We start from the raw sequence: 56951 nt of genomic DNA, 5'->3' as shown, positions 1-56951 counted from the left end.
GCCCGCGGTGTCGCCGCGCACCACCAGCGTGTTGATGAAACAGCCGACGACCCGCTCGGCGTCGGGATGGTGGCGGCCCGCGTGCGGCACGCCGACGGCGATGTCGTCGACGCCGGACAGGCGGCTCAGCAACGCCTGCAGCCCGGCCAGGAACACCATGAACGGCGACGTCCCGGCCACCGCGCGCACCTTCGCCGACAGCGCCTCGGGCACCTCCACCGCGACCGCCGCCCCCTCCCAGGTGGGGACGGCCGGGCGCGGGCGGGCGAGCGGCAGGTCGAGCACCGGCGGCAGGCCCGCCAGGTGACCGGCCCACCAGTCGAGGTCGGCGTCGGGCCGCCCGGCCTCCCACGCGGCCACGTCCGCGTACTGCAGGGCGGGGGGAGCGGGGGGCGGCTCCAGGCCGAGGCGGGCGGCGTACAGGTGGGCGAGATCGTCCAGCAGCACGCGTTCCGACCAGGCGTCGGTGGCGATGTGGTGCAGGGTGAGCGCGAGCACGCACTCCTCGTCGCCGAGCCGGAACACCGTGGCCCGCAGGGGCGGCTCGGCGTCCAGCCGGAACGGCCGCCAGGCGTGTTCGGCCAGCTCCCGCTCCAGCTCCGCCGGGCCGGCGGCCGCCATGTCGACCACCGGCACCGGCACGGCGGCGACCGGCCGCACGCGTCCGTCGTCGATGACGCCGCGCAGGATCCAGTGCCGCTCCGCCAGGTCCGCCACCGCGCCGGTGAGGGCGGCGACGTCCACCGGGCCGCGCAGCCGCAGCGTCAGCGGCACGTTGTAGGTGGGCGTGCCGGGCTCCAGCTGGGCCAGGAACCACAGCCGCTCCTGAGCCGGCGACAGCGGCATGTCCGCGGCCGAGGTCGCCGGGATCCGGGGGACGGCGGCCTGCTCCTTCTGCTTCAGGGCGGCGGCGAGCCTGGACCGGACGAGTTCGGCGATCCGGTCCTCACGTACCTCGGTCATCCCTCGATCCCCTCCATCAGGTCGGCGGCCAGCAGTTCCTCCAGCGCGGCGGCGAAGTCGGCCAGCACCGGCCGGTCGAACACCAGCCGCACGGGCACGGTGACCTGCAACATCTCGCGCAGGCGGGCGGCCACCCTGGTCGCGGCGAACGAGGCTCCGCCGAGGGCGAAGAAGTCGTCGCCGGCCCAGACCTCGGGCCGTTCGAGCACCTCGGCCCAGACGGCGGCCACCAGGAGCTCGGCCTCGGTGGCCGGTTCGACCCGGGCCGGGGCCGGGCCGGCGTCCGGCTCGGGCAGCGCGTGGCGGTCGACCTTGCCGCTGGGCAGCATGGGCAGGGCCGGCAGCGCGACCCAGCGGCGCGGCACCATGTGGCCGGGCAGCCGGGACCGGGCATGCCGCTCGACCGCGGCCAGGTCCGCCGTCTCCGGCGCGACGTAGCCGACCAGGTGGGCCTGCGCGTCCGTGCCCGCCACGGTCACCGCGGCCTCGGCGATCTCGCGCAGCACGGCCTCGATCTCGCCCAGCTCGATCCGGTAACCGCGGACCTTCACCTGATGGTCGCGGCGGCCGTGGAACTCCAGCGTCCCGTCCGGCCGCCAGCGGGCCAGGTCACCGGTGCGGTAGCAGCGGCCGTCCGGCGTGAACGGGTCGGCCACGAAGGCGGTCGCGGTCAGGTCAGGACGGCCCCGGTAGCCGCGGGCCACCCCGGCGCCGCCCAGCAGCAGCTCGCCGACCGCGCCCGGCGGCACCAGCCGCAGCCGCGCGTCGACCACGTACGCCCGCTCGCCCGGCATCGGCGACCCGATCGGCACCCGGTCGCCCTCGTGCGCGCGCACCCGGTGCAGCGTCGAGGTGACGGTGGTCTCGGTGGGCCCGTAGGCGTTCCACAACTCGCCGACGCGCAGCAGGATCTGCTCGGCCAGCGCCGGGTCCAGCGCCTCCCCGCCGGCGACGGCGCGCAGCGCCGGGTCACCCGCCCACCCGGCCGCGATCAGCATCCGGTACGTGGTCGGCACCAAGTCGATCACCGTGGCCGCGCTCGTGGTGATCAGCTCCGCCAGCGCGTGCCCGTCGGTGGCCGTGGCCCTGTCCACCACCACCGACGTGCCACCGGCGGCCAGGACGCTCCACAGCTCGGAGGCCGAGGCGTCGAAGCTCAGCGGCGCGACCGCGGGCTGCACGTCGGCCGGGCCGAGGCGGAGCGTCGAGATCATCCCGGTCACGAGGGCGGCCAGGGCGCCGTGGGTGACCTCGACCCCCTTGGGGGCGCCGGTGGAGCCGGAGGTGTAGGTGACGTACGCCAGGTCCGCGGCGTGCACCTCGGGCAGGTCCGCGCGGGGGCCCGCCGCGAGCCGGTCCGCGTCGAGCGTCACCGGCCCGTCGTTGTCGGATGCCGTCTCCAGCGGCGTCTCGCCGCGGGTGAGGACCACGCGGGCGCCGGCGTCCACGGCCAGCAGGCGCAGCCGCCCGGCCGGGTGTTCCGGGTCCAGCGGCAGGTACGCCGCCCCCGCCCGCCACACGCCCAGCAGCACCGCGGCCAGCATCTCGTCCCGCGGCACGTGGACGCCGACCACGTCGCCGCGCGACACCCCGTGCGCCAGCAGCCCGGCCGCGATCCGGTCGGCGCGGTCGTTCAGCTCGGCGTGGGTCAGGGCGGCGCCGTCCGGGCCGACCACCGCCGTGCCCGCCGTGCCGCCCGCGTTCGCCGCGAGCGACAGCGGCACCGGGGGCAGGTCGTCCGGCAGCCGCGGTCCGGCCGCGCGGGCCAGCAACGCGGCGCGCTCGTCCGGGGTGACCGGCTCGAACGTGGCGATCGCCAGGTCCGGCTCGGCCACCACGCGCCGCAGCAGCCACAGCAGCCGGTCCAGGTACGCCCCGGCCGCCTCCCGGCCGAGCAGCGCGACCGCGTACTCCAGGTGCAGCTCGGCGCCGGCGGCCGTGCGGTTGACGAGCACGCTGAACTCGTGCACCGCCGCGCCCGGGCCGATCTCGGTCAGCAGTTCGAGGCAGCCGGCGCGCACCGGCACCTCGGCGTGCTGCATCGCCAGCAGCACCGGGGCGCGGGGCACGTCGGCGGGCGGGACCTCCTGGTGGACCAGCGCCCGCGTGGCGGCCTGCCCGGCCTGCCGGACCAGGTCGCGGAAGGTCGGCGCGGCGTCCGGCCGCAGCCGTACCGGCACCGTGTCGATCAGCGGCCCGACGGCCCGGGCCAGCTCCGGCCGGGCGCGCCGTGCCGCGACCATGCCGACCAGGGTGTCCGGCTCCCCGGCGGCCAGGGCGAGCGCGGCCAGGTACACCGCGTACGGGGTCGCCCCGCACGCGCGGGCCAGCGCGGCCACGCCGTCCGTGAACTCCTCGGTCAGCGGCCTGATCACCCGGCACGTCGTCAGGTCGCCGGGCGGCGGTCCCGCCACCGGCGCCCCCGCCAGCTCGCCGCGCCAGAACTCCCGCAGCCGCGCGAGGTCGGGCCGGTCCTCCTGCTCGCGCACCGCGACGTCGCCGAGCTGCACCGCCGGCTCGGGCACGGGCTCACCCGCCAGCTCGGCGGCCAGCTCGTCCATCAGCACGCCGGTCGAACCGCCGTCGAAGGCGATGTGGTCCGTCACGAGCACCAGCTCGGCCACGCCCTCTCCGACGGGGCACAGGCTCGCGCGCAGCAACGGCACCTCGGTCGTCACGTCGAACACGTGCTCCACCGCGGCCCGGGCCACCTTCACCGGGTCCGCGCCCGCCGGATGCTCGGCCAGGGGGACGGCGACGGGCGGGTGCACGACCGCGTACGGGACGCCGTCCTCGCCGGCGGAGATCGTGCTGCGCAGGGCCTCGTGCCGGCGCAGGACCGCGTCCAGCGCCCGGCGCAGCGGCGCGCTCCCGCTCAGGCCGCGCACGCGCAGCCGGATCGACACGGTGGTGACCGGGCTGTGCGGGTGGAGCTGGCGCAACGTCCAGAACTCGCGTTGCGCGGCGGTGAGCGGGTGCCGGGTCCGGCCGGTCCGCCGCACGGGAGCCGATCCCGGCTCACCCAGGCGCGCCGCCAGCCCGGCGGCGGTCGGCTCGGTCAGGAACGTCGCCAGGGGCACGGTGTGCCCGAGCCGCCGGGACAGTTCGGTCACCACCCGGGCGGCGGCCAGCGAGTGCCCGCCCAGGTCGGCGAACCGGTCGTGCACGCCCACCTCCGGCAGGCCCAGCACGTCCGCGATCACCTCGGCCACCTGGCGCTCGTCGTCCGTCCGGGGCGCGACCGGCGCCGCGCTCCCCGTCCGGGCGGCGCCCAGCTTGGGCAGGGCCGCGCGGTCCACCTTGCCGGTGGGGGCGATCGGCAGGTCGCCGGTCACGCCGATCCTGGCCGGGACCAGGTGGTCGGGCAGCCGGTCACGCAGCCAGTCGCGCAGCTCGGGCTCGGTCACGCCGGAGGCGGCCACGTGCGCGACGAGGTAGGCGATGCCGTCGTCGTCGGTGTGCGCCAGGACGACGGCGCGGCGCACCGCGGGATGGCGGTCCAGCGCCGACTCGACCTCGCCCAGCTCCACCCGGTAGCCGCGGATCTTGACCTGGTCGTCGGCGCGGCCCACGTAGCGCAGCTCGCCGTCCACCCGTCGGACCAGGTCGCCGGTGCGGTAGACGCGGGTGCCGTCCGGGTCGGTGCCGAACGCCTGCGAGTCGTGGCCCAGGTAGCCGCGGGTCACGTTCGGGCCGCCGATCCACAACTCGCCGACCTCCCCGTCCGGGACCGGGCTGCCGGCGGCGTCGCGCACGCTGAGCAGCGCGCCCGCCATCGGCCCGCCCAGCGGCGGGTCGCCCCGGTGGTCGCGGCTCACCTCGAACAGGGTGGAGCCGGTGGTGCACTCGGTGGGGCCGTACATGTTGAGCACCCGGCGCACGCCCGGGTTGGCGTACACGCGCGCGACCAGCGCGGCGGTCAGCCGCTCGCCGCCGGACAGCACCATGCGCACGCCGTCCGGCAGCGGCTCGCGCAGCAGCACCGACAGCGCGGACGGGACTCCGAAGACCGTGCGCACCTCGTCGCGGGCCGGCAGCGTCGGCAGCGCCAGCACGTTGTCCGCCATGATCACGGTCCCGCCCGCGAACAGCGGCGTGAAGATCTGGGTGATCGAGGCGTCGAAGCAGATGGAGGAGCCGGCGAGCATGCCGCTCAGCTCCTCGGCGGTGTAGGCGGACGCCTCCCAGCGCACCAGGTTCAGGGTGTTGCGGTGCTCCACGACCACGCCCTTGGGGCGGCCGGTGGAGCCGGAGGTGTAGATCAGGTACGCGGCGTCGCCCGGCTCGCCGGGCACCTCGGGCCCGTGCGCGGCGGGCGTCACGTCGTCGACGAGCACGGTGTCCGCGCCGGTCGGCGCCGCGGTCTCGCGCCGCGCCGCCGAGGTGACCACCGCCTTCATGGCGGCGTCCTCGGCCATGAAACGTAAGCGCTCCGCCGGATAGGCCGGGTCCAGCGGCACGTAGGCCGCGCCCGCCTTGAGCACCCCGATCAGCGCGGGCACCAGCCACTCGTCGCGGTCGAGGCAGATCCCCACCAGGTCGCCGCGTCCCACGCCCCGCGCGGCCAGGGCGTTGGCGATCCCGTTGGCCCTGCGGTCGAGTTCGGCGTAGGTCATCCGGCTCGTGCCCGCGACGACGGCGAGGCGATCGGGCGTCCGCCGGCACTGCGCCTCCAGGGCCTCGTGGAGGCGTCCCGGCGAGTCGGTGGGAGGGCGGTTCGCGCCCGTCACATCCGTATTCATGTGTCCTCTTTCCAGCAAAGGTCAAACGTGCCCGGGTGGGCGGTCGGGAACGGCCCGTTCCTCGGGGACGGCACGCGGGCCCGGGCGAGGTCGTCGCTGGGCGCGTGGGGTCGTGCGGGGTCGTGCGGGCGGTTCAGTGTCGCGCGGTCGGCGGGTGTGGCGGGGGGCGTTCGCGGCACATGTCGTGTTCTGCGGTTACGTGCTCCTTTCGCCCACAGTCGTCCGCACAACAGCATCGGCGACCCGGCTTGCCGCTGACTTGGAACCTGCCATGATCTTGCTTGCAGGAGGGCGCGTCGTCGGCCGATCGGCGCGACGGCTTGGCGGGTGGTCAGCGACGTCCCGGTGCCCAGCGTCGGCCGGAGCGCGCGAACCTCCTGGGCCGGCGACAGGCAAACCCTGGGCTCCGGACATGGGCGAGGAGTGCGGCCTTCTCGCCACTGCTCCGGAACGCCAGACTGAATGATCCTCTTCGCCGGGGCCGTCTCGCAAACGGGGTCGAAAGGCGCAAAGAGGGCGGAACGTAGGGGAGTCGCTCGTCAACTCAGCGCAACAGAAAACGCGGACGGGCAAGCACATCCGGCGCGGGACGGTGACGTCGGGAGCGCGACGGGAAAGGCCCGGTCCTCAGGCGTTGGCGCAGAGGATGGCTCGGAAGAAGAAGGCCCCCGCCGGGGTCGGGCCCCGGCGGGGGAGGGGCGGCGTCACGGACGCCGTGCCGTGCGTGGTCGGGGACGGCGTGGCCGCCCCGCTCGCCGCCCGCACGTGGCGCCGCGGCGTCCGGGTCCTGCTCCCGCCCGCGATGGCCAGGCCGCTGACGCGGCCGGCGGGCGGGAGAGGAGGGACGTCACGCGGCGGCGACGTGCCGTGATCAGCCGGTGTAGCGCGGCTTGACGGCGACCGGCTCCTTCGGGCCCGCCGTCCGCTCGACCGTGGGCCGGCCTTCCGCGGGCACCGGGGAGGGCGCCGCGGAGGGGACCGCGGCGGGCACTGCGGCGGGCACTGCGGCGGGCACTGCGGCTGGCACTGCGGCTGGCACTGCGGCGGGCTTCTTGGGCTCGGCCGAGGCCGTCCCCGAGAACCCGGCGAGGCCGGCCGCGAGGGCCAGCGCCGCGCCGGCGCCGACGAGTATGGTCCTGATCTTCATAGGGTTCCTCTCATCCTTCGAGCAGGGCCTCAGCCCTTGACGACGACCGGAGTGCCGATCGCCAGGTTCTTCGCCATCCAGGTGATGTCGTCGTTGCCGACCCGGACGCAGCCGTGGCTGGCCCGCGTGCCGATGGCGGAAGGCTTGTTCGTCCCGTGGATCGCCAGCTGGCCGGGGCCGCCGGCGAAGCTCTTCAGCACCGGTGAGAAGCCGCTCAGCCCGAAGGCGTAGGGGCCGTAGGCCCCGCCGTCACCGGTGGGCTTCACCAGTTCGGTGAAGAAGTAGCGGCCCGGAGGCGTCGGCGTCCCGGCCTCGCCGGTCGCGACCTTGCCCGTCCTGACCGGCCGGTCGCCGTCGTAGACCGTGAAGCGGAACGCCCCGCGGTCGATCTCCACGCGGTGGGAGGTCTCGGCGAGCGTCACGTCGGCGGCCTTGATCCAGCCCTTGCTGCCGTTCGGCCGGATCGGCAGCAGCACCTGGAGCCAGTCGCCCTCGTCGCGTTCCACCAGGAAGACGCGCGTCGTGCCGTAGTCGTTGGGACTGGTGATCGTCCGCTGGGGCGCGCCCTGTCTGTCCCGGTAGATCGTGATCCGGGCCCCCTTGACGCTCGCGATCTTCGATCTGGCGCCGCCCGCCGGGGTGTTCGCCGGGGTGTTCGCGGGGTCGGGGCGTACGGCACCGTCTGCGCTGCCCGCGCAGCCCGCCAGCAGGAGGGCGAGTGCCGTCGCCGCGGCCGTACGAAGCAGGTTGGTTCTCACCCGGCGCAGCCTGGCGGCAGAATGTGTGGAACCTGTTTGCCTGTCATGCGGATCCCGTATGCACTCGTGGAGTGCGCATAACCTCGGGCCATGTGCGCGTACGTGCTGGTCGCCGAGGACGACCCCAAGCAGGCCGAACTGCTCAGGCGCTACCTGGAGCGGGAGGGCCACGAGGTCCGCGTCGTGCACGACGGACGTTCGGCGATCGACGAGGCCCGGCAGGGTGATCCCGGCCTCGTGCTGCTCGACGTGATGATGCCGAAGGTCGACGGGCTGGACGTCTGCCGGGTGCTGCGCGCCGAGTCCGACCTGTCGATCCTGATGCTGACGGCCAGGTCCACCGAGGACGACCTGCTGCTCGGGCTCGACCTCGGCGCCGACGACTACATGACCAAGCCGTACAGCCCGCGCGAGCTGATGGCCCGCGTGCGGACGCTGCTGCGCCGTACGGGCAGGTCGCCGGAGGCCGGCCGGCTGTTCCGGGCGGGCGACCTCGTCGTCGACCCGGTCAGGCACACCGTCACCGTGGCGGGCACGCCGGCCGACTGCACGCTCGCCGAGTTCCGGATCATCGAGACGCTGGCCGCCGAGCCGGAACGGGTGTTCACCAGGAAGCAGCTGCTGGAGCGCATCCACGGCTTCGACCGGTTCATCACCGAACGCACGGTCGACGTGCACGTGATGAACCTGCGCAAGAAGATCGAGCCCGACCCGCGCCGCCCGTCCCGGCTGTTGACCGTGTACGGCGTCGGCTACAAGCTGACCCAGGCATGAGGTCGCTGTTCGTCAGGCTGCTCACGAGCTCGGCCGTCGTGGCGGTCTGCTCGATCACGGCGACGGCGTGGCTGGCCGCCAACAGCACCTCCGGCGCGATCCAGCGCGAGCAGGGCCAGACGCTGGCCAGCGACGCCCAGATCAACAACAGCTTGCTCGGTTACGCCTCCCGCCACCCCGACTGGTCCGGCGTCGCCGCCACCGTGCGCGACCTCGCCGCCGCCAACAGCCGCCGCATCGCGCTGACCACCGAGAAGGGCGCCCTCATCGCGGACTCGGCGGCCGCCGGGACCCCGCTGCCCGCCAGGGTGTCGGCCGTCGTCGATCCGCTGGCCGTGGACGTGACGCTGGTACCGGGGGCGGCCGAGGACCGCATCGATCCGCGCGCGGTGGGCCCCTTCCTGCTGCCCGACCGTGATCGTGTCCGGCTGGGGAAGGCCGCCGACGCCTACGCCGTCTGCATGAGACGCACCGGTCAGGCCGTACGGACGACGGTCTCCCACACCGGCAGGCCCTTCGTGACGACGACCGGCGAGGGCGTCCCGCGGGAGCCGAGCCCGGCACCGGCCGTGACGGCCCCCTGCGACGCCGTCACCTTCAACACGCCGACGCGCACCGAGAAGTCCGCGTTGAAGCAGCTCAACCTCCTGGTCGGCAGATGTCTGAAGGGCAAGGGCGCGGAACGCGGCTCGGTCGGCCTCGACTTCACCTGGATCTCCAAGGAGAAGCGGCCGGCGCCTGCCGCCGAACCCGGCCAGACGATCTCCTCCTGCATCGTCACCGCCCGCAAGGAACAGCTCGATCCCTACGTCGCCCCCGCCGCCTACCTGTACATCGGATCGCCCGCCGAGGCCACCGGCCCGCGCATCCCGCTGCCCTCGATCGCCGGCGCCGCCCTCCTCGTGCTCGTGCTGACCGTCGGCGTCAGCGTCATGGCGGCCCGACGCCTGGTCGGCCCGGTCAACGCGCTGACCCACGCCGCCCGGCGGATGCGCGACGGGGACAGCTCCGCCCGCGTCCAGGTCAGGACGACCGGCGAGATCAGCGAGCTCGCCACGGCGTTCAACGAGATGTCCGAGCACCTCCAGCGCATGGAGGAGCAGCGCAAGGCCATGGTCAGCGACGTCTCCCACGAGTTGCGCACCCCGCTGAGCAACCTGCGAGGCTGGCTGGAGGCGGCACAGGACGGCGTCGCCGAGCTGGACCCAGCGCTGATCGCCTCCCTGGTCGAGGAGCTCCTGCTGCTGCAGCACATCGTGGACGACCTCCAGGACCTCGCCCTCGCCGACGCGGGCAAGCTGCGCCTGCACCTCGAACCCGTGCACCTCGGCGACCTCCTCGACCAGGTGGCCACCGCCCACCGAGGCCGCGCCGAGGCCGCCGGGCTCACCCTGGCCACCGGCATCACCGGCGCCCCCACCCTGACCGCCGACCCCGTTCGGCTCCGCCAGGCCATCGGCAACCTCGTCACCAACTCCCTGCGCTACACGCCGACCGGCGGGCACGTCACGCTGGGCGCCCGCCAGGACGGCGACCACGTGGTCATCGAGGTGACCGACACGGGGATCGGCATCCGCGCCGAGCACCTTCCGCACGTCTTCGACCGGTTCTGGCGGGCGGAGAAGTCCCGCAACCGCCGCACCGGCGGCAGCGGCCTCGGCCTCGCCATCGTCCGCGACCTGGCCGAGGCGCACGGCGGCACCGCCACGGCCGCCAGCACCCCGGGCGTCCGCACCACCTTCACCTTGCGCCTGCCGACACGACCGTGATCGGGTGAGGGCACGTCCTAAGGGGTGACGGGGATGGCGGGATCGGCGGTGGGCGTGCGGACGCAGGAGCAGATGCGGCAGCGGAACCTGAGCGAGGTGCTGCGGCGCGTCCACCACGACGGGGCGGTGTCACGCGCCGCGCTCGGCCGCCGGATGGGCCTCAACCGCAGCACCATCATGGATCTGACCGCCGAACTCGCCGCGGCCGGGCTGGTCCGCGAGGGCGTGCCCGCCGGGCGGGGCCGGGCGGGGCGGCCGTCCATCGTCGTCATGCCCGAGCAGGGGACGGTGTACGGGCTCGCGTTCGACGTCGCCGTGGACCGGCTGATCGCGGCCCGCGTCGGGCTGGGCGGCCAGGTCCTCGACCGCAGGGAGCGCGTCCGCGCCCGCGCCGGGGTCGACCTGGCGGACGTCGTCGGGGTCCTGGCCGCCTTCGGCCGCGAGCTGGTCGCCGGGGCCGGGCCGGGCTCGTTGTGCGTGGGGGTCGGCGCCTCGTACTGCGGGTTGATCAGGCGGGCCGACGGGACCGTGCGGTACGGGCCGCACCTCGGCTGGGTGGACCAGGCGTTCGGCGCGGAACTCGGCGCCGGGCTCGGCCTCGGGCTGCCCGTCGAGGTGGGCAACGAGGCGCACCTGGGTGCGATCGCCGAGCACGTGCGCGGCGCGGGACGAGACGCCGACAACCTCGTCTACCTGCACGGGGATGTCGGCGTCGGCGGCGGGATCATCGTCGGCGGCGAACTCCTGGACGGCGACACGGGCTACGGCTGCGAACTCGGGCACATGCTGGTCAACCCGTTCGACGGGCGGCCCTGCCTGTGCGGGTCGCGCGGCTGCCTGGAGGCCGAGGTGGGGGAGGAGGCCCTGCTCGACTACGCGGGACGGTCCGGCGACCTCGTCGGCCGCGACGGCATCCGGTCCGTCGTCGCCCTCGCCGGGGCCGGTGACGCCAGGGCGCGGGACGCCCTCGACCGCGTCGGCGACTGGCTCGGCGTCGGCGTCGTCAACCTCATCAACCTGTTCAACCCGGCGCTCGTGGTCTTCGGCGGGATGTTGCGCGATGTCTACCCGGGCGCCGAGCCACGCGTCCGTGCCCGGATCGACGCGCACGTGCTGCCGGTGTCGCGGGAACGGGTCCGCCTGGCCGTGACGGCCCTGGGCGACGACACCACGCTCGCCGGAGCCGCCGAACTCGCCTTCGCCGGCCTCCTGGACAACCCCCTCACCACCTTGGCCGCCCTTCGCTGAGACGGCCTTCCGGCTCCTGCCGATCGCGGCGGGCGCACGCGCCCCCGGTTCGATCCGCGGGCCCGGGGGGCGTGCGTCTCACTGGGTCAGGCGTAGAGGAAGTAGTAGCTGTACTTGCTCTCCCACTGGCATGAATAGTCGTCCCACCAGTTCTGGTCGATGCCCTGGGTGCCGATCCGCTCGCACTCCGCGTGCTCCCTGAAGACGCCGGCCAGTTTCTCGGCGTTCGCCGGGGCGGCGCCGATCGTCAGCGACACTCCAAGGACCATGACGGCCGAGACGAGAACAGCGCGTGCCTTTCGCATTCGTCCTCCTGCGACTGGGGAGATCATGTCGGTGGACATTATCACTAACGGCTCCGGTGGGATTGTCGCGCCGGAATCGCCGGCCGCCGGGTCATGAAACTTTCATCGGCGTGAAAGACGCCGTGGGGGTGTATCCGACCGCCTGTGCATGCCATGGATGATCTGGGGCCGTCTCCGCGCCTTACGCCCCCAAAGTACGATTTATGCCGCTTTCCCGTTCTACTGGAAACGAAACTACGAAAACTTTGACCATCGTCGCGTAGGTGTCATATCGTCTCCCCGCCCATATCGATGTGAGCCGCGACACTCGAACAGGACGTTGTTCTCACAGGCGCTACAGGTCGGCGTGCTCATCACGGCCGCCCTGCCATCGAACGAGACACGGACGGCCACCCGGGGAAGCGGCGACCATCCGACCAACCGGAGTCGCACCATGCAAGCTCGAATCCGCACGGCCGCCGTCGGCTTGGCGATGACCGTGCTGGCCGCCGTCGGTGTGCCGGCGGCCTTCGCGCCGCCGGCACACGCGACGCAGACGATCACCGACATCGCCTACGCGCCCGCACAACCGGCCGGCAGCAGAGGGCATCTGCTGGATCTCTACCTGCCCGCCACCGGCATCACGCCCCGCCCCCTGATCATCTGGCACACCGGCTCGGCGTGGAGCAGCGACGACGGCAAGGCCGGCGCGGACGCCATCGCCGCGATCTTCAACCCCCTGGGCTTCGCCGTGGCCGGCGTCAGCGTCCGCTCCAGCGCCCAGGCGATCTTCCCGGCCCAGGTGCACGACATCAAGGCGGCGATCCGCTGGCTGCGCGCGAACGCCGCCACGTACCAGCTCGACCCCAACCGATTCGCGATCATGGGCGACTCCTCGGGCGGCTGGCTGACGGAGATGGCCACGCTGTCCGGCGGCGTGTCGGCGCTGGAGGGCACCCTCGGCACGACCGGCGTCTCCAGCGCCGTGCAGACCGGGCTCGCCTTCTACAGCCCGACCGACTTCCTGCAGATGAACGCCCAGAACCTGTCGACCGGCGGGCTCGACCACAACTCTCCGGCCTCGCCGGAGTCCCTCCTGGTCGGCTGTCCCATCCAGACCTGCCCGGCCACGGTGGCCCAGGCCAATCCGATGACGTACGTCGACGGCAACGACCCGCCGCTGATGTTCCTGCACGGCCAGGCCGACTTCCTGGTGCCGCACGGGCAGAGCGTCCTGCTCTACAACAAGATCAAGGCTCAGTGCGGGTCCGCCACCTTCGTCTCGGTGCCCGGCGCCGACCACATGATGCCCCAGGTCATGGACCCCGCCCATTACGGCACGCAGACCGTCCGCACCACGAAGAACTGCGGCGAGACCGTCGGCACCGGCACCCTCGACCCCACCTGGCCCAACTTCACGACCTTCCTGCGCGGCGGGCTCAAGATGGGCACCTCCTGCGAGGTCACCTACACCACCGAGGTCTGGCCCGGCGCGTTCAACGGCCACCTGACCATCAGGAACACCGGCACGACGCCCATCAACGGCTGGACCGCCACGTGGGCCTGGTCGGGCAACCAGCAGATCACCTACGCCTGGGACACCGCGGTGACCCAGACCGGCACGCAGGTGACCGCCCGCGACGCCGGCACCAACTCCTACATCGGCCCCGGCTCCAGCCAGAGCCTCGGCTTCTCGGCGACCGTCACCGGGACGAACGACATTCCCGCCCAGTTCAAGCTCAACAACCTCGTCTGCACGAGAGTGCCCTGACACGACGCGCGCCGGGACGGGACCGAATGGCGACGGCCCGGCGCTGGGTCTCCCGGCCGCCCGGATTCCAGAATTTTATTCGGCAATCCGGGCGGATTCCCGAATTTTATTCGGCGAATCCCCGGTGGTGAGCTGAATAGCGGCTTTCCCTTATTGCGACACGTTCCGTCGAACGTCGGTCACGGAAGGTCGCGGACCACGATATTGCTTTATTCGGCGGGCCGCCCCTATCCTTACCCGGGACGGCCCGCCGGCTCATTTCACGTCGTATTTCCCGACCGGCCGGGGGCCGCATGACTCCTGGCCTGAAATAAATCGGATAAGCGCTTTTCCCTGCCGAAGGCCGTTGTCCGGGATTCGTCGATGAGTTAGGAGGCGTGTGCGTACACCCAACATGTTCGTCAGGAGCCTGGGCGTTTACGTGCCTGACAGCGTGAGCGTCGAGCAGGCCGTCCGTGAGGGCTGGTACCCGGCCGCGGACGCCGAGAAGTTCCGGCAGATCGGCGCGGCGGTGGCCGGCGACATGCCGGCGCCCGAGATGGCGCGGCTCGCGGTCCTGGACGCGTACGAGCGGTGGGGCGAGTCCTCCCCGCGCGATCTCGACCTGCTGCTCTACCCGTCGGTCTGGCACCAGGGCCCCAACGGCTGGCAGCCCCAGCACTACCTGCAGATGCACCTCCTCGGCGGCGGCGTGCCGGCGTTCGAGATCCGCAGCGGCTGCGTCGGGATGATCAGCTCGCTGGAGCTGGCGGCGAGCTACCTCCAGGCCGCCGCCGACCGGGAGACGGCCATGGTCGTCTCCTCCGACAACCACGGCACGCCGCTGGTGGACCGCTGGCGGATGACCCCCGGGGCGCTGATCGGCGACGCCGCGGCCGCGCTCGTCCTCGGCAAGGACTACGGCATGGCCGAGCTGCTGTCGGTGAACGTGACGGTGATCCCGGAGGCCGACGCGGTCAACGACGGCGCCTACCCGCTCTTCCCCCCGGACGCCACCGTCGGCAGGGGGCTGAGCTTCGGGGACCGGCACGAGGAGTTCCGCCAGCGGCTGCTCAAGGCGCAGGGCACCGGCATCCACCTGACGATCCAGAAGACGATGATGCAGCAGGTCGAGCAGACCCTGGACGAGGCCGGCATCGGCTCTGCCGACATCACCCGGGTGGCGTTCCCGCACGGCCGCCGCGAGGACCTGGACGGGCAGATGTCCTGGCTGGGCATCGACGAGGACCAGACGACCTGGGACTACGGCCGGCGCGTCGGCCACTGCGGCGCGGTCGACCAGTTCATCGCCTTCGAGCACCTGATCGCGACCGGCGGGCTCGTGCCCGGCGACCACCTGCTCATGGTCGGCTTCGGCTCCGGCACGTCGGTCGCCGCGGCGGCGTTCCGGGTCCTGTCCACCGCTCCCGTCACGAGAGGGGCACACGCGTGAGCGACGACATCACGCGGCGGCTGGTCGACTTCGTCCAGGACAACCTCGTCCTGGACGGCGACGACGTCAAGGTCGACGAGACGACCCCGCTCCTCGTGTCGGGCCTCCTGGACTCCCTGCGCACGGCGCGGCTGGTGAACTTCCTCCGCAAGGACGTCGGCGTCCGGATCACCGCCGCCATGCTCGACCCCGAGAACTTCAGGGACGTCGCGACCATCGTGACGATGGTCAGAGAACTCCAATCCGCTTAGCCGGGACGAGGACGGAAGTCATGCGGTACGCGGACACCTACATCAGCGGCGTCGGAACCTACCTGCCCCGGACCGTCGTCAGCGTCGAGAAAGCCGTCGCCAAGGGCTGGTACCCGGCGGAGGAAGCGGAGCTGCACAACCTGGCGGGGACGGTGGTCGCCGGCGACGTGCCGGCCCCGGAGATGGCCCTGCACGCGGCGCGCAGCGCGATCAAGCGCAGCGGCCGGGCGCCGGGCGACCTCGATCTCCTCCTGTACGCCTCGACCTGGCACCAGGGCCCGGACGGCTGGCCGCCGCACTCCTACCTGCAACGTCATCTCGTCGGCGGGGACGTCCTGGCCACCGAGATCCGGCAGGGCTGCAACGGGATGTTCATCGCCCTGGAACTCGCGGCCGGTCACCTGGCCGCCGCTCCCGCCCGGCAGGCCGCCCTGCTGGTCGCCGCCGACAACTACGGCACCCCGCTGATGGACCGGTGGCGGATGGGCCCCGGCTACATCGGCGGGGACGCCGCCGCCGCGCTCGTCCTCACCAAGGACCGCGGATTCGCCCGGCTGGCGTCGGTCTGCACGACGACGGTGGCCGAGGCCGAGGAACTGCACCGGGGCAGCGAACCGCTGTTCCCGCCGGGCGTCACGGTCGGGCGCCGGATGAGCTTCGCGGCCCGCAACGAGCAGTTCCGGCAGCAGGTCATGCCCAGGGGCGAGACCAGCGCGGCGTTGTTCAACATCCAGCGGGCGCTGGTGGAGATCGTCGAACGCGTGCTGGACGAGAGCGGGATCGAGGCCCGCGACCTCACCCGGGTGGCGTTCATGAACTACTCCGAGGAGATCGTCGAACAGCGGTGCATGGCCGTGGTCGACCTGCCCATGTCCCGCTCCACCTGGGACTACGGCCGCACCATCGGCCACTGCGGGGCCGGCGACCAGGTCCTCTCCCTCGACCACCTGCTCGCGACCGGGCAGCTGGGCCCCGGCGACCACCTGCTCATGCTCGGCACCGGACCCGGGGTGACCGTCTCCGGCGCCGTGCTCGAAATCCTCGAAACTCCTCATTGGGCCTGACATCGAAGGGAAACGAACGCAGATGGTCGACACTCCGCGCGGAGCCCGGGTGGAACCAGTCGCGGTGGTCGGGATCGGATGCCGTCTTCCCGGCGACGTCCACTCACCGGACGAGTTCTGGGACCTGCTGTGCGCCGGCCGCAACACGACCGGGCCGCTGCCCGCCGAACGCTGGCGCCGGTACGAGACCCGGAGCCCCGAAGACGCCGCCGCGCTGCGCGACGCCGTACGGCACGGCAGTTTCCTGAGCGACATCGAAGGCTTCGACGCGGAGTTCTTCGGCCTGTCGCCCCGCGAGGCCGAGCTGATGGACCCGCAGCAGCGGATCCTGATGGAGACCGCGTGGGAGGCCCTGGAGCACGCCGGCCTGCCGCCGCACGAGCTGGCCGGGACCGACGCCGGGGTGTTCGTCGGCGTCTGCACGGCCGACTACGGCGGCCGGCTGCTGGAGGACCTGCCCCAGATCGAGGCATGGACCGGGATCGGCGCCGCGACCTGCGCCGTGGCCAACCGCATCTCCTACTCCCTCGACCTGCGCGGCCCCAGCATGGCGATCGACACCGCCTGCTCGGCGTCGCTGGTCGCGCTGCACCTGGCCGCGCAGAGCCTGCGGCTCGGCGAGAGCGACGTCGCCCTCGCCGGCGGCGTCAACCTGCTGGTCACCCCCGGCCAGACGCTCACGCTCGGCACCGCCGGAGCCCTGGCGCCCGATGGCCGGTCGAAGTCGTTCGACGCGGCGGCCGACGGCTACGGCCGCGGCGAGGGCTGCGGCATCGTCGTGCTCAAGCGCCTGTCCGACGCGCAGCGCGACGGCGACCGCGTGCTCGCGCTGGTCATCGGCAGCGCCGTGAACCAGGACGGGCACACCAACGGCATCATGGCGCCGTGCGGCGAGGCCCAGGAACACGTGATGGCCCGCGCCTGCAGGCAGGCGGGCGTCGCGCCGTCCACCGTCGACTACGTCGAGGCGCACGGCACCGGGACCCGGCTCGGCGACCCGCTGGAGGCGGGCGCGCTGTCCTCGGTGTACGGCGCGGGGCGGCCCCCCGGCGACCCGTGCCTGATCGGCTCGGTCAAGTCCAACATCGGCCACCTCGAAGGCGCCGCCGGCATCGCCGGCGTCATCAAGGCGGTGCTCGCCCTCGACCGCGGGGAGATCCCGCCGAGCGTGCTGTCCGCCCTCAACCCGGCCGTCCCGTGGGAGACCTCGGGCCTGCGGGTGGTGACGCGGCCGTCGGCCTGGCCGGAGCGCGACCACCCGCGCCGGGCGGGCGTCTCCAGCTTCGGGTACGGGGGCACGGTCGCGCACATCGTGCTCGAACAGGCCCCGCCGGACCGGCACGCGCCCGCCGAGGAGGAGACGCCTCCCCGGGCGGAGCGGCTGTTCCCGCTGTCGGCCGCGTCGGAGCAGGCCCTTCGGCAGTACGCGGGCCGGCTCGCCGACCACCTCGGGACGGGCGTCGACCCGGCGTCGGCGGGGCACACGCTGGCGCTGCGGCGCACCCATCTGGCCCGTCGCGCCGTCGTGATCGGGACGGACGGCGACGAGCTGGCGGCCCACCTGCGCAGGCTCGCCGAGGACGTGCCGGCCGAGGCGGTCCTCACCGGCGACGTGCTGCCCGAGCTCGGCCCCGGGCCGGTCTGGGTCTTCTCCGGGCAGGGCTGCCAGTGGCGCGGGATGGGGCGGGAACTGCTCGCCGTGCCGGACTTCGCGTCCCTGGTCGACGAGGTGGAGCCGATCTTCGCCGCGGAGATCGGCTTCTCGCCGCGGCAGGTCCTGGCCGACGGCGATCTCGACACGATCGACCGCGTGCAGACCATGATCTTCGTGATGCAGCTGGGCCTCGCCCGGCTCTGGAACGCGTACGGGGTCGCTCCGCGGGCCGTCATCGGCCACTCCGTCGGCGAGATCGCGGCCGCGGTGACGGCCGGCGCGATGACCGTCGCCGACGGCGCCCGCCTGATCTGCCGCCGCTCGCGGCTGCTGCGGCAGGCCGAGGGCAAGGGGGCCATGGTGATGGTCGGCCTGTCCTTCGAGGAGGCGGCGGAGCGGCTGGCCGGCCGGACCGACCTGGTGGCCGCGATCTCGTCGTCGCCGGTCTCCACCGTGCTGTCCGGCGACGTCGCCGCGGTCGAGGCGGTGGTCGAGGACTGGCCGGCCGAGGGCATCGTGGTGCGGCGGGTGGCCTCGGACGTCGCCTTCCACAGCCCGCACATGGAAGCGCCGGCCGTCGAGCTGGCCGCGGCCACCGCCGACCTGTCGTTCGGCGCGCCCCGCATCCCCATGTACTCGACCGCGCTGGCCGACCCCCGGGCGACGCCCGTGCTGGACGGCGCGTACTGGGCGGCGAACCTCCGGGACCCCGTGCGGCTGACCGCGGCGACGACGGCCGCGGCCGAGGACGGCTACCGCGTGTTCCTGGAGATCTCCCCCCACCCGGTGGTCGCGCACTCCGTCACCGAGACGCTGTCGGAGAACGGGTTCGAGGACGTGTTCGTCGGCACTACGCTGCGCCGGAACCAGCCGGAGCTGCCGGCCTTCCTCGCCGCGGTCGGCACGGCCCACTGTCACGGCGTCGAGGTGGACTGGAACCGGCTGCAGCCGTACGGCGGCCTCACCGAGCTGCCGCCGTACGCCTGGCAACACCGCCGCCACTGGCGGGAGGACTCCGGCGACGACGACAACCGCGGGCACGACGTGCGCTCCCACACCCTGCTCGGAGCCGGGACCAGCCTCGCCGGCAGCCGGACCCGGGTGTGGCGGACCAGCCTGGAGGACGCCAACCGGCCCTACCCGGGCAGCCACACCCTCAACGGGGTCGAGATCGTGCCCGCCGCCGTGCTGGTCAACACGTTCCTGCACGCGGCCGAGGACGAGGACACCACGCTCACCGGCGTGGAGATGACGCATCCGCTGATGACCGCGGAACGCCGGCAGGTCCAGGTCGTGCACGAACCTCCGGCGGTCCGGCTCGCCGCCCGTACGCCGGCCGGCCCCGGCGAGCCGGAACCGGCCTGGCTGGTGCACGTCACCGCGGACGTGGCCGCTCCCGGCCAGGTCAAGCCCGACGTGCTGCCCGACGCCGGCGCTCTGACCGCGATCGACCCCGGGTTCGTGCACCGGCGGCTGGCCGCCGTCGGCGTGCCCTCGACGGGCTTCGACTGGACGATCGAGACGCTGCTGGGCGGCGACGGCGCGCTGCGCGCCACCGTCCGCACCGGGGACGCCGAGAGCTGGGCCCCGGCGCTGGACGCGGCGATGTCCGTGGCGCCCTGCGTGTTCCCCGGCGATCCGGTGCTGCGCATGGTCGTGCACATCGACGAGGTCGTGCTGACCGGCGCCCCACCCGCGACGGTGGTCATCGACGCGGCCGTGGACCGGGCCGCCGACGACACCGTGCGGGCGCTCCTGGCCGACCTGGACGGCCGGGTGGTGGGACACCTCACGGGGCTGCGCTACCCGGTGATCGACGCGCCCGTCCCGGCCGAGGAGGAGCTGGGCGGGCCCGCGGAGTCGTTCGCCGGCCTGACGGCGGAGGACCTGCGCGACCGCGTCCTGCCCGAGGTGCGGGCGGAGATCGCGGCCGTGATGCGGCTGGCCCCCGAGGACCTGGCGGTCCGCCGTCCCCTGGTCGAGCAGGGGCTGGACTCGGTGATGACGGTCATGGTCCGGCGGCGCCTGGACAAGCGCTTCGGCTGCCGTCTTCCCGCGACCCTGCTGTGGCAGCAGCCCACCATCTCCGCGATCGCGGACCGGCTGGTGGAGCTGCTCGCGGCTGCCAGGCCGGACGCGGCGGCGGAGGCCGTACCGGAGGGCATGCCCGCGATCGGCGGGTGAGAGCGCCGCGGGCGGCCCGGAGGAGGATCTCCCCGGGCCGCCCGCGCCGTTCCGTCAGGTGCCCGCCGGCCGGCCGAGCCGGCGGAGCTGGTGGTCGAGGACCGCGGTCGCCTCCGCGATGTCCAGGTCTCCGACCAGCACCCCGTCGGCCAGCCCGCGCGCGAGCCCGAGCAGCACGTGGGCCTCGGCGCCCGCCTCGACACCGGGGTCCGCGGCGGTGGCGGCCACGAGCGCGGCGATCTCGCGGTGCACCGCGTCGCCGCCCGCGCGGTACAGCTCGCGTACGTCGGGATCGGCGACGGCCCTGGCCAGGAACGCGTGTCCGGCGAGCAGCAGCACGGGAGCGCGCGAGCCCAGCTCGACGACGGCGAGCAGCGTGCGCCGCAGCGTGTCGGCCGGCCCGGCGGCCTCCCGCAGCGCCGCGCGGACATGGCCTTCGATCTCCTGCCTGAGCAGCTGCGCGCTCGCGCGCAGCAGGTCGGCCTTCGCCCCGAAATAGTGCTGCACCAGCCCCTTGGAGACGCCGGCCTCCTGGGCGACCCCTCCGATGCTCACACCGGCCAGGCCGTCACGAGCGCACAGCCTGAGCGCGGCATGGGCGATCTCGGCCCGCCGCGCCGCGTGGTCCACCTGCTTCGGCACGGCCCCCCCTTCTTTGCGATACGAGTGTATCGTGACGTTGTTGCGATACGATCGTATCGCGAAGGGCGAACGAAGGATCCCGCACGTGAACGACCTTGTCGAACCCAACATCGGAGCCGCGTTCCGCGCGCGGCGGCTCGGCCACTTCCGCGACGCGCCCGCCTTCGCGCGCTACCGCGCCGCCTACGACGACGCCATGGCCCGGCTTCCCGAACCCGGCGAGACCCACGACGTGGTGACCGGCTTCGGATCCGTCCGGGTCTACCGTTTCGGTGGCGGCGACGGCGTGCCGCTGCTCGTGCTGCCGGGGCGCACCTCGGCCACCCCGATGTGGGAGGCGAACCTGGCCGGCCTCGTCGCCCGGCGGCCGGTCTACACCGTCGACCTGCTGGGCGAGCCCGGCCTGTCGGTGCAGACCCGGGCGTTCACCGGTGCGGACGACCAGGCGGCCTGGCTGGCCGAACTGCTGGACCGGCTCGGCCTCGACCGGGTGCACCTCCTCGGCGTGTCCATAGGCGGGTGGAGCGCCTTCCACCTGGCCCTGCGGGTGCCGGAGCGCATCGCCTCGGTGAGCGTGCTCGATCCCGCCAACCTCTTCGGCCGGATCACCTGGAAGGTCGTCGTCTTCTCGCTGGGCTCGGTGGTGCCGTTCTTCCCCGAGTCGTGGCGCCGGAAGCTGCTGAGCTGGATCTCCGGTGGGGCCGACGCCTCCGACGACGAACCCGTCGCCAACCTGATCTCGGCCGGGATGCGGGACTTCACCGCCTTCCTGCCGCCGCCCACGTATCCCACGGACGACCAGGTGGCCGGGCTCGGCGTGCCGGTGCTCGCCCTGATCGCCGGGCGCAGCATCATCCACGACCCGCGCAAGGCCGCCCTGCGTGCCCGCCGCCTGCTCGCCCGCGGCGTCGTCGAGTTGTGGCCGGACGCCTCCCATGCCCTCAACGGCGAGTTCCCCGACCGCGTCAACGCCCGGGTGCTCGCCTTCGTCGACGAGGTCGACCGCGCCGGCGACGCGTCCTGACGCCACGACCCGGCGGGCCGAGCGCCCGCGGGCCCGCCGGGGCGCCTCAGTCGGACTGCTCGCGTATCTCCCTGGTGGCCGAGCGGTAGGCGCGGGCGACGCCGGCGAGGATGCCCAGCATCAACGGCACCTGCTCCTGCGTGTACTGTCCGCGGATCCGCCCCAGGTGCCGCTCGGAGGTGATGCGGGTGGCGTGGTACTCGGCCATGCCGCCTTCCAGCAGTTCCACCGTGACCATGCGCCGGTCGCGCTCGCCGCGTACCCGCCGCACGTAGCCGGCCTTCTCCAGGCGGTCGATGAGCCGGGTGGCGGACGCGGACGGAAGCCCCAGCTCCTCGGAGATCGCCCCCACGGGGAGGGGGCCGCGCATCTCCAGCAGGATGAGCGCGGCCACGTCCACATGGTGCACCCCGAGCCGGTCGGCGATCGCCTCGATGTGCAGCATGACCGCGATCAGGAACTCGCGGTAGACGTCCTCTTCCGGGTGGTTGTCGGTCACTCGCCCCAATGTACTTCACAGCGATGTATCTTTGAATCGAAGTAACTTCGTTTTGGAGATAAAATGGACGTTGTTGTCATCGGCGCCGGCGTGGGCGGTCTGGCCGTCGCGCGCAGCCTGCTCGCCGCCGGGCACCAGGTGCGGATCTACGAACAGGCCCCCGCCATGCGGACGGGCGGCGCCGGGCTGAGCATCTTCAGCAACGGCGCCGCGGTGCTGCACGACCTCGGTGTCAGCCTCGACGGCGTCGGCGGCCGGTTCGACCGGATCGACGCGCTGACGGCGGACGGCCGGCTGCGGCTCACCTCCGACATGGCCCACGCGGCCGCGCTCTACGGTTTCCCGAACAAGTCGATCTCCCGCCGCCTCCTGCTGGAACGGCTGGCCGACGGGCTGCCCGGCGACCTGATCCGCTACGGCACGGCCTGCCGGACCGTGACCCAGGACGGCGACGGGGTGACGGTGACCTTCGACGACGGCTCGACGGCCACGGGTGACCTGCTGATCGGCGCCGACGGCCACCACTCGGCCGTCCGGCGCGAGTTGTGGGGCGACGTCCCCATCCGGACGGCCACGTTCGGCACCTGGCAGGCCCTGAGCCGGATCGACATCGACCTCGCCCGCACCCATCTGCACCTCATGATCACCGGGAAGGAGGGTGCGTGCGGGATCATCCCCGCCGGTGACGGCAAGCTCCAGTGGTGGTTCGACGTGCGCTGGGCCCCCGGCGAGCCGCGCCCGGCCGCGCCCCTGGCCGAGCTGCGGCGCCGCTTCGGTCACTGGGCGTCGCCCGTCCCCGAGCTGCTGGCCCAGGCGTCGGAGGCCGACCTCGACTTCTTCGGCCACCACTGGCAGAAGGTGCGCCGGGAGTGGGGCAAGGGCCGCGTCACCCTGATCGGCGACGCCGCCCACCTCATGCCGCCCACCCTCGGACAGGGCGCCAACCAGACCCTGGAGGACGTGTGGGTGCTCGGCCGCGAGCTGGCCAAGGGGGGCGACCCGGCGCAACGGCTGCGCGCCTACGAGCGGGCCCGCTACCCGCACGTCAACCTGGTGTCCAGGCTGGCCAGGCGCAGCCCCGCCAACTGGCGCATCCCCCCGTTCGTCGGCCGGATGGTCTCCGAGACGTCCCAGAGCGGGTTGCTCGCCCGCTTCAGCAACCGGCTCACCGCCGCCCTGTCCCACTGAGAGCGGGCGCGGGCACGCCGGGGCGCGGGTTCCGGCGCCGGTGGTAGGCGTAGGTGACGATGGCGAGCAGCGGCCCCCACAGCAGGAGCGGAAGGTAGCAGACGGCGAAGATCGCGGCCTCCCAGCCGCCCGCCCGGCTGGGGAAGTCCGGCGGGATCGGCTCGCCGCGCATGGTCACCCCGGCGAGCTGGGTCACGAAGGCGTACGTCCACAGGACCGTCAGGAGCACGGCGCCCGACGCCGCCGGAACGACGGCGGCCGGCGGCGGCACCCGCCGGCCACGCAACCCGGGGATCCAGCGGGGAAACCGCTCACCCCACGCGGCCACCAGCCCGACGGCGGTGAACGCCACCAGCTCCGACACGATCGACAGGCACACGACGTACAGCCGTTCACCGACCCCGATCCCGCGGTCGAACGCCGCGGGCAACCGCCAGAAGCTGGACGGCAGCACGGTGAACGGCACGGCGTAGGCGGCGATCCGCGCCCAGCGGGGCACCCCGGCCACCGGCGCGTGGGCGGCTTTCCACGCCGTGCGCAGCCGCCCGCCGGTCACCGGCGATCCCGCGGTCGCGGCGGCCACGGTGAGCGGCGCCGCGGCGCCGCGCGAACGATCAGTTCTCGTCATGGCGCCCCACGCTAGGAACGACCGGGCCACCCTGCCTCCCCCCGGTGGGGGAGTGCGGCCACGGAGGCGTCGGCTAACGTCGGTCCACGTGAAACGCCCTCTCGCCCAGGCCGTGCGGGCCGGGGTCTACCAGCTTCTGGGCGCCGCGCTGCTGGCTCCGGTCGCCGCCGGGCTCGGCCTGCCGATCCTGGCCGAGCTGACGCCGGGCCGCCTGCTGGTGTTGTGGGCGGCGTGCCTGCCCGCCTCGGTGCTGCTCGCGCTGCTGCCGCTGACCCGCCGTCTGGAGGTGATCGCGCTGTCGGACCTGCTCGACGTGGACGTGCCCGAGCGCGGTGACCGCCTCTACCTGGTGGCCCTGACCAGCCTGCACCTGTACGTCGGCGGGACGCTCAGCGCGGCCGTCCTGGCGTTGTCCCCCGGGCTGCTGCCGCGGGCGTGGCAGGCGGCGCCCGGCCAGGTGGCCGAGGTGCTGCTGCTCACCGCCGTCGTGCTGGCCGCGATGGTCACCGCCGGGCTCGGCCAGCGCTGGGTCGCGCGGCGGCTGCTGCGTTCTGAGCCGTCCCGGCTGATCGACGAGCTGGACCGCCGCCAGTCGCTCGCCCTGGAACTGCACGACTCCGTCGGCCACGCCCTCACCGTCGTCCTGGTGCAGGCCATGGCGGCCGAGGCGGCGCTGCGCCGCGCCGCCCCCGAGCTCGCCGCGCAGTCGCTCGGCCACCTGACGACCACCGCCCGCAACGCCCAGCAGGAGCTCGACGTGCTGCTCAGCGTGCTCGACGACGGCGCGGCCGGCCGGACGCCCACCCTGGAGGCGCTCGGCACGCTCACCCGCGGCCTCGACGTCCGGGTCAGCGTCGGCCACCTCGGCAAGGTGTCGCCCGCGACCTCGCGGGCCGCGTTCGCGATCGCCAGGGAGGCGCTCACCAACGCCCTGCGGCACGGGCACGGCCCGGTCACGCTCACCGTCGCCGCTGCCGCCGAACTGACCCTGACCATGGACAACGCGACCCTGAGCAGGCCGGGGGAGCCGGGGCGCGGCCTGACCGGCATGCGCATGCGGGCCCGGCTCGCCGGCGGGACGTGCACCTGGGAGGAGGTGGGCGGAACGTGGCGCGTCCGGGCGAGCCTGCCGCTGTGATCCGGGTCGTCCTGGCCGACGACGAGCAGCTCATCCGTTCGGGCTGGGCGACCATGCTCAGCCTGCACGACGACATCGAGGTGACGGCCGAGGCCGCCGACGGCTGTGCGGCGGTCACGGCCGGCGCCGGCGCGGACGTCGTGCTGATGGACATCCGCATGCCCGTCATGGACGGTCTGGCGGCGACCCGGGAGCTGGCCCGCCGCTCGCCGAGGACGCGCGTCGTCATGGTCACCACGTTCGAGAGCGACCAGCTCGTCTGGGGCGCCCTGCGCGCGGGAGCCGCCGGCTACGTGCTCAAACGTTCGCCCGCCGGCGAGCTGGTGGAGGCGGTCCGCCTGGTGCACCGGCGCGACGCGGTGCTCTTCCCCGACGCGCTGCGCCGCATCGCCTCGCCGCACGTGGGCAGCGCCCGCCAGCGACTGCCCGTCGAGCCGACACCGCGCGAGCTGGACGTCCTGCGGCACATCGCGCTCGGGCAAAGCAACGCGGAGATCGCCGCCGCGCTGCACGTCACCAGGGAGACGGTCAAGACGCACGTCGGCAACCTGCTGGACAAGCTCGGCGCCCGCGACCGCACCCAGGCGGCCGTGCTCGCCTACGAGCTCGGCCTCGTCGGCCTGGGCGGGGAATGATCCCTCTCGGGAGGGAGATGAGGTCCCGCATCCCACTCAAGAGCGAGACGGGACTTCGCCCGTCCCGGCGATGTCCGTAAGGCCGTGGAAAACCAGGATTAGGGAGGTCATCACCGCTAAGGAGCCAACGAGATGAACCCCCGCATCGCCTTCGTCGCCGCCCCCGTCCTCACCTTCACCTACGGCGTCATCCGCATCCTGGACGGCCTGGACGGCAGCCGCGGCCCCGGCCTCGCCTGGACGACCGGGCACCTGGCCTTCATCGGCGCCCTGGCGTTCTTCGCCGTGACCTTCCACGAGATGCGCAGGCTGGCCGGTCGTGGCCGCCTGGCGACCGGGCTGGCCGTCGCCGGACATGTCGGCATCACCACGTTGATCGCCCAGTTCGCCATCGACATCGTCGTGGGGTTCCGCTCGGCCGACCACGCCGCGATGGGCGTGCTCTTCGACCAGGTCCAGTCGGCTCCCGGGGTGCAGCAGGTGGTCTACGACTTCGGGCCGATGTTGTTCTTCGTCGCCCAGATCGGCCTGGTCCTCCAGCTCGCGGTCCAGCGCCGCGTCAAGGCGTGGACGCCCGTCCTGGTGGTCGCCGACGTCATGGTGCCGTTCGTGGAGAAGGACCTCATGCCGCTGGGCGCCGCCTGCCTGCTGGTCTCCTTCCTGGCGATGGCCCGGGTGTCGCGCGCCTCCCGTGCGGCCGACGGCCGGCACCGCGTGGCCGGGCCCGCCGTACCGGCCGCTGTGTGACGCCTGGCGTCGCGCCCGTCGGGCATATAGTTCAAGAGCTGAAACAGTGTGGGCAGCGGGGGAGTCGTGGCGGAGCTGGAGATCGATTGGCCGGACCCGAGGGCCAGGAGATCGTGGAACGCCTGTTCGCCGCGGACGCCGCCCTGCGGGCACATTTCGACGAGACGGCCGCCGCGGTCGGTCTCACCGTGCCGCAGGCCCACACCCTGCTCCAGCTCGGCCAACCGCTGCGCATGGGGCAGATAGCCGGCCAGCTGCACTGCGAGCCCTCCCACGTGACCGGAATCGCGGACGCGCTCGAACAGTGCGGTTTCCTGCGCCGGGAGCCGGACCCGGACGACCGCAGGGCCAAGCGGCTCGTCCTCACCGACTCCGGCCGAGAACTCCGCGGCCGCCTCCTGGGCCGCCTCTTCGAGCGGGCGCCGATCATCTCGGTGCTCGACGACGACCAGCGAACCACGCTGCTGTCGCTGCTCCGTCTGGCTCAGTCGGCCGCCGCCCCACGCCCCCGCCACTGACCTCCGGGCGATCGCTCCTCATGGCCCCCTCGCCCTCGGCCCGGCCGCCCGCCGAGAGGCACCGCCCCGCGCGGCCCTCAGTGGTATTGGGTGTAGGCGGTGGCGTACATGCGGATCCAGTCGACGTCCTGCCGGGCCGGGCGCATCAAGGTGCCGGTCGCGGCGAACATGTCCATCTGGGCCCCGCCGTTGGTGGTGTTGAAGTAGTCGATCGCGGCGTTGACCGTGCAGATCAGGTTGCCGTCGACGTACCACTTCACCGAGTTCGGCTGCCAGTCGACGGCGTAGTTGTGGAACTGCGTCGAGTCCACGGCGAACGAGCAGTTGCTCTGGGTGCCGTCATGGTGGACGAACAGGTCGACGGTGGGCGAGGCCACGTCGCGTTCGGCGAAGTCGATCTCGGCCCGGGGGTAGTCGGCGTCGTTCTCCGGCCACAGCAGCGGCACCGCGTGGTATCGCTGTCCGCCGTTGTCGGCCAGCGGCACCGCACGTTCCCTGACCTCGACCCGCCCGTACTTGAAGGGGCGCATCCGGCTGTAGAGGCCACCGGTCCTGCCGTCCGCGGTGCCGGTGACCGACAGGTGTCCGCCGCCCTCTGTGGTCTGTGACGCACATCGCTGACCGTGGCCGTTGTAGCCCGGCGAGCATCCGGTCGACTGGCCGGGGTCGGCGCCGAACAGGCCCCACTTGGCCAGGTCCACCGATGTCCCGTTGTACTCGTCGGATTGACCGGCCACCGGGGTGCCCCAGCCGTGGCGGACCGACGCGAGGTCGCTCGGCGCGGCCGATCCGAGCCGGTAGTCGCACTTGGTGGCCTTGAAGTCGGTGCCCGTCGCGGTGCCGAAGTCGCCTTCCTGCAGCACGTGCGCCGAGGTGGCGCCGGTCGGTGCCGTGAGCGTGGCGGTGACGGGGGTCCACGTGCCGCCGGTCTCGGTGGAGGCCGGCAGAGCGGCGATCGGCCCCGGCTGTTCGCTGAGGTAGTGACCACTGTCGTCGTACCACTCGACCACGATCCGGGCGGTGCCGGAGCCGTACACGACCCGGTCCTGTGCGGAGAAGGTCCAGGTCTGGCCGGCGGTTACCGCGAGTTGCGGCATGTAGAAGGAGCGTCCGCCGGTGTCGAACGCCCAGTTCGCCCCGGACAGGTCGCCGACCGGGTCGCGGGTGACCCAGCCGCCGTCCAGAGGCCCCCAGCCATTGAGGTTGGCGGCCAGCACCGGGTTGGTGCACGCGTTGGTCGTGGCGGCGGCGGGCAGCGGGGTTGCGGCGGTCATGACAGAGGCCAGCGTCACGACGGCGCTGCCGATCGCCGTCAGGTGCGGCCGGAGACGGGGATGCTTCATGGCGGACTCCCACTCGGTTCGAAGTCGGCGTGTGCTCCTTCGAGCAGTGAAGGCCGCGACCGGCCGGGCCGACAGTGCGGGACTGCACTGTCGGCCGGGCTGTTCCTGGGGGTACCGCTCCGGATGCCGCCGCTGAGAAGGCCCGGTCGCGATCTAGGCGGGTGGCCCGGGGCACTGGTCCGGGGTCCCGCCGGCGGCGATCCGGTGCACTTTGACACTGGCCAACACGGTTCCGGACTTCACCAGGGCCTGAACCTCGCCGACCGTGAGTTGCGTGTCGTGGAAGCGTACGGCGCGCTCCAGTTTCACCGCGATCAACTGGATGCGGAAAACCTGTCCCACGCCGCCCTCGTTTTCTCCGCCGAAATACTGAGCGCCTTTCCAGGTGGCCAGCGCGCTGGGATTCCGGTAACCGAAGACGACCTCGACGTATTTGGTGGGATCGCCGTTGACGATATTCTGCTTCGCCAGGATCAAGGTGGTGCCGGGCGGCAGCGAGGCGGTGCCGGAGAAGTAGGAGCAATATTTCACGCCCGCACCGTCGGCCGGCGAAGTGATGGCTCCGGTGGCTTTCGCCGCGTCGCCGGTGGTGCGGCTCGGCGTGGGGCGCGTGGGCGCCGTACCGGTGCCGCCGGTGAGCGAGGGCGGTGCGGTCTGACCGGGGTTGCCGGCCCCGGGGGTACGGATCAGCAGCCCCGGCAGGAACGCCCCGCCCGCGGCGACGACCAGGCTCGCCGCGGCCACCACGACGGGGGGCCATCGCCGGCGTGGCCGCGTCGGGGAAGTCGGATGGCTGACCGGCTCGCCGTCGACCGGTGCACCGCCGGCCGGCTCGCCGGAGTCGCCGGCCGCCGGCTCGGCACCTGTGAGAACGGCCGCCTCCAGCAGGCCGCGGCTCCAGCTTCGCAGGTCGGCCGGGCGGCGGGACGCGTCGCCGTCCAGGGCGGTCAGGACGTGCGACGTGAGGCGCCCGGGATCGGTCACTCCGGCGCCCTCGGCCACGGCCTGCAACTCGCGCTCGATGTGCGCCGAGGCGCCGGCGGCGTCAGCGACCGGCGGGTCCTGGCCCGTGAGGCAGAAACAGGCGAGCGCGCCGAGCGAGTAGACGTCCGCCGCCACGGCCCGGGGCAGCTGCGGTGCGGCCAGGACCTCGGGCGCGGTGTAGGCGGGCGTGTGCCATCCGGCGAGGTCGTGCCCGTCGTCGATGAGCCGCAGGGTGCTCACGTCGATGAGCACCAGGCCACGTTCCGGGTGCACGATGCAGTTGGTGGGCTTCACGTCCCGGTGCAGGCTCGGGTTCCCGCCGGAGCGCGTCACGGAGGCGAGGCCGGCAAGTGCCTCGCCGGCCTCGGCCACGTACTCCAGGCGCCGGCGGATCGTGTCGCCACTCGCCGGGACGCCGGCCAGCAGCGCGTGCAGCGTCGGCCCCTCGACCCACTCCATGACCAGGTACGCCATCGACTCGGTCGAGGGGGCGTGCCCCGCTCGCGCGCTTCCGGCGGGATGGGGAGCGGCGCCCAGGAACACCTCGTCGAGCCGGACCACATGGTCCAGCTTCAGGTGTCGCAGCAGCACGGCATGGTCGCGCCAGCGCTGCAGATCACGCGCTGAGGGCCAATCAGGCCCGGCGTCGCGCGGCGGGCTGAGCAGCTTGATCGCCAGCGGGAGCGGTGAGGTCAGCTCACCCTGATAGCGGGCCTTCCAGGTGATCCCCTCACCGCCCGGTATCCCGTCGCCCAGCAACTCGTGCCGGTCGGGTGCCTCCGGCGGGCCGACGAACAACCCGTTGGGCTCGTCGGCCGGAACGCCGATCCTGCTCGGCGCGCCGCCTCGGATGCCGCCGACGGGCGGGGGATGCGGCGGATCCGGCGCGCCGCGGGTGACCGGCTCGTCGTCCGGCCGGGCGTTGTCAGGATCCATCGTTCTGGCCGGCCTCGGGTTCGGACGGCAGGGCGTGCAGATCCTCCGCTCTGACGACACCGGTGCGCACGGCCCAACGCGCCAGCGCCCACCGGAAGTCGTCGTGCGGGATCTCCTTGTCGTCCGTGGTCAGGCCCGGGATGCCGTGCCCGGACAGGCTCTCCCGCAGCGACTTGACGACATTGCGGATGTACTGGGGCTGCCGGCCCAGCCGCCTTCCCATCTGCGCGTACGTCGCCGGGACCGCCTGTGGTCCGGCCCTGACCAGCAACGGCTCGCACAGTGCGGCGAGCACGAGCCGCTGCCCCCTGGTCAGCGCCATCGGGGAGGTGACGGTCCTGGGTGCGCGGCTCACCGCCGCGTCCCCGCGCCGGTCCGCGCCCGGCGTCAGCGAACGGGCGTCCACCCGCACAGTCACCGTCGAGCCGGTACGACCGGCGAAGACGACGCTGAAGGTCGGGAACGGGAGTGACGTGACCGCCGCCCCCGGCTCGACCAGCCGGTCCTCACCGACCGGCGGCCGGACGACGAGCGGTTTGTGGTGTGAGTCATTGCGTATCAGGACGCAGTCGTTGAGGACGATCAGCGAACCCGCTCGCCGCGACAGGTGATCATCATCCGGGAAACGCACATTGCATGCCCGGCTCCGGCCCAACGTCAGCAACTGTCCGCGAGATATTCGCCATTGTTCGCCGTCGAACGTCACGAGTACGGGCTCGCCCGGCGCCGGTGCCTCGCCGGTCTGCGCATTCTCCATCTTGCAGGGCCGCCTTTCGGCGATTGATCGCCAATCTTGTCGACCACCGGCCACCCAGAGAATAGCGCCCGGTATACGCCGCCGAGTTGCGGAACAACGAAAAAACTTCCACGCGGAAGCCGGCCGGGATTCGGCTGTGCGGCGCGAGAAATTCCGGTCGGCATCACGTGGCAGGCACCCCTGCCGGACGGGTGCGGGGCTGCACTGTCCGGCCGGCGGCGGGCGCCCTTCACTACCGCTGAGACCACCTCTCACGGCACGGACGAACCGAAGGAGCAATCATGAACATCCCGGCACACGACCCACACGGTGGCGGCGGCAAGCTGGCGGCGGCACTCCGCTTCCGGCTCCGCGGGACATCCGCGCTGCTCGCCGCCTTCAGCGTGTTCCTGCTGGTGTTCTCCACGTCACCGGCGGACGCCCAGTCGAGGGGCGACCGCATCGGCGTGACGAACTTAGGCTCGACCGACTGGATCGAGTCACCCAACCACGCCTACCGGCTCGTCATGCAGGGTGACGGCAACCTCGCACTCTACGGGCCGAGCGGCGTCCTGTGGGCCACGTACACCAACGCCGCCGAGAACAACGGCGCCTACCTCGCCAACCAGGGCGACGGCAACCTGGTGATCTACCGGCCGGATCGCAGCGTGGTCTGGGCCAGCCGGAGCCACGCCACCGGCGGTGGGACGCTGGTCATCCAGGACGACGGAAACGTGGTCGCCTACGGCGCGTCGGGCCCCTTCTGGACCACGTACACGAACGGAGGAGCCAACAAGATGGCCGCCGCGGGCGCGGTCGCCTTCGCCCGCCGGCAGGTCGGCAAGCCTTACGTCTACGGGGCGACCGGGCCCAACGCCTTTGACTGCTCCGGCCTCTCGCTCAAGGCCTACGAGAGCGTGGGGATCGGCCTGAACCGCACCAGCCAGGGCCAGTACCAGCAGGGCTGGGCGGTCAGCAGGGCAAGCCTGCAGCCCGGTGACCTGGTGTTCTACAACGGTTCCCTGCCTGGCCACGTAGGGATCTATGTCGGCAACGACGAGATCATCAATGCGCTCAACAGTGCCACCGGGGTCCGCTACGACCCCATCAACTACCCGGGCTCGATCACCGGCTTCCGTCGCTACTCCTGAGAACTTGGCGCACCCGCGGCCGACAGTCCGCCCGGCGGTGCCACGAACGTGATCCGGCCCGCCACAAGGAGCCCCTGGCCACGCTGCCAGGGGCTCACTTGACCGGCCCCGGGCAGGAACTCACCGTCCGGGGGCGGCGGGGAGGGTGAGGATCATGGTGAGGCCGCCTCCGGGGGTCTCGTCGGGCACGAGTGTGCCGCCCATGGCCTCGGCGAGTCCGCGGGACAGGGCGAGCCCGAGCCCGACGCCCGAGTGGTTGTCGCGGTCGCCGAGCCGCTGGAACGGCTGGAAGACGCGGTCGTGCGCCGCCGGCGGGATGCCGGGGCCGCGATCCATCACCCGGATCTCGACGTGGTCGCCGTGCCCGCTCGCGGTGATCAGCACGGTCCGGCCGGGCGGGCTGAAGCGCACGGCGTTGGACATGAGGTTGACCAGGACGCGTTCCAGCAGCGCGGGATCGGCCAGCACGTCGGGCAGCTCGACGGAGACGTCGCCTTCGACGCGGTCCCGCAGCGGGCCGAGGTCGTCGATGGCACGCGGCACGATCTCTTCGAGCGCCAGCGGCTGCGCGCTCACCCCGAGCACGCCCGCCTGCAGGCGGCTCATGTCCAGCAGGTTCGCCACCAGCCGGTCCAGCTTGTCCAGCGACTCCTCGGCGGTGGCGAGCAGCTCGGACCGGTCCCGTTCCGACCAGGCGACCTCGGTGCTGCCCAGGCTCTCGACGGCGGCCTTGGCGGAGGCGAGCGGCGTGCGCAGGTCGTGGCTGACGGCGGCCAGCAGCGCGGTGCGCATGCGGTCGGCCTCGGCGAGCGGGCGGGCGCGTTCGGCCTCCTGCTGCAGGCGTTCCTGGCGCAGCGCGACGGCGGTCTCGGCGGCGAACGCCTCCAGCACCGTGCGGTCGGCGGCCTCCAGCGGCTCGCCCCTGGCGGCCAGGACCAGTTCCTCGTCGATGACGACGTCGGTGTCGGACCGTCCTGGGCAGGTGGCGGGTGCGCCGCCGGAGGTGGCGACGATCCGCCAGGCGTCCGGGTCGGACTGCTGGTCGGGCACGCGCGCGGCCTCGGGCCGCCGTTCCAGCAGGGTGACGGAGGTCAGGCCGAAGGTCTCGCGCATACGTTCCAGCAGCGAGGACACCGCGGCCTCGCCGCGCAGCACGTGTCCGGCCATGGTGGACAGCAGCTCGGCGTCGGCGCCGGCCCGCGCGGCCTCTCGCGTCCGGCGGGCGGCGATGTCCACGATCGTGCTCACCGCCGCCGCCACCAGCACGAACACGACCAGCGCGAACAGGTTCTCCGGGGCGGCGATGGTGAACTCGCCGACCGGCGCGGTGAAGAACCAGTTGAGCAGCAGCGAACCGCCGACGGCCGCGGTGATGGCCGGCCACATGCCGCCCACCAGGGCCACCCCGACGGTCAGGCACAGGAAGAACAGGATCTCGCTGGGCAGCGACAACATGTCGCGGAACGGCGCCAGCGCGGCCGTCAGCAGCGGCATCCCGGCCACCGCCAGCGCCCAGCCGCTCGCCCGCCGGGCGCGGGTGAGCGCGGCGCGCGTGCGGGCGGGCCTCCGGCGTCCCTGCTTGGCCTCCTCGTGCGTGATCATGTGGACGTCGATCGAGCCGGACCGGGCGGTGGTCTCCACGCCGACGCCCCGGGAGAGGACCTGCGCGAACCGCCCCCTGCGCGAGGCGCCCAGGACGAGCTGCGTGGCGTTGACGCCGCGCGCGAAGTCGAGCAGCGCCCGCGGGACATCGTCGCCGACGACCTGGTGGTAGCTGCCGCCCATGTCCTCCACCAGCGTGCGCTGGCGGGCCAGGCTGGCCGGGTCGGCGCCGGCCAGCCCGTCGGCGCTGGTGACGTGCACCGCCAGCAGGTCGGCGCCCTTGGTGCGGGCGGCGATGCGGGCGGCCCGGCGGACCAGTGTGTCGCCCTCGGGGCCGCCGGTCAGGGCGACCACCACCCGCTCGCGGGTCTCCCAGGTGGTGGCGATGCCGTGGTCGGCGCGGTAGCGGTCGAGCTGGTCGTCCACCTTGCCGGCCACCCACAGCAGCGCGAGTTCGCGCAGCGCGGTGAGGTTGCCGACGCGGAAGTAGTTCGACATGGCGGCGCTGACCTTCTCGGGCGCGTACACGTTGCCGTGCGCCATGCGGCGGCGCAGCGCCTCCGGTGACATGTCCACCAGCTCGATCTGGTCGGCGCGGCGCACCACCTCGTCGGGCACGGTCTCGCGCTGCGGCACGCCGGTGATCTCCTGGACGACGTCGTTGACCGACTCCAGGTGCTGGACGTTCACCGTGGAGACGACGTCGATGCCGGCGTCCAGGATCTCGTCCACGTCCTGCCAGCGCTTGACGTTCTTCGAGCCGGGCACGTTGGTGTGGGCCAGCTCGTCGATCAGCGCCACCTTCGGCCGGCGGGCGATGACGGCGTCCACGTCGAGCTCGGTGAAGGTGGCCCCGCGGTGGACGACGGTCCGGCGCGGGACGATCTCCAGGCCCTCCAGGAGGGCGGCGGTGCGGGGGCGGCCGTGGGTCTCGACCAGGCCCACGACCACGTCCCGGCCGCGTTCCCGCGCGCGGCGGCCCTCGCCGAGCATCGCGTACGTCTTGCCGACCCCGGGCGCCGCCCCGAGGTAGACCCGCAACCGGCCCCTCACCTCATGCCTTGTCGAGCGCGAGGTTGAGTTCGAGCACGTTCACCGCAGGCTCGCCCATGAAGCCGAGCACGCGGCCGGTGGTGTGCTCCTTGACGAGCCGTTCGACCTCGGCCCGGTCGAGGCCGCGTTCCCTGGCGACGCGGGGCGCCTGGAGGTCGGCGTAGGCGACGGAGATGTGCGGGTCGAGGCCGGAGCCGCTCGCGGTCACCGCGTCGGCGGGGACGACCGCCGTCGCGTTCCCCCGGACGGGGACGGTGCGCCCGGCGGCGTAGTCCTCACCCGGCTTGGCACATTCCACCCGCCTGCCCTGATAGGTCGCGACGAACGGAGTGGCCGGGCAGGCCTGGTTGACGCTGACGGCCCGGTCGGGGAAGACCTTGAGCACCGCGCCGACCCCGTCCGGGGTGCAGTACGGGCGGGCGCCGCTGACGCCCTCCAGCTCGCCGGCCGCCTTGGAACGGGCGCAGACCTGGGTGAGCAGCGACTGCCGGCCCTCCGCACCCGCGACCGGCAGCGTGTCCACGACGTCCTCGGGGCCCAGGTTGCTCGCGCCGGACGAGGTCGGGTCGTAGCCGTCGCCGGCGGCCGACGGGCGGGACTGGAAGTACGTCCTGACCGGATTGCCGTCCTTGTCGGTGAAGGACTGGCCGATCAGGGCGCTGCCGTGGCCGCCGTCGACGATCGAGCCGTTGGCCCGGCCGTTGAACAGCGCCTGGGCGACCCCGGTGGTGACCAGCGGGTAGATGATGCCGAGCAACGCGGTCAGGACGGCGACGGCGCGCAGGGCGGCGAGGTGCCGGCGGAGCAGGCTTGGCAGGCGTTCCATTTATGACATCCCCGGAAGGAACTGGATCAACAGGTCGATGATCTTGATACCGATGAAGGGGGCGACGATGCCGCCCAGGCCGTAGACGTACAGGTTGCGCGAGAGCAGCTTGGACGCGCTGGACGGCCGGTACCGGACGCCTCGGAGCGCCAGCGGGATCAACGCGACGATGACCAGCGCGTTGAAGATCACCGCGGCCAGGATCGCGGACTGGGGGCTGGACAGGCGCATGACGTTGAGCGCGTCCAGGCCGGGGTAGACGGCCGCGAACATGGCCGGGATGATCGCGAAGTACTTCGCGATGTCGTTGGCGATCGAGAACGTGGTCAGCGCGCCCCGCGTGATCAGCAGCTGCTTGCCGATCTCGACGATCTCGATGAGCTTGGTCGGGTTGGAGTCCAGGTCGACCATGTTCCCGGCCTCCTTGGCGGCCGAGGTGCCGGTGTTCATGGCCACGCCGACGTCCGACTGGGCCAGGGCGGGGGCGTCGTTGGTGCCGTCGCCGGTCATCGCGACCAGGCGGCCGCCCTCCTGCTCCTTCCTGATCAGGGCGAGCTTGTCCTCGGGGGTGGCCTCAGCCAGGAAGTCGTCCACGCCGGCCTCGTCGGCGATGGCCTTGGCGGTGAGCGGGTTGTCGCCGGTGATCATGACGGTGCGGATGCCCATGCGGCGCATCTCGTCGAAACGTTCGCGCATGCCCTGCTTGACGACGTCCTTGAGGTGGATGACGCCGAGCACGCGGCCCCGTTCGGCCACGACCAGCGGGGTGCCGCCGGAGGCGGAGATGCCGTCCACGATGTGGCCGACGTCGTCGGTGGGGTGGCCGCCGTTGTCGCGCACCCACTTCATGACCGCGGTGGCCGCGCCCTTGCGGACCTCGCGGCCGTCCAGGTTCACGCCGGACATGCGGGTCTGGGCGGTGAACTGCACCCATTCGGCGCCGTGGATCTCGCGCTCGCGCAGGCCGTACCGCTCCTTGGCGAACACCACGATCGAGCGGCCCTCGGGGGTCTCGTCGGCGAGGCTGGAGAGCTGGGCGGCCTCGGCGAGCTCCCGCTCGCCGACCCCGTCCACGGGGACGAACTCGGCCGCCTGCCGGTTGCCCAGCGTGATCGTGCCGGTCTTGTCCAGCAGCAGCGTGGACACGTCACCGGCCGCCTCCACCGCGCGGCCGGACATGGCCAGGACGTTGCGCTGCACCAGACGGTCCATGCCGGCGATGCCGATGGCCGACAGCAGCGCCCCGATCGTGGTGGGGATCAGGCAGACCAGCAGCGAGACCAGGACGATGCCGGTGACGCCGTCCGCGTCGAGCGCGAGCGAGTCGGGGACGCCGGGGTTGATCTGCTTGGAGTAGACGGCCAGCGGCTGCATGGTCACGGTGGCGACCAGGAAGACGACCGTCAGGGCGGCCAGCAGGATGTTGAGCGCGATCTCGTTGGGCGTCTTCTGCCGGTCGGCGCCCTCGACCAGGGCGATCATGCGGTCGACGAAGCTCTCGCCGGGCTTCTGGGTGATCCTGACGACAATCCGGTCGGAGAGCACCTTCGTGCCGCCGGTCACCGCCGAGCGGTCGCCGCCCGACTCGCGGATGACGGGCGCGGACTCGCCGGTGATGGCCGACTCGTCCACCGAGGCGATGCCCTCGACCACGTCGCCGTCGCCGGGGATGACCTCGCCGGCCTCGACCACCACCAGGTCGCCCTGCCGCAGCTCGGGCGCGCCGACCGTGTCCCAGCCGCCCTCGGCGTCGCCGCGCAGGCGGCGGGCCCGGGTGTCGGTCTTGGCCTTGCGCAGCGTCGCCGCCTGCGCCTTGCCGCGCCCTTCCGCGACGGCCTCGGCCAGGTTGGCGAAGATCACCGTCAGCCACAGCCACACGACGGTCGCCCAGGCGAAGAACGACGGCTCGACGATCGCCAGGACGGTGGTGAACACCGCGCCGACCTCGACGATCAGCATGACGGGGTTGCGCCACAGCGTGGCCGGGTTCAACTTTTTGACCGCGTCGGGGAGGGACCTGACGAGCTGCCGGGGGTCCAGCAGGCCGCCGCCCACGCGGCCGTCCCGCCGCGCGGGGGAGGGTTTGTCCAGTACGGGGGTTGACATGTCAGGACAGTCCTTCTGCGATCGGGCCGAGCGCGAGTGCCGGGAGGAAGGTGAGGGCGACGAGGACGACCGTCACGCCGACGACCAGGCCGACGAACAGCGGCCGGTGCGTGGGCAGCGTGCCGGCGCCCTCGGGGACGGGCGACTGCGCCGCCAGCGAACCGGCCAGGGCCAGCACCAGGATGATCGGCAGGAACCGGCCGAAGGCCATGCACAGGCCGAGCGCCACGTCGTACCAGGGGGTGTTGACGGTGAGGCCGGCGAAGGCGGAGCCGTTGTTGTTGGAGGCGCTGGTGAAGGCGTACAGGACCTCCGACAGGCCGTGCGGGCCGCCGTTCAGCATGCTCGCGCGCCGCTCCGCCGAGCCCATCGCGAACGCGGTGCCGACCAGCACGAGGGCCGGGGTGACCAGGAAGTACAGGGAGGCGAGCTTGATCTCGCGGGCGCCGATGCGCTTGCCCAGGTACTCGGGGGTGCGGCCGACCATCAGGCCCGCCACGAACACCGTGATCACGGCGAGGATCAGCATGCCGTACAGGCCCGAGCCGACGCCGCCGGGCGCGACCTCGCCGAGCATCATGTTGACCATCGTCATCATGCCGCCGAACGGCGTGTAGGAGTCGTGGAAGGAGTTGACCGCTCCGGTGCTCGTGAGGGTGGTCGAGGCGGCGAAGGTGGCCGAGTTCGAGACGCCGAAGCGCAGCTCCTTGCCCTCCAGCGCCGCGCCGGCCGCCTGCGGCACGGTGGCGTTCCCGGACAGCTCGAAGACGTTGGTGAGCAGGACGCTCGCCAGGGCCAGCACGCCCATCACCGCGAGGATCGCGTACCCCTGCCGGACCTGGCCGACCAGCCGGCCGAAGGTACGGGTGAGCGAGAACGGGATCACCAGGATCAGGAAGATCTCGAACCAGTTCGTCCAGCTCGTGGCGTTCTCGAACGGGTGGGCCGAGTTGGCGTTGTAGAAGCCGCCGCCGTTGGTGCCCAGCTCCTTGATGACCTCCTGGGAGGCGACCGGGCCGCCGGTGATGACCTGCGTGCCGCCGGTCAGCGTGGCCACCTCGTGCACGCCCGAGAAGTTCTGCACCAGGCCGCCCGCCACCAGCACCAGCGCGCCGACGAAGGCGATCGGCAGCAGGATGCGCAGGGTGCCGCGGACCAGGTCCACCCAGAAGTTGCCGATCGTGCCGGACTTACGGCGGGCGAACCCGCGTACGAGCGCCACCGCGACCGCCATGCCGACGGCCGCGGAGACGAAGTTCTGCACGGCCAGGGCGGTCATCTGGGTCAGGTGGCCCATCGTGGACTCGCCCGAGTACGCCTGCCAGTTGGTGTTGGTGACGAAGCTGATCGCGGTGTTCCAGGCGATGTGATCGGTGACCGGCTCCATGCCGAGGCTGAGCGGCAGCTTGTCCTGCAGGCGCTGGAGGCCGTACACGACCAGGACCGAGATCACCGAGAAGGCCAGCAGGCTGCGGGCGTAGACGGGCCAGCTCTGCTCGGCGTCGGCCCGCACTCCGAGCAGGCGGTAGATGCCGCGCTCGACGACGTTGTGCTTCGTCGTGGCGTAGACGCGGTACATGTAGTCGCCGAACGGCTTGTGCACCAGGGCCAGAGCGGCGATCAGGGAGACGATGAAGATCATCCCGGCCAGGGCCGTACTCATCAGAACCGCTCCGGGAACAGCAGGGCCGCGACCATGAAGATCACCAGACCGGCGACCACGATGAGACCGGTGGCGTTGACGGCGCTCACAGCCGCTCCACCGCCCGCACGACCAGCCCGAAGATCACGAAGATCGCGATCGTCAGGGCGACGAAGATGACGTCGGCCATCCCCACTCCTCAGCTCGATGATGAGATCGCCGCCGCCCCTTGACGGGCGGCCGCAGGTTCAGCAAACGCCGGAAAATGGGGTGTTTTGTCGTTCTTGACGCCTTTCATACGGCCGTGGCCCGAATCTTGACGGCCTCTCTACGCGGCGGGCCGCGCTCCGGTCACGGCAAGAGGTGGCGCCAGCGTTCGGCCGACGCCAGGGCGTCCAGGCTGATCCGTTCCAGGAACGCGCCGCCCCTGGCCAGGCGCCGTCCCGCGGGCGTGTCGAGCCCGAGCGTCTGCCCCGCCGCCTTCGCGACCTCCGCCGCCGCGAGCGTCTGCCGCGCGCTGATCATCGTCGAGTGGTACCAGGCGTCGTCGTCGACCACGTAGATGTCGCGCCGCCGCTGCGGATCACGTTCGCGCCTGATCAACCCCTGCTGGGTCAGGTAGCCCACCGCTGTGGAGATCGAGGCGGGGCTCACCTTCAGCTCTCGGGCCAGCTCGGCCGCGGTGAGCCGGCCGTCCTCGCTCAGCCACAGGCCGATGAGCACGCGCGCCACCATTTTCGGCAGGCCCATCGCGACCGCCATCTCGACGGCTCCCTCTTCCACCTCGAAGACCTCACCGCTCCGGGGTGCGGCCGAACGTGCCGGGGCGCCGCGCCGCGCCCGCCGCGCCGTCGCCTGGTGCGCCCGCTCGGGACGGTAGTCGCCGGGGCCGCCGTTGCGGCCGACCTCGCGGCTGATCGTCGAGGTCGGCCGGTCAAGCCGCCTGGCGATCTCGGCGTAGGAGCGGCCTTCGGCGAGACCGGCCGCGATGCGCCGGCGGTCGTGCAGGGTCAACCTTCCTTCTGCCACGACCTCACTATTGCGTTCGTCCGCACACAATGCAACGTTTCATTGCATTCAGCTTCAGCGCCAACGTATCAGTTTGTCGCATATGACCTGGACTTATGTGTTTCCATTGATTGACACAATTTCTGAAAGCAACGTAGCTTTCAATGGTGATGAACACGTACTATCGCGATGAGTCGCGGGCCTTCGTCTCGGTGACGGGGCTGCGCAAGTCCTACGGCGCCCACCGCGTCCTGGACGGCATCGACCTGTCCATCCCGCAGGGCACCGTCTTCTCGCTGCTCGGCCCCAACGGCGCGGGCAAGACCACCACGGTGCAGATCCTGTCCACCCTGATCAAGGCCGACGCCGGCGAGATCCGGGTCGCCGGGCACGACCTGGCCAGGGAGCCCGACAAGGTGCGTGCCGTGATCGGCGTCACCGGCCAGTTCTCCGCGGTCGACGGCTTCCTCACCGGCGAGGAGAACCTGCGGCTCATGGCCGACCTGCTGCACCTCGGCCGCGCCGAGGGCCGCCGCCGAGCCGGCGACCTGCTGGAGCGCTTCGACCTCACCGGCGCCGCGCGCAAGCCCGCGGGCGCCTACTCGGGCGGCATGCGCCGCCGGCTCGACCTCGCCATGACCATGGTCGGCACGCCCAGGCTCATCTTCCTCGACGAGCCCACCACGGGCCTGGACCCGCGCAGCCGCCGCACGATGTGGCAGATCGTCCGGGACCTCGTCCGGCAGGACGGCGTGACCATCTTCCTGACCACCCAGTACCTGGAGGAGGCCGACGAACTCGCCGACCGCATCGCGCTGCTCAGCCAGGGCCGGCTGGTGGCCGAGGGCACCCCTGAAGAGCTCAAGCGCATGGTCCCCGGCGGCCACGTCGTCGTGCGCTTCGCCGACCTCGACGGGTACCGCAGGGCGGCCTCCCTGGTGGGGGCGACCGCGCGCGACGAGGAGTCCCTCACGGTGCAGCTCCCCGACACCGGCGTCAGAGGGCTGCGCGAGCTCCTGGAACTGCTGGACGCGCAGGCCGTCGACGTCGCCGAACTGTCGATGCACACGCCCGACCTGGACGACGTCTTCCTGACCCTGACCGAGGAGTCCACCCGATGAGAGCGATCACCGACTCGGCGACCATGTTGCGCCGCCAGATCAGGCACATGTGGCGTTACCCCACGCTGATCCTCACCTACGCGGGCGTCCCGGTGGTGTTCCTGCTGCTGTTCGTCTACGTTCTAGGCGGCATCATGGGCGCCGGGATCGGCGGCGACCGCGCCGCCTACGTCGGCTACGTCACTCCCGGCATCCTGATCATGACGATCGCGAGCGCCGCGCAGGGGACCGCGATCGCGGTGGCGATGGACATGACCGAGGGCATCGTCGCCAGGTTCAAGACCATGGCCATCGCCCGCGTCTCGGTCCTGACCGGGCACGTGCTCGGCGCGCTGGTGCAGAACTTCACCGCGATCGCGGCCGTGACGCTGACGGCCCTGCTGATCGGCTTCCGCCCCGCCGCCTCGGCGCTGGACTGGCTCGGGGTGGTGGGGGTGCTGGCCATGTTCACCTTCGCCGTCACCTGGCTGTCGGCCGCGCTGGGTATGGTCACCAGGAACGTGGCCACGGCCAGCAACCTGCCGATGCCGCTGATGCTGCTGCCGTTCCTGGGCAGCGGCGTGGTGCCGCCGGAGTCGATGCCGGGCCCGTTGCGCTGGTTCGCCGAACACCAGCCGTTCACGCCGGTCATCGAAACCCTGCGCGCGCTGCTGGCCGGGCAGCCCGCGGGGCCCAGCCTCGCGGCGGCGGCACTCTGGAGCGCGGTCATCGCGCTGGGCGGGTACCTGTGGGCCCGAAGGCTCTACGACCGGTGAGGCTTCCCCTTCGTGCCGATCTTCTCGCTGACGGACTCCTGGTAGAGGTCGGCGTAGGTGCGGGAGTCCTTGATCAGGCCGTCGGCGAAGGCGGCGACGTCGTCGCCGATGAGTTCCAGGACTCCCTTGCCGGCCGCGACGCCCTCCTCGAAGAAGTCGACGATCCCCGGTAGCAGGGGCCCGTCGGTCAGCCCGACCGGCCCGACCTTGAAGAAGTACCGCTGCATCTCCTTGTAGACGATCTGGTAGTCGGGCGGCAGCGCCTTGACCCGCGCCAGGTGTGCCCGCCACTGCTTCTTGCCCTCGATGATGTCCTGGATGCCCACGTCAGCCTCCCAGCCGGCCCAGTTTCCTCGCGACGTTCCTGTTCAGCTGCTCGCGCCACCGGTCGCGGAAGCTGCGGCCCCCGGTCTCGCCGGCCAGTGCCGCGCAGAAGCCCGGGATGTCGTCGCCCAGCACCTCGTGAACGTTCTGCCCGTCGGCCGCCGTCTCCTCCAGCAACCCCAGAACGCCGTCGAAGATCGGCATCAGGTTCCGGCCGGTGAAGTCCGAGTAGTGAAAGAGATGGCCCTTGATCTCGTCCCATGCCGCTCGGTGGTCGGCCGGCAGTGCCGCGGCCCGGGCTTCGAACGCCTTGTATTCCCTGGTGAGATCGCTGCCGGTGATGGTCTCCCAGAAATTCATCTCCCGCCCTCCTTGAGCTTGTCGATCCGGGATGTGATGTACGCCCATTTCGCCCAGAACGTCGCCAGCTCCGCGCGTCCCGCGTCGTTGAGCGCGTAGAACTTGCGCGGCGGGCCCTGTTCGGACGGTCGTTTCGTCACCTGGACGAGCCCGTTCTTCTCCAGTCGCAGCAGGATGGTGTAGACCGTCCCCTCGACGACGTCGGCGAAGCCCAGGTCGTTCAGCCGGCGCGTGATGGCGTACCCGTAGGTCTCTTCGCTGCCGATGATCTCGAGCACGCAGCCCTCGAGCGTGCCCTTCAGCATCTCCGTCAGATTGTCCATCGCGGCTCTTCTTCCGCCCTTCCGAAGTACTCGGTGATACCGAGTACTGCTACACAGTACCACAGAGTAGCTGGTCTGGTGATCAGGGGCGCGGCGGCTGCCGGCGGACGGCGAGTCGGCCGTGCCGCATGCGGCCGGTCAGGCGGACGCGCAACACCTCCGGTGCGTCGTCGTCGGGTGCCCTGCCGATCGCCAGCGTGCCGTGCCGCACCGAGAGCTCGTCGCTCTCCAGCACCATGCCCGGCGCGAGGACCAGCTCCACGCTGCCGCCGCTCACCCGCAGCTCGATGACCAGCTCGGGCGCGCCGCGCACCGCGCTGGTCAGGTCCAGCAGCACGTCGCTCCACGCGGTGCGCAGCGCCAGCCGGTGCGGCAACCTCCAGCGGCCGTCGCGGCGCACCGAGCCGTGCTTCTCCTTGATGGTGAGCAGTTCGGCGGCCGGAGCCGCGGGGAGCGGCAGCGCGAGCGCGCCGGCGCTGCCCGGCCCCGCGACCAGGTCGGTGACGAGCGGGGCCAGCGCGCCGACGGTGCGGGCGGACAACGCCGCCTCCAGCCGCTCCTCGAATTCGGCCAGGTCGAGCCGGCCGTCGGCGACGGCCGTCCGCAGCAGCTCGGTGACCCGGTCGCGGTCCGCGTCGGAGGCCCGCAGCGCCGGTGAGGAGGGCTGCCCAGGACCCGCCGGGAGCTCTGCCATGGGTGGTTCCTCTCTGGAGCTCAGGGATCCGGGCGCTTCCTGGCCGTGGTCACGCGTCCCAGGTGACGGGGAGGCTCTTGACGCCGTAGATGTCGGCGATCTCCGGCCGCAGGGCGACCTGGTCGGCCGGTACGGCCAGGCGCAGGGTGGGGAAGCGGGCGAGCAGCGCGGGGAAGGCGACGCGCATCTCGACGCGGGCGAGCTGCTGGCCCAGGCACTGGTGGATGCCGTGGCTGAAGGCCAGGTGGCCGCCGTCCTGCCGGCGCAGGTCGAGGGTGTGGGGGGCGGGGAAACGTTCGGGGTCGCGGTTGGCGGTGTTGAGGGACAGGATGACCATCGTGCCGGCCTTGACGGTCTGGCCGGCCAGCTCGACGTCCTCCAGGGCGACCCGGTAGAACTGCTTGGCGACGGACAGGTACCGCAGCAGCTCCTCGACGGCCTGGTCGGCGAGCGTGGGGTCGGCGCGCAGCGCGGCGAGCTGGTCCGGGTTCTGCAGCAGGGCGAAGGTACCGAGGGCCAGCATGTTGGCGGTGGTGTCGAACCCGGCCGACAGCAGGATCAGGGCCATGCCCTGCAGCTCCTCGTCGGTCAGGTCGCTGTCGAGCAGGTCGCTGAGCACGTCGTCGGTCGGGGCGGCGCGCTTGGCGGCCACGAGTTCGGCCAGGTACTGCTGGGTGGCGAGGTAGGCGGCGATCAGTTCCTCGTCACCGGCCTCGCCGCCGAGGAACTTGTCGATGTTCTCCTGGAAGCGGCCCCGGTCCTCGTACGGCACGCCCAGCAGTTCGCAGATGACGATGGCGGGGATGGGCTTGGCGAACGCGGTCACCAGGTCGGCGGTGGGGCCGGCCTTCTCCATGGCGTCCAGGTGTTCGGCGGTGATCTGCTCGACGCGCTCGGTCAGCAGCCGCATCCGGCGGACGGTGAACTTGCCGACGAGCGGCTTGCGGTAGCGGCTGTGCTGCGGCTCGTCCATGAGCAGGAACTCGCCGGGCGGGGCCGGGGGGACCTCGATGTCGCCGTAGTCGATGGTCGGGTGGTGGGCCATGAGCTCCTTGCGGGAGCTGAACCGGGGGTCGGCCAGGATCGAGCGGACCAGGTCGTAGCCGGTGACCAGCCAGCCCTGGTGTCCGTCGGGGAAGGGGAAGTGGCTGATGGGGCCGTGCTCGCGGGCCTCGACGAGCTCCTTGGGCGGGTCGAACGGGCAGCCGGAGCGGCGTTCGGCGGGCATCGGCGTGACGGTGTGGAGGGAGTCGGTCATGATCGTCCTTTGCGGCCTAGGAAATCTTGCGGCGGTAGGTGTTCATGGCGAAGGCGTAGGCGACGACCAGGATGCCGACGCACCAGGCGAGGGCGATCCAGATGTCGTTGCCGACGGGCTGCTCGGCGAACAGGGCGCGGATGGCGTTGACGATGGAGGTCACCGGCTGGTTCTCGGCGAAGACGCGCACCACGGTGGGCATGGTGTCGGTGGGCACGAACGCCGAGCTGAGGAACGGCAGGAAGATGAGCGGGTAGGAGAACGCGCTCGCGCCTTCCATGGTCTTGGCCGACAGGCCGGGGATGACGGCGATCCAGGTCAGCGCCAGGGTGAACAGGATGAGGATGCCCGCGACCGACAGCCAGGCCGACAGGCCCGCGCTGGAGCGGAAGCCCATGAGCAGGGCGACGAGCATCACGACCACGAGCGAGACCAGGTTGGCGACCAGCGAGGTCAGCACGTGCGCCCACAACACGGACGAGCGTGCGGTCGGCATGGACTGGAAACGCTCGAAGATGCCGCCCTTCATGTCCATGAACAGCCGGTAGGCGGTGTAGGCGATGCCGGAGGCGACCGTGATGAGCAGGATGCCGGGCAGCATGTAGTTCACATACGAGTCCGACCCCGTCCTGATCGCGCCGCCGAACACGTAGACGAACATCAGCATCATGGCGATCGGCATGATCGCGGTCGTGACGATGGTGTCCGGGCTGCGGGAGATGTGGCGCAGGGACCGTCCCAGCAGGACGGTGGTGTCACCGAAGAAGTGCTTGCTCATCGTGGTGGTCCTTAGGCTTTCGTGCCGACGAGGGTGAGGAAGACGTCCTCCAGGGTCGGTTGCTTCTCGACGTACTCGACCTTGGCGGGCGGGAGGAGCTGCTTGAGCTCGGCGAGGGTGCCGTTGACGATGATCCGGCCCTCGTGCAGGATCGCGATCCGGTCCGCGAGCTGCTCGGCCTCGTCCAGGTACTGGGTGGTGAGCAGCACGGTGGTGCCCTGGGCGGCGAGCTCCCTGACGGCCTGCCACACCTCGATGCGCGCCTGGGGGTCGAGGCCGGTGGTCGGCTCGTCGAGGAAGATGACCGGCGGGTCGCCGATGAGGCTCATCGCGATGTCGAGGCGGCGGCGCATGCCGCCCGAGTACGTCGCGGCCTTGCGGCCGCCCGCGTCGGTCAGCGAGAACCGCTCCAGCAGGTCGTCGGCGATCTTGCCGGGGTTCTTCAGGTGCCGCAGCCGGGCGACCAGCACGAGGTTCTCCCGCCCGCTGAGGATCTCGTCCACGGCGGCGAACTGGCCGGTGAGGCTGATGGACTCGCGCACCCGGGCGGCCTGCCCGGCGACGTCGAGGCCGTTGACCCTGGCCGTGCCGGCGTCGGCCCTGAGCAGCGTGGACAGGATCTTCACGAGCGTGGTCTTGCCCGCGCCGTTCGAGCCGAGCAGCGCGAAGATGCTGCCCCGTGCCACCTCGAAGTCCACGCCGCGCAGCACGTTGAGTTCCTTGTACGACTTCTCCAGGCCGTGCACCTGGATCGCCGGATCTTGTTGTGTCGTCATCACTCGGTCCTGTCTTCTCTTCCGGGGGCTCGCCGTGGGCGCAACTACTCAGTGGTGCTGACTACTGGCTATATAGTGCCACGAGGTACCGGTACCTAGCAACACCGAATAGTCGCCGTGATCGCCGAGGTGTTCATGGCGTCCACCTTCGCGGGCCGCGCTGACACCGCGCGGACGCCGTGCTGACACGGCCGCGCCGCGTCCTGACGCCGTCAGGGGCGGCGGAATGAACCTTTCATCGCCTACGCGACGTTCGTGCAGGTCGCCAGGGCCGCGCGCGGGCCGATCTTGCGGTGCGGACTGGCCACGAGCGCGCCGGCGGACGCCACGTCCCCGCTCCAGGTCGTCTACACCAACCTGCCGTACGACATCTGCGTCGCCTTCGGCCAGTCGGGCCGGCAGAACGGGCGCTGGCAGACCTGGTGGTGCAGCACGCACTATCCGCAGAGCTACCCGGGCTCCGCCACCTACGACCTGTGGGCGTACGTGAACTGACGCCTTTGTCGGCTGGATATGCGGTCAAAAGTTGCGTACGTGGGTAATCAGGCCCGAACCTATGATCTCGGGGGACGTACCACATAGAGATCATGAGGGCGGATGGGCACCAAACGGGGCGCGGGGGCAGCCATCGGCTGGGCAGCGCTGTCGATCGTGATTCCGGGCGCTGCCCATCTGCGGGCCGGGTACCGGCTGCTCGGGCTGGCGCTGCTGGCGCTGTTCCTGGCCGCGGGCGTGGCGGTGGCCGTCGTGGTGGCCTCGGCGGGCGGCATGGCCATGGCGACCCAGGCCACCTGGGCCAAGGCGATCAGCGGTGGCGCCGTCGGCGTCGGCGTCGCGTGGGGGCTGCTGGTGGTCGCCTCCTACACCGTGCTGCGCCCGCGGCGGCGGCTGGTCTGGTCGGACGGCGTGGCGCTGCTGCTGGTCGCGGCCGTCGTGTCGCCGTTCGTGGTGGCCTCGCAGACGGTGTCGGAGGTCGACGCCACGCTGACCGACGTGTTCAACGCCCCCGAGCCCACGCCCATCGACCACGCCGACCCGTGGGCCGGCCGGACGAGGGTGAACATCCTGCTGCTCGGCGGCGACGGCGCGCGCGGCCGCAACGGGACGAGCATCCGCACCGACAGCGTCAACGTCGTCAGCATCGACGTCAGGACCGGCGACACCGTGCTGTTCGCGCTGCCCAGGGAGATGGAGAACGCGCCCTTCCCCAGGGGGAGCGTGATGGGCCGGCTGTTCCCGCCGCCCAAGGGCTTCTACATCGCGGGAGCCGGGCGGGAGTCGGAGGACCTGCTGAACGGCGTCTGGGCCTACGCCGACACCCACCCCGCGCCCTTCCGCAACTCGCCCACCCGGGCGCCGGAGGCCGTCAAGGGCGCGGTGGGCGAGATCCTCGGCCTCAAGATCGACTATTACGTGCTGGTCAACATGTGGGGCGTGGCCCGGCTGATCGACGCGCTCGGCGGCGTGCGCATCCACGTCGAGCAGGACATCTGCTACGGCGTGGGCCGCAGCGACGGCGGCGTGATCAAGGCGGGCACCCGCCGGCTGAACGGCAACGACGCGCTCTGGTACGGCAGGGCCCGCGACCACGACGGCTCCAACTGCGCCGGAGGCGACAACCACACCCGGATGCGCCGCCAGCACTGCGTCATCTCCGCCATGCTCGACCAGCTCGACCCGGCCAACGTGCTGCTGAAGTTCAAGCAGCTGGCCGGCGCGGCCCGGCAGACGTTCCGGACCGACATCCCGCGCGGGCTGCTGCAGGACCTGGTGCCGCTGGCCGACAAGGTCAAGGGCGCCAAGGTCGGGACGTTGTCGATCGTTCCGCCGCGGTACAACCCGGCGTACCCGGACTTCCCGCGCATCCGTGCCGACGTCCGCAAGGCCATCGTCCGTTCGCACCGCGCGCCCGCCACCGTCGCCGCGGGCACGCCGTCCGCCCGGCCGTCGGTCACGCCCACCAGGACGGCGATGGCGTCGTCGGGGAAGCTGGCCGACTCCTGCGTGGCCTGATCGCGGCTACCGGCGCCCGCAGGGGCCGGCGGGCTCCTTGCCGAGGCTCACCCGCAGGGCGTTCTCGATGAACTCGCTGTTCTGCTTCTTGGACACCATCTCCGACTGGGTGAGGGTGCCGGTCATCGCGAGCCGCTGCTTCGGCACGTAGATCTGGAACGCGCCGAAGAAGCCGCTGTGCCCGTAGGCGGCTTCGCCCGTCGCGGTCAGCCGCGCGATGCCCAGCCCGTACGGCGAGCCGGCCTTGACGCTCTGCGGGGTGCTGCGCAGCATCGTCCGCAGCGTCGCCGGGCTCTTGAAGAGCCTGCCCTCGAACAGGCCGCGCATGAACCGGTTGAGGTCGGCCCCGGTGGAGACCAGGCCGCCGCCGCCGAACGTGTCGAACGTCGGGTTGTAGTCGTAGGTGTCGCGCTCGCCGAGGTAGTTGTGGGCGCGCGGGCCGCGGTGCGGCTCCCACCACTCCAGGTACGTGCGGTCCATCTTCAGCGGCCGCAGCAGCAACGACCGGTACAACCGGTGCAGCGGCTCGCGCCCGGCCTTCTCGATGACCAGCCCGGCCAGCACGTAGCCCGTGTCGGAGTAGTGGTAGCCCTTGGCGGGGGCGAAGTAGGGCTTGCCGGACCGAAGCGCCCAGTCCACCAGCTCCAGCGGTTTCCAGGTCTTGTCCGGATGATCGAGCACGTACTGGAACCACTTCTCGTCGCCGACGTAGTCGTAGAGGCCGGCGGTGTGGTCGAGGAGCTGCCGGACGGTGATCCGCGACCCGTACGGGATGCGCGCGACCAGCTTCCGGTCCAGGTATTCGCTGATGGGAGCGTCCAGGCGCAGGTCGCCGCGTTCGGCGAGGCGGAGCGCGACGGCCGCGGTCATCGTCTTGGTGACGCTGGCCGTGCGGAAGGCGTCGGAGCTGCGCAGGGCCCGTCCGCCCAGCTCGTACACGCCGGCCGCGCCGTCGAAGGCGCGGCCGGGGCCGGTCACGGTGAGGATCGCGCCGGGCACGGGCGGCTTGACGACGCCGTCCAGCAGGCAGCGGAGCCGCTCGTCCGTGGCGTCCGTGGCGTTCTGGGCCGCGGTGGCGGGCGCCTGCGCCGTCCGGGCGTGGGCCGGGACGGTGAGGCCGCCGCCGAGCACCACGCCGGCCAGGACGGCGCCGAGCAAGCAGGTTTTCTGGGCATGGTGATGATTTTTTGACCGCATGGCCAGGATTTAATCCAGATGGTATGAGTGAGACAAGAGGTTCGCCCGGATCTTGCGGTTTCCCGCACCGAGGAGGTGCCGCCATGCCCGACTCCGGCTGGGGCGAGTCCCTGCTGCCCCGGGAGCGCGAAGTGCTCGCCCTGATGGCCGAGGGCTGGTCCAACACCGGCATCGCCGCCCAGCTGTACGTGTCGCTGAGCGCCGTGGAGAAGCACGTCACCGCGGTGTTCGCCAAGCTCGGCCTGCCCGCGTCGGCGGCCGGCAACCGCCGGGTGCTGGCGGTGCTGCACTACCTCGCGGCGACCGGCCGGGCCGCGGAACGGCCGGGCGCGGGGTGGGGGAAACCGCACAGTCGCTGAGCGGGGCTTGCCGCACGCCGTCCGCCGGGCTTGAATCCTGGCCATGCGGTCAAAAATCGATCAGGACGGCCAGAAGAAGGCCTCGTTCATCGAGGAGGCCCGGCGGCGGCAGATCGTGGAGGGCGCCATCTCCACCATCGCCAGCGCCGGGCTGCCCCAGGCGTCGCTGGCCCGGATCGCCCAGGACGTCGGCGTCAGCAGGGGCGTGATCTCCTACCACTTCGCCGGCCGGGACGAGCTGATCCAGCAGGTCGTCAACGCCCTGTTCACCGAGACCAACCGGTTCATCAAGGCCAGGGTGGACCGGGCGCCGGACGCCCCGCACCGGCTGCGCGCCTTCATCGAGGCGAGTTTCGAGTTCATGGCGGCCAACCGCGCCAACTTCGTCGCGCTGGTGGACATCTGGGGCAGCTTCGGATCGCCCGAGGCCAAGCGCCGGTTCAATGCCGACATGTACGACCCGTGCCGCCACCACCTGGAGGGCATCCTGCGGCGCGGCCAGGACAGCGGCGACTTCCGCGACTTCTCGCCGCGCACGCTGGCCGCCACCGTCCAGGGCGCGATCGACGGTGTCATGCTCCAGTGGGTCTTCGACGAGGAGGCCGTCGACCTGGCCGACTGCGCCGCCGAGCTGGTGATGATGTTCGACATGGCCACCCGGCGGCGGGCGTGACGGCCGCGCCGCCGTCCGGCGGGGGAGCGGCCGGGCTGATCGCGGGGGGCCTCGGCGGGTTGCTCCGGGACCGGGCCGCCGCCCACGGTGACCGGGTGCTGTTCCGCTTCGACGGCGTCGAGACCACCGTCGCCCAGGTGGCGGAGCGGACCGACCGGCTGGCGGGCGTGCTGGCCGCGCACGGCGTCCGCCGCGGCGACCGGGTCGCGGTGATGCTGGGCAACGGCGTCGGCTTCCCGGTCACCTGGCTGGCGATCGCCAAGCTGGGCGCGGTGATCGTCCCGCTGAACCCCGGTTATCGCAGCGCCGACCTGGCCCACGTCGTCAAGGACTCCGCGCCGGTGCTGGCCCTGGCCGGTTCGGCCGCCGCGGCCGGGGCGCTGCTGGCGCAGGGCCTGGGGGAGGTCGGGCTGCTCGACCCCGCCGACGCCGGGGCCGCCTCCGAACCCGTCCCCGCGGGCGCCTTCGACGCGGGGGCCGAGACGGCCGCCGCGTCGGGTACCCCCGACCTGCCCGACGTCGGCTGGGACGACCTGCTCAACCTCCAGTACACCTCGGGGACCACCGGGTTCCCCAAGGGCTGCATGCTCACCCACCGCTACTGGCTCCACCTGGCCGAGCTCGCGGCCGACGTCGTCGCCGTCACCCCGGACGACGTCGACCTCACCGCCCAGCCGTTCTACTACATGGACCCGCAGTGGAACACGGTGCTGTGCCTGCTGACCGGCATCCCGCTGGTGATCCTGCCGCGCTTCTCCGCCTCCGGCTTCTGGCCGTCGGTGCGCGAGCACGGCGCCACCTTCTTCTACGTCCTCGGCACGATGCCGCTGCTGCTGCTCAAGCAGCCGGCCGACCCCGAACTGGACCGGGCCCACCGTGTCCGGCTCGTCCTGTGCTCGGGCATCGCGCCCGCCCTGCACGCCGCGATCGAGGAGCGCTGGGGCGCGCCCTGGCGGGAGGCGTACGGCAGCACCGAGGCCGGGGTCGTGCTGGCCGTCCGGCCCGAGGACACCGCGTGCGTCGGCACCGGCGCGATGGGACGGCCCGTCCCCGGCAAGGAGGCCAAGATCGTCCGGGAAGACGGGACCGACGCCCCGGACGGCGAGGTCGGCGAGATCGTGGTCCGCGGCCGGCCGATGCTGACCGGCTACTGGAACCGGGACGAGCCGCTGCTGCGCGACGGCTGGTACCCCATGGGCGACCTCGGCCACCGGGACGAGCGCGGCCACTACCACCTGGTCGGGCGGCTCAAGGAGATGATCCGGCGCGGCAGCGAGAACATCGCCGCCGCCGAGGTGGAGGCGGTGCTGACCGGCCACCCGGCCGTGCGCGCCGCCGCCGTGGTGCCGGTGCCCGACGAGCTGCTCGGCGAGGAGGTCAAGGCGTTCGTGCAGGTCGCCGAGCCTGTCGAGGCGCACGAGCTGGTGGCCTACGTCCGGGCGCGGCTGGCCGATTTCAAGACGCCGCGGTTCGTGGAGTTCGTCGAGGCGTTCCCGATGACGCCGTCCGAACGCATCGCCAAGCACCTGCTGCCGACCGGACGGGACGGCGCCTACGACGCCCGGGAGGGAAACCGATGAGCACCGATCTGCGGGTGCGCCGCGCCGGCTCGGCCCTGGTGGTCGCCTTCGACCGGCCCGAGGTGCTCAACGCCTTCCGGCAGCGCACCTACGGCGAGCTGGTCGCCGTCCTGGACGAGGCCGCCCGCGACGACACGGTGGGCGCGCTCGTGCTCACCGGCACCGGCCGCGCCTTCTCGGCCGGGACCGACCTGAAGGAGGCCGGCGCGCAGCTCGCCGCCGGGTCGGACGCCGACCTGGTCGAACGGACCGCCGCGCTCCAGGACCTCACCCGCCGCTTCACCACCCACCCCAAGGTGATCATCTCGGCGGTCAACGGGATCGCGGTCGGTGTCGGCGTGGAGCTGGCCATCGCCAGCGACCTGCGCCTGGCCGGCCACGCCGCCTCGTTCGCCTTCAAGGAGGTGCACCGGGGCCTGTTCCCGAGCAACGGCGTGCTGTACTCGCTGCCCCGCCTGATCGGCCACGGCCGCGCGGTGGACCTGCTGCTGTCCGGCGAGACCGTCGGCGCCGCCGAGGCGTACCGCGCCGGGCTGGTCAGCAGGCTGGTCCCCGACGCCGACCTGCTCGACACGGCGCTGGAGCTGGCCGAACGCGTCGCCGCCGCGGCGCCCACCCCGGTACGCCTGATCAAGCGGGCCATGCGGCAGGTCTGGGAGCTGGACCTGGAACAGGTGCTCGACCTGGAGACCGAAGGGCTGCTGGCCTGCCTGCGCGGCCGGGACGTGCGCGAAGGCGTCCGCTCCTTCGTCGAACGGCGCCCCGCCGTCTACCACGGCGACTGACCACGGCGACTGACCGCTGCCACTGACCGCGGCCACTGACCGCGCCGCCCGTACCGCCCCGCGATCAACCAGACCCCGGCCCGTCCATGGGCCGGGGTCCGACCTCCCCTATCCGAGAACAGCAGGGAGCCGAACGCCATGACCGGGCACGACAGCGGGGGATCGCTCCACCGCGGACTCAAACGACGGCACATGACCATGATCGGGCTCGGCGGCGTCATCAGCGCCGGCCTGTTCGTCAGCAGCGGCAAGGTGATCGCCGACACCGGCCCGGCGGCACTGGTCGCCTACGCCCTGGGCGGCCTGATCGTCGTCCTGGTGATGCGGATGCTCGGCGAGATGGCCGCCGCCCGGCCCTCGGCGGGCTCGTTCGCCGACTACGCCCGTACCGCCCTCGGGCCGCGCGCCGGGTTCCTGGTGGGCTGGTGCTACTGGCTGTTCGCGATCGTCGCGGTCGCGTTCGAGGGCGTGGCGGGGGCCAAGCTGCTGCACTCCCTGTCCGGCGCCGTCCCCGTGCTGCCGACGGCCGTCGGGCTGCTGGCGGCGCTCACCGCGGCCAACCTGGTCTCGGTACGACTGTTCGGCGAGACCGAGTTCTGGCTGGCCTCGGTCAAGGTCGTGGTGATCGTGGCGTTCCTCGCCGCCGGGGCGCTGTACGTCCTGGGCCTGTGGCCGTCCGGCGGCGGCGCCGGCCTCAGCGCGCTGACCGGGCACGGCGGGTTCGCCCCCAAGGGCTGGGGAGCGGTCCTCACCGCGCTCGTCACCGTGCTGTTCTCCTACTTCGGGGCGGAGATCGTCACCATCGCGGCAGCCGAGTCGGCCGAACCGGCCAAGGAGGTCGCGCGGGCCACCCTGCGGGTGGTCTGGCGGGTGCTGATCTTCTACGTCGGCTCGGTGCTGGTCATCCTGGCGGTCGTGCCGTGGGACCGCGTCCCGGCCAACGGCGCGGACAGCCCGTTCGCCGCCGCCATCGCCGAGCTCGGCGTCCCCGGCGCGGCGACCCTGATGACCTGGGTGATCCTGGTCGCGGTCGTGTCGGTGATGAACGCCGCGCTGTACGCCGCCTCACGCGTCCTGTGCGCGATGGCCGCCCGCGGCGACGCCCCGGCCGCGGCGGCGCGGGTGCGGGCGTCCGGGGTGCCCGCGCCCGCGCTGCTCGGCGGCGGCGCGCTCGCGCTGGCCCTGATGGCCGGCGCGTTCGCGGTCGGCGACGACGCCTTCGACCTGCTGATCAACACCGCCGGGCTGCTGGTGCTGCTGCTCTACGTCTTCGTGGCGCTGAGCCAGCTCCGGCTGCGCCGCCGCATGGAGGCCGAGTCGCCCGAGCTGCTCCGGCTGCGCATGTGGGGTTTCCCCTGGCTGAGTCGCGTGGTGGTGGCGCTGCTGGTCCTGGCGTTCGCCGCCGTGGCCGCGTCCGCCGAGGCGCTTCCCGTGGTCGGGGCGGTCGCCGTGGCCGTCGGCGGCACGCTGCTCGCCTACGAGATCAGGTCCCGCCGCAAGCAGCCCGCCGACGCGGTCGCCTGAGCGGTGGGCACGTGGCCGGTCGGCGGCCGACGTTTCCCTTCCGGGCCGGTCTCAGGGCTTCTCGCTCGTACTGCGGTCGAAGAGTTCGACCGGTTCGTCCGCGCAGAGGCCGGGGTCGAGCCCGGCGGCGAGGAGCGGGACGACGCTGTCGATCGACGCCGGCGCGCTGCCCGTCCGTGAACAGGTGGGCCGGCCGGTTCAGTGACTCGGTGTGGTGCCGTGCCCGGACGCCTGTGACCGCTGTTGAGCAGGATCTGCTGGAGCGCCCGCACCTGTGACGAGTGGGCGGCGATGAACGCCACGTTCGCCCCGGATGGCGGTGGCGAGCAGTTCGCGAGCGCCGATCGCCCCTTCCACGGCGGGACGCATTCGAAGGTGGTGGCCTGGTAGCCGCGCTCGCCTCCGGCAATATAGAAGTTGCGAATTTTCGCAATTCGTTTAACACTTATCTCGTCAAGGCAGGCGTGAAGGCGAGGGACAGTGTGAGCGAGGCGTTCGCTGCGGCCATCCGGCGCCGGGTGGATGAGGCGGCCGGCGCGCTGCGCGCGGCCGAGGAGGACGGCGACGCCGACGCCGCGCTGGCCGCCGCCGGCGGACTGGACGAGGTGCTGCGGATGGCCCGCGCGCACGGCGTGCACACCGGCCGGAGCCCCGGCCCGGCCCGCGAGGCCCCGGCGGGAAGGGAATCGCCCTGATGTCCGTCCCCCTGTACGAGGCCAAGGCCGAGTTGTTCCGGCTGCTCGGACATCCGGTGCGGATCCGCGTGCTGGAGCTGCTCCAGGACGGCCCGATGCCGGTGCGCGACCTGCTGGCCGAGATCGAGGTGGAACCGACCGGCCTGTCGCAACATCTGGCCGTGCTGCGCCGCTCGGAGCTGGTCACCGCCCGCCGCGACGGATCGACCGTCGTGTACGCGCTGTCCGGCGGCGACGTGGCGGAGCTGCTGCGCGCCGCCCGCCACCTGCTGCAGGCCAAGCTCTCCGGCCGGCACGCATTGCTGAACGAGCTGCTCGAGTCGGAGGCCGGCGAACGGTGACCTCAGTGCTCCGGACGGGCTGGGTCCGTCTGCGCCCCCTCCTGCCCGGCCGGGCCGATCTGGCCGCGTTCGGCCGTCATCCGCGCCGCGACCTGCTGGCCGGGCTGACGGTGGCCATCGTGGCGCTGCCGCTCGCGCTCGGCTTCGGCATCTCCAGCGGGCTGGGCGCGCAGGCGGGGCTGGCCACCGCGGTGGTGGCCGGCGCGCTGGCCGCCGTCTTCGGCGGCTCGGCCCTGCAGGTGTCCGGGCCGACCGGGGCGATGACGGTGGTGCTCGTCCCGATCATGCACGCGCACGGCGCCACCGGCGTGCTGACGGTGGGGGTGCTGGCCGGGCTGCTGCTGCTCGGCCTGGCCCTGGCCCGGGCGGGCCGGTTCATGATGCTGGTGCCCGCGCCGGTGGTGGAGGGGTTCACCCTGGGCATCGCCTGTGTGATCGGCATGCAGCAGGTGCCCGCCGCGCTCGGCGTGCCCACGCCTGAGGGCGACAAGGTGCTGGCCGTGGCCTGGCAGGCGGTACGCGACTTCGCCGTCCGTCCCAACTGGGCCGCCCTCGCCATGGCCGCGGCGGTCGCGGCGCTGATCCTGGTCGGCGGACGCCGGCGGCCCGCCGTGCCGTTCTCGCTGCTGGCCGTCGCCGCCGCCACGCTCGTCGCGGAGCTGGCGAGGCTGCCGGTGACGCGCATCGACGCCCTGCCCGCGGGGCTGCCCGCCCCGTCCCTGGAGTTCCTGGACGTCGCCGCGCTCAGCTCCCTCGTCGCCCCCGCGTTCGCCGTGGCCGCGCTGGCGGCGCTGGAATCGTTGTTGTCGGCCGCCGTCGCCGACGGCATGAGCGTCAACCATCGGCACGACCCCGACCGCGAACTGTTCGGCCAGGGCATCGCCAACCTGGTCGCCCCGCTGTTCGGCGGCGTCCCGGCCACCGGCGCGATCGCCCGTACCGCCGTCA

The 56951-nt window shown here is 72.4% G+C and carries 52 protein-coding genes and 1 pseudogene (2 of these 53 only partly in view); 28 read left to right on the top strand and 25 right to left on the bottom strand.

Annotated features, from left to right (window positions below; translation table 11 throughout):
* On the bottom strand, window positions 1-963 hold the beginning of the coding sequence (locus ABZ459_RS21415) for an amino acid adenylation domain-containing protein (RefSeq protein ID WP_357972638.1). The gene continues 7233 nt to the left of window position 1, outside the view; only the first 963 of its 8196 coding nucleotides appear in the window; it begins with the start codon at window positions 961-963; the stop codon falls past the left edge of the window.
* A complete protein-coding gene (locus ABZ459_RS21410) occupies window positions 960-5705 on the bottom strand; it encodes an amino acid adenylation domain-containing protein (protein WP_357972635.1) in 4746 nt (1581 codons plus the stop codon). The genes ABZ459_RS21415 and ABZ459_RS21410 overlap by 4 nt, the downstream gene beginning before the upstream one ends.
* Before the next feature lie 646 nt (window positions 5706-6351).
* Here ABZ459_RS21410 and ABZ459_RS21405 point away from each other — a divergent pair.
* The gene (locus ABZ459_RS21405) at window positions 6352-6576 is read left to right on the top strand and encodes a hypothetical protein (protein WP_357972632.1); all 225 of its coding nucleotides are present in this window, start codon (window positions 6352-6354) and stop codon (window positions 6574-6576) included.
* On the opposite strand, the gene ABZ459_RS21400 is transcribed toward ABZ459_RS21405, so the two are convergent.
* The gene (locus tag ABZ459_RS21400; protein WP_357972629.1) at window positions 6577-6852 is read right to left on the bottom strand and encodes a hypothetical protein; all 276 of its coding nucleotides are present in this window, start codon (window positions 6850-6852) and stop codon (window positions 6577-6579) included.
* Window positions 6853-6881: 29 nt separating this feature from the next.
* Window positions 6882-7610, bottom strand: a complete 729-nt coding sequence (locus ABZ459_RS21395) for a L,D-transpeptidase (RefSeq protein ID WP_357972626.1) — start codon at window positions 7608-7610, stop codon at window positions 6882-6884.
* 90 nt (window positions 7611-7700) lie between these two features.
* Here ABZ459_RS21395 and ABZ459_RS21390 point away from each other — a divergent pair, with 90 nt between their 5' ends.
* Genes ABZ459_RS21390 through ABZ459_RS21380 form a run of 3 tightly spaced genes read left to right on the top strand, consistent with a single transcriptional unit; the run spans window position 7701 to window position 11401 of the window.
* Window positions 7701-8384 (top strand): response regulator transcription factor, encoded by a 684-nt coding sequence (locus ABZ459_RS21390; RefSeq protein WP_357972623.1) that lies wholly within the window; start codon window positions 7701-7703, stop codon window positions 8382-8384.
* Window positions 8381-10153, top strand: coding sequence for an ATP-binding protein (locus ABZ459_RS21385; RefSeq protein WP_357972620.1), 1773 nt, complete (start codon window positions 8381-8383; stop codon window positions 10151-10153). Before ABZ459_RS21390 ends, ABZ459_RS21385 begins: the two co-directional genes overlap by 4 nt.
* Before the next feature lie 33 nt (window positions 10154-10186).
* A complete protein-coding gene (locus ABZ459_RS21380; protein ID WP_357972617.1) occupies window positions 10187-11401 on the top strand; it encodes an ROK family transcriptional regulator in 1215 nt (404 codons plus the stop codon).
* Window positions 11402-11487: 86 nt separating this feature from the next.
* On the opposite strand, the gene ABZ459_RS21375 is transcribed toward ABZ459_RS21380, so the two are convergent.
* Window positions 11488-11706, bottom strand: coding sequence for a hypothetical protein (locus ABZ459_RS21375; protein WP_357972614.1), 219 nt, complete (start codon window positions 11704-11706; stop codon window positions 11488-11490).
* A gap of 433 nt (window positions 11707-12139) precedes the next feature.
* Here ABZ459_RS21375 and ABZ459_RS21370 point away from each other — a divergent pair, with 433 nt between their 5' ends.
* The 5 genes from ABZ459_RS21370 to ABZ459_RS21350 all read left to right on the top strand — a co-directional run bounded on the left by ABZ459_RS21370 (window position 12140) and on the right by ABZ459_RS21350 (window position 20041).
* Entirely contained in the window at window positions 12140-13456 is a 1317-nt protein-coding gene (locus ABZ459_RS21370) for a cellulose binding domain-containing protein (RefSeq protein WP_357972611.1), read from the top strand.
* Between the two features lie 379 nt (window positions 13457-13835).
* A complete protein-coding gene (locus tag ABZ459_RS21365) occupies window positions 13836-14888 on the top strand; it encodes a ketoacyl-ACP synthase III family protein (RefSeq protein WP_357972608.1) in 1053 nt (350 codons plus the stop codon).
* Window positions 14885-15139 carry a phosphopantetheine-binding protein gene (locus ABZ459_RS21360; protein ID WP_357972605.1) on the top strand — a complete coding sequence of 85 codons (255 nt, stop codon included), beginning with the start codon at window positions 14885-14887 and terminating at the stop codon, window positions 15137-15139. Before ABZ459_RS21365 ends, ABZ459_RS21360 begins: the two co-directional genes overlap by 4 nt.
* 20 nt (window positions 15140-15159) lie before the next feature.
* The gene (locus ABZ459_RS21355; RefSeq protein WP_357972602.1) at window positions 15160-16203 is read left to right on the top strand and encodes a ketoacyl-ACP synthase III family protein; all 1044 of its coding nucleotides are present in this window, start codon (window positions 15160-15162) and stop codon (window positions 16201-16203) included.
* 49 nt (window positions 16204-16252) lie between these two features.
* The gene (locus ABZ459_RS21350) at window positions 16253-20041 is read left to right on the top strand and encodes a beta-ketoacyl synthase N-terminal-like domain-containing protein (protein WP_357972599.1); all 3789 of its coding nucleotides are present in this window, start codon (window positions 16253-16255) and stop codon (window positions 20039-20041) included.
* 54 nt (window positions 20042-20095) lie between these two features.
* Here the strand turns inward: ABZ459_RS21350 and ABZ459_RS21345 are convergent, their stop codons facing one another.
* Window positions 20096-20683, bottom strand: a complete 588-nt coding sequence (locus ABZ459_RS21345) for a TetR family transcriptional regulator (RefSeq protein WP_357972596.1) — start codon at window positions 20681-20683, stop codon at window positions 20096-20098.
* A gap of 85 nt (window positions 20684-20768) precedes the next feature.
* Between ABZ459_RS21345 and ABZ459_RS21340 the strand changes: the two genes are divergently transcribed.
* Window positions 20769-21707: an alpha/beta fold hydrolase gene (locus tag ABZ459_RS21340; protein WP_357972593.1), complete on the top strand. Its 939-nt coding sequence runs from the start codon at window positions 20769-20771 to the stop codon at window positions 21705-21707.
* A 46-nt stretch (window positions 21708-21753) separates the two neighbouring features.
* On the opposite strand, the gene ABZ459_RS21335 is transcribed toward ABZ459_RS21340, so the two are convergent.
* Window positions 21754-22206 carry a MarR family transcriptional regulator gene (locus tag ABZ459_RS21335; protein ID WP_357972590.1) on the bottom strand — a complete coding sequence of 151 codons (453 nt, stop codon included), beginning with the start codon at window positions 22204-22206 and terminating at the stop codon, window positions 21754-21756.
* 63 nt (window positions 22207-22269) lie between these two features.
* On the opposite strand from ABZ459_RS21335, the gene ABZ459_RS21330 reads away from it, so the two are divergent.
* Window positions 22270-23394, top strand: a complete 1125-nt coding sequence (locus tag ABZ459_RS21330) for an FAD-dependent monooxygenase (RefSeq protein WP_357972587.1) — start codon at window positions 22270-22272, stop codon at window positions 23392-23394.
* Here ABZ459_RS21330 and ABZ459_RS21325 read toward each other — a convergent pair.
* A complete protein-coding gene (locus ABZ459_RS21325) occupies window positions 23372-24022 on the bottom strand; it encodes a hypothetical protein (RefSeq protein ID WP_357972584.1) in 651 nt (216 codons plus the stop codon). The genes ABZ459_RS21330 and ABZ459_RS21325 overlap by 23 nt on opposite strands.
* An 88-nt stretch (window positions 24023-24110) precedes the next feature.
* Here ABZ459_RS21325 and ABZ459_RS21320 point away from each other — a divergent pair, with 88 nt between their 5' ends.
* From ABZ459_RS21320 to ABZ459_RS21305, 4 genes are all read left to right on the top strand, one after another.
* Window positions 24111-25160: a histidine kinase gene (locus ABZ459_RS21320; RefSeq protein ID WP_357972581.1), complete on the top strand. Its 1050-nt coding sequence runs from the start codon at window positions 24111-24113 to the stop codon at window positions 25158-25160.
* The gene (locus tag ABZ459_RS21315) at window positions 25157-25795 is read left to right on the top strand and encodes a response regulator transcription factor (RefSeq protein WP_357972578.1); all 639 of its coding nucleotides are present in this window, start codon (window positions 25157-25159) and stop codon (window positions 25793-25795) included. Before ABZ459_RS21320 ends, ABZ459_RS21315 begins: the two co-directional genes overlap by 4 nt.
* A 132-nt stretch (window positions 25796-25927) precedes the next feature.
* On the top strand, window positions 25928-26542 hold the full coding sequence (locus ABZ459_RS21310; protein ID WP_357972575.1) for a hypothetical protein: 615 nt from the start codon (window positions 25928-25930) through the stop codon (window positions 26540-26542).
* A gap of 86 nt (window positions 26543-26628) precedes the next feature.
* Complete coding sequence (locus tag ABZ459_RS21305) at window positions 26629-27060, top strand: MarR family transcriptional regulator (protein WP_357972572.1); 432 nt, start codon at window positions 26629-26631, stop codon at window positions 27058-27060.
* Between the two features lie 77 nt (window positions 27061-27137).
* On the opposite strand, the gene ABZ459_RS21300 is transcribed toward ABZ459_RS21305, so the two are convergent.
* From ABZ459_RS21300 to ABZ459_RS21290, 3 genes are all read right to left on the bottom strand, one after another.
* Window positions 27138-28403, bottom strand: a complete 1266-nt coding sequence (locus ABZ459_RS21300) for a glycoside hydrolase family 16 protein (RefSeq protein WP_357972569.1) — start codon at window positions 28401-28403, stop codon at window positions 27138-27140.
* A gap of 153 nt (window positions 28404-28556) precedes the next feature.
* On the bottom strand, window positions 28557-30185 hold the full coding sequence (locus tag ABZ459_RS21295) for a hypothetical protein (protein WP_357972566.1): 1629 nt from the start codon (window positions 30183-30185) through the stop codon (window positions 28557-28559).
* 127 nt (window positions 30186-30312) lie between these two features.
* Window positions 30313-31080 (bottom strand): hypothetical protein, encoded by a 768-nt coding sequence (locus ABZ459_RS21290; RefSeq protein WP_357972563.1) that lies wholly within the window; start codon window positions 31078-31080, stop codon window positions 30313-30315.
* A gap of 281 nt (window positions 31081-31361) precedes the next feature.
* Between ABZ459_RS21290 and ABZ459_RS21285 the strand changes: the two genes are divergently transcribed.
* Complete coding sequence (locus ABZ459_RS21285; protein WP_357972560.1) at window positions 31362-32210, top strand: NlpC/P60 family protein; 849 nt, start codon at window positions 31362-31364, stop codon at window positions 32208-32210.
* 120 nt (window positions 32211-32330) lie between these two features.
* On the opposite strand, the gene ABZ459_RS21280 is transcribed toward ABZ459_RS21285, so the two are convergent.
* From ABZ459_RS21280 to ABZ459_RS21255, 6 genes are all read right to left on the bottom strand, one after another.
* Complete coding sequence (locus tag ABZ459_RS21280; RefSeq protein ID WP_357972557.1) at window positions 32331-34853, bottom strand: ATP-binding protein; 2523 nt, start codon at window positions 34851-34853, stop codon at window positions 32331-32333.
* Between the two features lie 13 nt (window positions 34854-34866).
* Complete coding sequence (locus tag ABZ459_RS21275) at window positions 34867-35691, bottom strand: potassium-transporting ATPase subunit C (RefSeq protein WP_357972555.1); 825 nt, start codon at window positions 35689-35691, stop codon at window positions 34867-34869.
* Complete coding sequence (gene kdpB, locus ABZ459_RS21270) at window positions 35692-37797, bottom strand: potassium-transporting ATPase subunit KdpB (RefSeq protein ID WP_357972552.1); 2106 nt, start codon at window positions 37795-37797, stop codon at window positions 35692-35694.
* Window position 37798: 1 nt separating this feature from the next.
* Window positions 37799-39460: a potassium-transporting ATPase subunit KdpA gene (gene kdpA / locus ABZ459_RS21265; protein WP_357972549.1), complete on the bottom strand. Its 1662-nt coding sequence runs from the start codon at window positions 39458-39460 to the stop codon at window positions 37799-37801.
* Window positions 39460-39549: a K(+)-transporting ATPase subunit F gene (kdpF, locus tag ABZ459_RS21260; RefSeq protein WP_357972546.1), complete on the bottom strand. Its 90-nt coding sequence runs from the start codon at window positions 39547-39549 to the stop codon at window positions 39460-39462. Before kdpF ends, kdpA begins: the two co-directional genes overlap by 1 nt.
* A gap of 241 nt (window positions 39550-39790) precedes the next feature.
* Window positions 39791-40468 (bottom strand): helix-turn-helix domain-containing protein, encoded by a 678-nt coding sequence (locus ABZ459_RS21255; RefSeq protein ID WP_357972543.1) that lies wholly within the window; start codon window positions 40466-40468, stop codon window positions 39791-39793.
* A gap of 149 nt (window positions 40469-40617) precedes the next feature.
* On the opposite strand from ABZ459_RS21255, the gene ABZ459_RS21250 reads away from it, so the two are divergent.
* Both ABZ459_RS21250 and ABZ459_RS21245 read left to right on the top strand, forming a co-directional pair.
* On the top strand, window positions 40618-41568 hold the full coding sequence (locus ABZ459_RS21250; RefSeq protein WP_357972540.1) for an ATP-binding cassette domain-containing protein: 951 nt from the start codon (window positions 40618-40620) through the stop codon (window positions 41566-41568).
* Window positions 41565-42323 carry an ABC transporter permease gene (locus ABZ459_RS21245; protein ID WP_357972538.1) on the top strand — a complete coding sequence of 253 codons (759 nt, stop codon included), beginning with the start codon at window positions 41565-41567 and terminating at the stop codon, window positions 42321-42323. Before ABZ459_RS21250 ends, ABZ459_RS21245 begins: the two co-directional genes overlap by 4 nt.
* Here the strand turns inward: ABZ459_RS21245 and ABZ459_RS21240 are convergent.
* The 7 genes from ABZ459_RS21240 to ABZ459_RS21210 form a co-directional block, all read right to left on the bottom strand.
* Complete coding sequence (locus ABZ459_RS21240) at window positions 42311-42649, bottom strand: DUF1048 domain-containing protein (RefSeq protein WP_357972535.1); 339 nt, start codon at window positions 42647-42649, stop codon at window positions 42311-42313. The genes ABZ459_RS21245 and ABZ459_RS21240 overlap by 13 nt on opposite strands.
* 1 nt (window position 42650) lies before the next feature.
* Window positions 42651-43007, bottom strand: a complete 357-nt coding sequence (locus ABZ459_RS21235; RefSeq protein ID WP_357972532.1) for a DUF1048 domain-containing protein — start codon at window positions 43005-43007, stop codon at window positions 42651-42653.
* Window positions 43004-43330, bottom strand: coding sequence for a PadR family transcriptional regulator (locus ABZ459_RS21230; RefSeq protein WP_357972529.1), 327 nt, complete (start codon window positions 43328-43330; stop codon window positions 43004-43006). The genes ABZ459_RS21235 and ABZ459_RS21230 overlap by 4 nt, the downstream gene beginning before the upstream one ends.
* An 82-nt stretch (window positions 43331-43412) precedes the next feature.
* Window positions 43413-44024: a DUF1707 domain-containing protein gene (locus tag ABZ459_RS21225; protein WP_357972526.1), complete on the bottom strand. Its 612-nt coding sequence runs from the start codon at window positions 44022-44024 to the stop codon at window positions 43413-43415.
* 49 nt (window positions 44025-44073) lie between these two features.
* A complete protein-coding gene (locus tag ABZ459_RS21220) occupies window positions 44074-45282 on the bottom strand; it encodes a cytochrome P450 (RefSeq protein ID WP_357972523.1) in 1209 nt (402 codons plus the stop codon).
* 16 nt (window positions 45283-45298) lie between these two features.
* Window positions 45299-46060, bottom strand: coding sequence for an ABC transporter permease (locus ABZ459_RS21215; protein ID WP_357972520.1), 762 nt, complete (start codon window positions 46058-46060; stop codon window positions 45299-45301).
* 11 nt (window positions 46061-46071) lie between these two features.
* Entirely contained in the window at window positions 46072-46836 is a 765-nt protein-coding gene (locus tag ABZ459_RS21210; protein ID WP_357972517.1) for an ATP-binding cassette domain-containing protein, read from the bottom strand.
* 255 nt (window positions 46837-47091) lie between these two features.
* Between ABZ459_RS21210 and ABZ459_RS21205 the strand changes: the two genes are divergently transcribed.
* Both ABZ459_RS21205 and ABZ459_RS21200 read left to right on the top strand, forming a co-directional pair.
* On the top strand, window positions 47092-47331 hold the full coding sequence (locus tag ABZ459_RS21205; protein WP_357972514.1) for a hypothetical protein: 240 nt from the start codon (window positions 47092-47094) through the stop codon (window positions 47329-47331).
* A gap of 102 nt (window positions 47332-47433) precedes the next feature.
* Window positions 47434-48849 carry an LCP family protein gene (locus tag ABZ459_RS21200; RefSeq protein ID WP_357972511.1) on the top strand — a complete coding sequence of 472 codons (1416 nt, stop codon included), beginning with the start codon at window positions 47434-47436 and terminating at the stop codon, window positions 48847-48849.
* Between the two features lie 6 nt (window positions 48850-48855).
* Here ABZ459_RS21200 and ABZ459_RS21195 read toward each other — a convergent pair whose 3' ends face one another.
* Window positions 48856-50007, bottom strand: a complete 1152-nt coding sequence (locus tag ABZ459_RS21195; protein WP_357972508.1) for a serine hydrolase domain-containing protein — start codon at window positions 50005-50007, stop codon at window positions 48856-48858.
* Between the two features lie 149 nt (window positions 50008-50156).
* Here ABZ459_RS21195 and ABZ459_RS21190 point away from each other — a divergent pair.
* The 8 genes and pseudogenes from ABZ459_RS21190 to ABZ459_RS21155 form a co-directional block, all read left to right on the top strand.
* Window positions 50157-50405 (top strand): annotated as a pseudogene (locus ABZ459_RS21190) (helix-turn-helix transcriptional regulator); the annotation flags it as partial.
* A 43-nt stretch (window positions 50406-50448) separates the two neighbouring features.
* Window positions 50449-51078 carry a TetR/AcrR family transcriptional regulator gene (locus ABZ459_RS21185; protein WP_357972505.1) on the top strand — a complete coding sequence of 210 codons (630 nt, stop codon included), beginning with the start codon at window positions 50449-50451 and terminating at the stop codon, window positions 51076-51078.
* On the top strand, window positions 51075-52658 hold the full coding sequence (locus tag ABZ459_RS21180; RefSeq protein ID WP_357972498.1) for an AMP-binding protein: 1584 nt from the start codon (window positions 51075-51077) through the stop codon (window positions 52656-52658). The genes ABZ459_RS21185 and ABZ459_RS21180 overlap by 4 nt, the downstream gene beginning before the upstream one ends.
* Window positions 52655-53443 carry an enoyl-CoA hydratase/isomerase family protein gene (locus tag ABZ459_RS21175; RefSeq protein ID WP_357972495.1) on the top strand — a complete coding sequence of 263 codons (789 nt, stop codon included), beginning with the start codon at window positions 52655-52657 and terminating at the stop codon, window positions 53441-53443. The genes ABZ459_RS21180 and ABZ459_RS21175 overlap by 4 nt, the downstream gene beginning before the upstream one ends.
* A 138-nt stretch (window positions 53444-53581) precedes the next feature.
* Window positions 53582-54967, top strand: a complete 1386-nt coding sequence (locus tag ABZ459_RS21170) for an amino acid permease (RefSeq protein WP_357972493.1) — start codon at window positions 53582-53584, stop codon at window positions 54965-54967.
* A gap of 482 nt (window positions 54968-55449) precedes the next feature.
* Window positions 55450-55662 (top strand): hypothetical protein, encoded by a 213-nt coding sequence (locus ABZ459_RS21165; RefSeq protein WP_357972490.1) that lies wholly within the window; start codon window positions 55450-55452, stop codon window positions 55660-55662.
* Window positions 55662-56003, top strand: a complete 342-nt coding sequence (locus tag ABZ459_RS21160; protein WP_352327141.1) for a metalloregulator ArsR/SmtB family transcription factor — start codon at window positions 55662-55664, stop codon at window positions 56001-56003. Before ABZ459_RS21165 ends, ABZ459_RS21160 begins: the two co-directional genes overlap by 1 nt.
* Window positions 56000-56951, top strand: the 5' portion of a protein-coding gene (locus ABZ459_RS21155; RefSeq protein WP_357972487.1) for a SulP family inorganic anion transporter. It continues 743 nt past the right edge of the window; 952 of the gene's 1695 nt are visible here — the first part of the coding sequence; it begins with the start codon at window positions 56000-56002; the stop codon falls past the right edge of the window. Before ABZ459_RS21160 ends, ABZ459_RS21155 begins: the two co-directional genes overlap by 4 nt.

The organism is Nonomuraea sp. NPDC005692, assembly GCF_040631115.1.
Lineage (GTDB): Bacteria > Actinomycetota > Actinomycetes > Streptosporangiales > Streptosporangiaceae > Nonomuraea.
The sequence above is the reverse complement of the archived record's forward strand: the minus strand, read 5'-3'. Positions and strand labels throughout refer to the sequence as shown.

Excerpts from the sequence above, each read along its gene's own strand:
- ABZ459_RS21250 (WP_357972540.1), top strand. The coding sequence starts at position 40,618 with ATGAACACGTACTATCGCGATGAGTCGCGGGCCTTCGTCTCGGTGACG.
- ABZ459_RS21380 (WP_357972617.1), top strand. The coding sequence starts at position 10,187 with ATGGCGGGATCGGCGGTGGGCGTGCGGACGCAGGAGCAGATGCGGCAG.
- ABZ459_RS21390 (WP_357972623.1), top strand. The coding sequence starts at position 7,701 with ATGTGCGCGTACGTGCTGGTCGCCGAGGACGACCCCAAGCAGGCCGAA.
- ABZ459_RS21355 (WP_357972602.1), top strand. The coding sequence starts at position 15,160 with ATGCGGTACGCGGACACCTACATCAGCGGCGTCGGAACCTACCTGCCC.
- ABZ459_RS21325 (WP_357972584.1), bottom strand. The coding sequence starts at position 24,022 with ATGACGAGAACTGATCGTTCGCGCGGCGCCGCGGCGCCGCTCACCGTG.
- ABZ459_RS21235 (WP_357972532.1), bottom strand. The coding sequence starts at position 43,007 with ATGAATTTCTGGGAGACCATCACCGGCAGCGATCTCACCAGGGAATAC.
- kdpA (WP_357972549.1), bottom strand. The coding sequence starts at position 39,460 with ATGAGTACGGCCCTGGCCGGGATGATCTTCATCGTCTCCCTGATCGCC.
- ABZ459_RS21330 (WP_357972587.1), top strand. The coding sequence starts at position 22,270 with ATGGACGTTGTTGTCATCGGCGCCGGCGTGGGCGGTCTGGCCGTCGCG.
- ABZ459_RS21400 (WP_357972629.1), bottom strand. The coding sequence starts at position 6,852 with ATGAAGATCAGGACCATACTCGTCGGCGCCGGCGCGGCGCTGGCCCTC.
- ABZ459_RS21385 (WP_357972620.1), top strand. The coding sequence starts at position 8,381 with ATGAGGTCGCTGTTCGTCAGGCTGCTCACGAGCTCGGCCGTCGTGGCG.
- ABZ459_RS21370 (WP_357972611.1), top strand. The coding sequence starts at position 12,140 with ATGCAAGCTCGAATCCGCACGGCCGCCGTCGGCTTGGCGATGACCGTG.
- ABZ459_RS21375 (WP_357972614.1), bottom strand. The coding sequence starts at position 11,706 with ATGCGAAAGGCACGCGCTGTTCTCGTCTCGGCCGTCATGGTCCTTGGA.
- ABZ459_RS21185 (WP_357972505.1), top strand. The coding sequence starts at position 50,449 with ATGCGGTCAAAAATCGATCAGGACGGCCAGAAGAAGGCCTCGTTCATC.
- ABZ459_RS21170 (WP_357972493.1), top strand. The coding sequence starts at position 53,582 with ATGACCGGGCACGACAGCGGGGGATCGCTCCACCGCGGACTCAAACGA.
- ABZ459_RS21290 (WP_357972563.1), bottom strand. The coding sequence starts at position 31,080 with ATGGAGAATGCGCAGACCGGCGAGGCACCGGCGCCGGGCGAGCCCGTA.
- ABZ459_RS21410 (WP_357972635.1), bottom strand. The coding sequence starts at position 5,705 with ATGAATACGGATGTGACGGGCGCGAACCGCCCTCCCACCGACTCGCCG.
- kdpB (WP_357972552.1), bottom strand. The coding sequence starts at position 37,797 with ATGTCAACCCCCGTACTGGACAAACCCTCCCCCGCGCGGCGGGACGGC.
- ABZ459_RS21230 (WP_357972529.1), bottom strand. The coding sequence starts at position 43,330 with ATGGACAATCTGACGGAGATGCTGAAGGGCACGCTCGAGGGCTGCGTG.
- ABZ459_RS21160 (WP_352327141.1), top strand. The coding sequence starts at position 55,662 with ATGTCCGTCCCCCTGTACGAGGCCAAGGCCGAGTTGTTCCGGCTGCTC.
- ABZ459_RS21200 (WP_357972511.1), top strand. The coding sequence starts at position 47,434 with ATGGGCACCAAACGGGGCGCGGGGGCAGCCATCGGCTGGGCAGCGCTG.
- ABZ459_RS21300 (WP_357972569.1), bottom strand. The coding sequence starts at position 28,403 with ATGAAGCATCCCCGTCTCCGGCCGCACCTGACGGCGATCGGCAGCGCC.
- ABZ459_RS21275 (WP_357972555.1), bottom strand. The coding sequence starts at position 35,691 with ATGGAACGCCTGCCAAGCCTGCTCCGCCGGCACCTCGCCGCCCTGCGC.
- ABZ459_RS21245 (WP_357972538.1), top strand. The coding sequence starts at position 41,565 with ATGAGAGCGATCACCGACTCGGCGACCATGTTGCGCCGCCAGATCAGG.
- ABZ459_RS21285 (WP_357972560.1), top strand. The coding sequence starts at position 31,362 with ATGAACATCCCGGCACACGACCCACACGGTGGCGGCGGCAAGCTGGCG.
- ABZ459_RS21175 (WP_357972495.1), top strand. The coding sequence starts at position 52,655 with ATGAGCACCGATCTGCGGGTGCGCCGCGCCGGCTCGGCCCTGGTGGTC.
- ABZ459_RS21405 (WP_357972632.1), top strand. The coding sequence starts at position 6,352 with ATGGCTCGGAAGAAGAAGGCCCCCGCCGGGGTCGGGCCCCGGCGGGGG.
- ABZ459_RS21225 (WP_357972526.1), bottom strand. The coding sequence starts at position 44,024 with ATGGCAGAGCTCCCGGCGGGTCCTGGGCAGCCCTCCTCACCGGCGCTG.
- ABZ459_RS21215 (WP_357972520.1), bottom strand. The coding sequence starts at position 46,060 with ATGAGCAAGCACTTCTTCGGTGACACCACCGTCCTGCTGGGACGGTCC.
- ABZ459_RS21310 (WP_357972575.1), top strand. The coding sequence starts at position 25,928 with ATGAACCCCCGCATCGCCTTCGTCGCCGCCCCCGTCCTCACCTTCACC.
- ABZ459_RS21220 (WP_357972523.1), bottom strand. The coding sequence starts at position 45,282 with ATGACCGACTCCCTCCACACCGTCACGCCGATGCCCGCCGAACGCCGC.
- ABZ459_RS21210 (WP_357972517.1), bottom strand. The coding sequence starts at position 46,836 with ATGACGACACAACAAGATCCGGCGATCCAGGTGCACGGCCTGGAGAAG.